We start from the raw sequence: 56425 nt of genomic DNA, 5'->3' as shown, positions 1-56425 counted from the left end.
TAACTAAGAAGAGTAAATCGGTTGCTTTAGATTCTTGTCCTCAAAGAAGAGGGGTTTGTACGCGTGTTTACACTACAACACCAAAAAAACCAAACTCTGCAATGCGTAAAGTAGCGCGTGTACGTTTGACAAATGGTAATGAAGTGAATGCTTACATCCCTGGTGAAGGACACAATTTACAAGAGCACTCGATAGTATTAGTTAGGGGTGGAAGGGTAAAAGATTTACCAGGAGTTAGATATCACATCGTTCGTGGTGCACTTGATACGTCAGGAGTAGCAGGAAGAACGCAAAGAAGATCTAAGTACGGAGCTAAACGCCCAAAAGAAGCAAAAAAGTAATTAATTAGTCCAATAGTCAAAAATCGAAAGTTGAATGTGTTTTTGCGCATTATAACTTTATGATTTTTTGGTAGTAAGACTTTTTTAAAAAAAAAGACATGAGAAAAAGAGCGGCAAAGAAAAGACCACTTTTACCAGATCCAAGGTTTAATGACCAACTGGTAACACGTTTTGTGAACAACTTAATGTGGGATGGAAAAAAATCGACAGCGTTTAAAGTATTTTATGATGCAATTGACATCATTGAGTCTAAAAAACAAGATGCAGAGAAGCCATCATTAGAAATTTGGAAAGATGCTTTAACTAACGTTATGCCTCACGTAGAAGTACGTAGTCGTAGAGTAGGTGGAGCGACGTTTCAAATTCCAATGCAAATTCGTCCAGACAGAAAGATCTCTATGGCAATGAAGTGGTTGATACTTTATTCTAGAAGAAGAAATGAAAAGTCTATGGCTCAAAGGTTAGCGTCAGAATGTTTAGCTGCGGCTAAAGAAGAAGGTGCTGCTGTTAAAAAGAGAATGGATACTCACAAAATGGCAGAAGCTAATAAAGCATTCTCTCACTTTAGATTTTAATTCATAAGAAATGGCTAGAGATTTAAAATATACAAGAAACATAGGAATTGCTGCTCACATTGATGCTGGTAAAACAACAACAACGGAGCGTATATTATTCTATACTGGAAAGTCACATAAGATAGGTGAAGTACATGATGGTGCTGCAACTATGGACTGGATGGCACAAGAGCAAGAAAGAGGTATTACAATTACGTCTGCAGCTACAACTTGTGAATGGAATTTCCCAACTGAACAAGGTAAGGTTTTACCGGATACATTACCGTATCACTTTAATATTATTGATACCCCAGGACACGTTGACTTTACTGTTGAAGTAAATCGTTCTTTACGTGTACTTGATGGGTTGGTTTTCTTATTTAGTGCTGTTGATGGTGTTGAGCCACAATCAGAAACGAACTGGAGACTAGCGGATCAATATAGAGTGCCACGTATCGGTTTTGTCAATAAAATGGACCGTCAAGGTTCTAACTTTTTGATGGTTTGTCAGCAAGTTAGAGATATGTTGAAATCTAATGCGGTTGCTATTACTTTGCCAATTGGTGAAGAAAACGACTTCAAAGGTGTAGTTGATTTAGTGAAAAATCAAGCTATTGTATGGCATGAAGAAGGACTTGGTGCTACATATGACATCGTGCCTATTCCTGAGGATATGATTGCGGAAGTGAAAGAATACAGGTCAATTCTTATTGAAGCAGTAGCTGATTATGATGAGACTTTGTTGGAAAAATTCATGGAAGATGAAGACTCTATTACAGAGGAAGAAATCAACATTGCATTAAGAGCTGCTACTATGGATATGGCTATCATTCCGATGATTGCTGGTTCTTCTTTCAAAAACAAGGGAGTTCAATTCATGTTAGATGCAGTATGTAAATATTTGCCATCTCCAATGGATAAAGAAGGTATCGAAGGGATTCATCCTGATGATGCTGATTTATTAGAGGAGGATCAAACTAAAATTTTGCGTAAGCCAGATGTTAAAGAGCCATTCGCTGCTTTGGCATTTAAAATCGCTACTGACCCATTCGTAGGTCGTTTAGCTTTCTTCCGTGCTTATTCAGGACGTTTAGATGCAGGTTCTTATGTATTGAACACACGTTCAGGAAACAAAGAAAGAATTTCTCGTATCTACCAAATGCATGCAAACAAGCAAAACCCAATCGATTATATCGAGGCAGGTGATATTGGAGCGGCTGTTGGATTTAAAGATATTAAAACTGGAGATACATTGTGTGATGAAAAACACCCAATTATCTTAGAAAGTATGAAATTTCCAGCTCCGGTTATTGGTATTGCAATTGAGCCTAAAACTAAAGCAGATGTAGATAAAATGGGTATGGCTTTGGCTAAATTAGCAGAAGAAGATCCAACATTTACTGTTAGAACAGATGAGGCGTCAGGTCAAACTATTATATCAGGTATGGGTGAGCTTCACTTAGATATCCTTGTTGATAGAATGAAACGTGAATTTAAAGTTGAAGTGAACCAAGGGGAGCCTCAAGTTGAATATAAAGAAGCATTTACTAAATCTGCACAACACAGAGAAACGTACAAAAAACAATCAGGTGGTCGTGGTAAATTCGGTGATATCGTATTTAGAATCGAACCAGCGGATTTAGTTGACGGTAAAGCTCCGGTTGGATTGCAGTTTATTAATGCAGTAAAAGGAGGTAACGTTCCTAAAGAATATATCCCTTCAGTTGAAAAAGGTTTCAGAGAAGCTATGAAAACAGGTCCTTTAGCAGGATACCAAGTAGATAGTTTGAAAGTAACTTTATTAGACGGATCTTTTCACCCTGTCGATTCAGATGCGCTTTCTTTTGAGTTAGCTGCAAGAATGGGTTACAGAGAGTCAGGTCGTGCTGCAGGTGCTGTTATTCTTGAGCCTATCATGAAAATGGAAGTTATTACACCAGAAGAAAACATGGGAGATATCGTAGGTGATATCAACCGTCGTAGAGGTCAGGTTAATGACATGGGTGATAGAAATGGTGCTAAAACTATCAAAGCCGATGTGCCATTATCAGAAATGTTTGGTTATGTTACTACTTTGAGAACTTTGTCTTCAGGTCGTGCAACATCAACAATGGAATTTTCACATTACGCTGAAACTCCTTCGAATATTTCGGAAGCAGTTATCAAAAAAGCAAAAGGAAACGCTTAATCTTTAAGAAAATGAGTCAAAAAATCAGAATAAAATTAAAATCTTACGATCACATGTTGGTAGACAAGTCTGCTGAGAAGATTGTAAAAACTGTAAAAAGTACAGGTGCGGTAGTAACAGGACCAATTCCATTACCAACTCACAAAAAACTTTTCACTGTACTGCGTTCTCCACACGTTAACAAAAAAGCGAGAGAGCAATTTGAAGTAATGTCATACAAGAGATTAATTGACATTTATTCATCTTCATCTAAAACTATTGATGCATTAATGAAACTTGAATTACCAAGTGGAGTTGAAGTTGAAATCAAAGTTTAAGTAGTTTAAGAGTAAAAAAGGACGCTGTTTTTAATCGAAAATTATTTTTTTGGTTTGTGTGTAAATAAGTTATACATTTGCACCCACTAAAAAAATAGGATTCGGTTAAAAGCTGCGTTCTATATTTATATTTAATAATTAATAATTAATAATTATGTCTGGGTTAATTGGTAAAAAAATCGGCATGACTAGCATTTTCGACGAGAACGGGAAAAATATTCCTTGTACAGTAATCGAAGCTGGACCATGCGTTGTTACCCAAGTCAGAACCAAAGGTGTTGACGGGTATGAAGCGTTGCAACTTGGTTTCGATGACAAAAACGAGAAACATTCCACAAAAGCGGCTTTAGGTCACTTTAAAAAAGCGGGAACTGTAGCTAAGAAAAAAGTCGTTGAATTCCAAGATTTCGCAACTGAACAAAAATTAGGAGATCTTATCGATGTTTCTATTTTTGCTGAAGGAGAATTTGTAGATGTACAAGGTGTATCTAAAGGTAAAGGTTTTCAAGGGGTTGTTAAACGTCACGGTTTTGGTGGTGTTGGACAAGCAACTCACGGTCAACACAACCGTTTAAGAGCGCCAGGTTCTGTAGGAGCTTCATCATATCCATCTAGAGTATTCAAAGGAATGCGTATGGCTGGACGTATGGGAGGAGACAATGTAAAAGTTCAAAACCTTAGAGTTTTAAAAGTAGTGGCTGAAAAGAACCTACTTGTTATTAAAGGATGTATTCCTGGATGTAACAACTCTTATGTAATCATTCAGAAGTAATGGAAGCAAAAGTATTAGATTTCAACGGAAAAGATACTGGAAGAAAAGTTCAACTTTCTGATTCAGTATTTGGTATAGAACCAAACAATCACGCAGTATACCTTGATGTTAAGCAATATCTTGCTAATCAACGACAAGGAACGCACAAAGCTAAAGAAAGAGCTGAAGTAGCGGGAAGTACACGTAAGATTAAAAAACAAAAAGGAACTGGTACTGCTCGTGCGGGTAGTGCAAAGAATCCATTGTTTAAAGGTGGTGGAACAGTTTTTGGACCAAGACCAAGAAGTTATTCATTTAAATTGAATAAAAGCTTGAAACGTTTGGCTAGAAAATCTGCTTTCTCAATAAAAGCTAAAGAAGCGAATATTATCGTTCTTGAAGATTTTAATTTTGAAACGCCAAACACTAAAAATTTCATCAACGTTTTGAAAGCTTTAGAGTTAGAGAATAAAAAATCCCTGTTTGTGTTGGGTGATACGAATAAAAATGTATATTTGTCGTCACGCAATTTAAAAGGCTCTAGTGTTGTAAGTAGCTTAGAATTAAGTACTTATGCTATATTAAACGCTAATAACTTAGTGCTTTTAGAGAGTTCTTTAGAGATAATTGAAGAAAATTTAAGTAAATAATAGGATATGAGCATCATAATTAAGCCTATAGTAACAGAAAAAGTAACCAAAGAAAGTGAAGTTTTAAACCGCTTCGGATTCGTAGTTGACAAAAAAGCAAATAAAGTACAAATTAAGAAGGCTATTGAAGCTGCTTATGGAGTAACTATTTTGAGTGTTAATACGATGAACGTAAGACCGGATAGAACTACAAAATACACTAAAAGTGGTTTAATCAGTGGAAAGACTAATGCAATTAAAAAGGCAATTGTTCAAGTACAAGAAGGACAAACAATTGATTTTTACAACAATATCTAAGATAAAATGTCAGTAAGAAAATTAAAACCTATTACCCCAGGTCAGCGATTTAGAGTTGTGAATGGTTATGACGCCATTACAACTGATAAGCCGGAACGCTCTTTGATAGCGCCGATAAAAAACTCTGGTGGTAGAAATAGTCAAGGAAAGATGACCATGCGTTATACGGGTGGTGGTCACAAGCAGAGATATCGTATTATTGATTTCAAACGTACAAAAGAAGGAATTCCAGCTACAGTGAAATCAATCGAATATGATCCAAATCGTACTGCTTTTATCGCTTTGTTAGCGTATGCTGATGGAGAGAAAACGTATGTTATTGCTCAAAACGGATTGAAAGTAGGTCAGAAACTTGTTTCTGGTTCAGAATCTCAGCCTGAAATTGGTAATACTTTACCTTTAAGTAGAATTCCATTAGGAACTGTTATTTCTTGTATCGAATTGAGGCCAGGACAAGGGGCTGTAATTGCTCGTTCTGCTGGAACATTTGCTCAATTAATGGCAAGAGATGGAAAGTATGCTACAATTAAAATGCCTTCTGGTGAAACAAGATTGATCTTGTTGACTTGTTCGGCTACAATTGGAGCGGTTTCTAATTCAGATCACCAATTAGTTGTATCAGGAAAAGCTGGTAGAACTAGATGGTTAGGAAGAAGACCTAGAACAAGACCTGTTGCAATGAACCCTGTCGATCACCCAATGGGTGGTGGTGAAGGACGTTCTTCTGGTGGACATCCACGTTCAAGAAATGGAATACCAGCTAAAGGTTATAGAACTCGTTCTAAGAAAAACCCGAGTAACAAGTATATCGTAGAACGTAGAAAGAAATAATAAGATATGGCACGTTCATTAAAAAAAGGACCTTTCGTTCATTATAAGTTAGACAAGAAAGTTCAAGAAAACATTGCAGGTGGAAATAAAGGAGTGGTAAAGACTTGGTCTAGAGCTTCTATGATTACTCCAGACTTTGTTGGGCAAACTATCGCAGTTCATAACGGTCGTCAATTTGTACCAGTTTACGTAACAGAAAACATGGTAGGTCACAAATTAGGAGAATTTTCACCAACGAGATCTTTTAGAGGTCATGCTGGAGCAAAAAATAAAGGTAAAAAATAAGAAGCAATGGGAGTTCGTAAAAGAGAAACAGCAGATGCAAGAAAAGAGGCTAACAAGTCATTGGCTTTTGCAAAGTTAAATAACTGCCCTACTTCACCTAGAAAAATGCGCTTAGTAGCAGATCTAGTAAGAGGTCAGAAGGTAGAAAGAGCACTTAACATCTTAAGATTTAGTTCTAAAGAAGCTTCAAGAAAATTAGAGAAATTGGTTTTATCTGTTATTGCCAACTGGCAAGCAAAAAACCCAGAAGCTAATATGGAAGAAGCAGGGTTATTTGTTAAGGAAATCCGTGTTGATGGTGGAATGATGTTGAAAAGACTTCGTCCAGCTCCACAAGGTAGAGCACACAGAATTAGAAAACGTTCTAACCACGTAACAATCGTGCTAGGGGCTATCAATAACACACAAAGCAATTCTTAAGCATGGGACAAAAGACAAATCCAATTGGAAATAGACTTGGTATCATCAGAGGATGGGACTCAAACTGGTATGGTGGAAATGATTACGGTGATAAACTTGCCGAAGATTATAAAATCAGAAAGTATATCCATGCTCGTTTATCAAAAGCTAGTGTATCAAAAGTAATCATCGAGAGAACTTTGAAACTTGTAACCGTTACTATCACTACTGCTAGACCTGGTATCATTATCGGAAAAGGTGGACAAGAGGTAGACAAGTTGAAAGAAGAACTTAAGAAAATTACTGACAAAGAGGTTCAAATCAACATCTTTGAAATAAAAAGACCTGAACTTGACGCGTATCTAGTTGCTACAAGCATCTGTCGTCAAATCGAAAGCAGAATTTCTTACAGACGTGCAATCAAAATGGCTATTGCTGCTTCTATGCGTATGAACGCAGAAGGTATCAAAGTTTTGATTTCTGGTCGTTTGAATGGTGCTGAGATGGCTCGTTCAGAAGGTTTCAAAGAAGGTAGAATTCCTCTATCAACTTTCAGAGCTGATATTGATTATGCGCTTGCTGAAGCTCATACTACTTATGGTAGAATGGGAATCAAAGTGTGGATCATGAAAGGTGAAGTTTATGGAAAGAGAGATCTTTCTCCGCTTGCTGGAATGGACAAAAAACAATCTGGTGCTGGTGGTAAAGGTGGTGATTCTCCAAGAGGAGACAGAAAACCTTTTAATAAAGGTGGAAAACCAGACGCTCGTAAACGAAAGTAAATTTTTAAACTAAAGAAAAATGTTACAGCCTAAAAGAACAAAATACCGTAAGGTACAAAAAGGTAAAATGAAAGGGAATTCTCAAAGAGGACATGAACTTTCTAATGGAATGTTTGGTATTAAATCTGTACATGAAGATGGAATGTTCTTAACCTCTCGTCAAATCGAAGCTGCGCGTATCGCTGCAACTCGTTTTATGAAAAGAGAAGGACAATTATGGATCAAAATATTTCCAGACAAACCTATCACAAAGAAACCTCTTGAGGTACGTATGGGTAAAGGTAAAGGTGCAGTTGAGTATTGGGCTGCCGTTGTTAAACCCGGAAGAATTATGTTTGAAGTTGGAGGAGTACCTTTGTCAGTTGCAAAAGAGGCGTTACGTCTTGCGGCTCAAAAGCTTCCGGTAAAAACTAAATTCGTCGTTGCTAGAGATTTCGAAGCATAATTAATAATATATTATGAAACAATCAGAAATAAAAGATCTTTCTGCAGCGGAGTTGCAAGAAAAACTTAGTCAGACTAAGAAGGCATATGCCGACTTAAAAATGGCTCACGCTATTTCTCCAATTGAGAACCCACTTCAGATTAGAAGTGTAAGAAGAACAGTTGCGAGGTTAGCTACAGAACTTACTAAAAGAGAATTACAATAATTCTAAAGATGGAAGAAAAAAGAAATTTAAGAAAAGAAAGAGTTGGTGTTGTTACTTCAGACAAAATGGATAAATCTATTGTTGTTGCAGAAGTGCGTAAAGTTAAACACCCATTATACGGTAAGTTCGTGTTGAAGACTAAAAAGTATCACGCACACGACGAAATGAACGACTGCAACATTGGAGATACAGTAAGGATTAGCGAAACGCGTCCTTTAAGTAAAACAAAATGTTGGAGGTTAGTTGAAATCTTAGAAAGAGCTAAATAATTATGGTACAACAAGAATCAAGACTAAAAGTAGCAGATAACACTGGAGCAAAGGAAGTTTTAACGATCCGTGTTTTAGGAGGTACCAAAAGAAGGTATGCCTCTGTTGGTGACAAGATTGTAGTTTCTATCAAAGATACTGCTCCTAACGGAAGCGTTAAAAAGGGAGCTGTTTCAACTGCAGTTGTTGTACGTACCAAAAAAGAAGTGAGAAGAGCCGATGGTTCATACATTAGATTTGATGACAACGCATGTGTGTTATTGAATGCTGCTGGTGAAATGAGAGGAACTCGTGTTTTTGGTCCGGTAGCAAGAGAACTTCGTGAAAAACAATTCATGAAAATTGTATCATTAGCACCAGAAGTGCTTTAATTCGTTTTTAAGATGATAAAGCTAAAAATAAAATCAGGTGACATTGTAAGAGTAATTGCTGGAGACCATAAAGGTGCTGAAGGTAAAGTTTTGCGTGTTTACCGTGAGAAAAACAAAGCGATTGTTGAAGGTGTAAACATGGTATCGAAACACACGAAACCTAGTGCAAAAAGCCCTCAAGGTGGTATCGTAAAGAAAGAAGCTTCTATACAAATATCTAATATTTCTTTAATTGATCCTAAAACTAAGGAAACAACTAGAGTAGGTATTAGAGTAGAAGGAGATAAGAAAGTAAGATTTTCAAAAAAATCTAATCAAGTACTATAGTAATGGCGTATATACCTAGACTAAAAGAAGAATATAAGAGCAGAGTAATTGCTGCTCTTAAAGAGGAATTCGGATACGTAAACGTAATGCAAGTTCCAAAATTGGAAAAAATCGTTTTAAGTAAAGGAGTTGGTGCAGCTGTATCTGATAAAAAACTAATTGACTATGCGGTTGATGAGTTGACAAAGATCACTGGACAGAAAGCAGTATCTACAATTTCAAAGAAAGACGTTGCGTCATTCAAATTGAGAAAAGGGATGCCGATTGGAGCAAAAGTTACTTTGCGTGGAGAAAGAATGTATGAGTTTTTAGATAGACTTATTACTTCAGCTTTGCCACGTGTGAGAGACTTCAGTGGTATTAAAGCTACTGGGTTTGATGGAAGAGGAAATTATAACCTTGGAGTTTTGGAACAAATCATTTTCCCAGAAATTGATATTGATAAAGTAAACAAAATTTCAGGAATGGATATCTCTTTTGTAACTAGTGCAAAAACGGATAAAGAAGCAAAGTCTCTATTGACAGAATTAGGATTACCTTTTAAAAAGAATTAAGACATGGCTAAAGAATCAATGAAAGCCCGCGAGGTTAAGAGAGAAAAAACAGTAGCTAAGTATGCTGAGAAAAGAAAAGCTTTGTTAGAAGCTGGAGATTTCGTAGGTTTGCAAAAGTTACCAAAAAATGCTTCGCCAGTTCGTTTGCACAATCGTTGTAAATTAACAGGTAGACCAAGAGGGTATATGCGTCAATTCGGTCTTTCACGTGTTACATTTCGTGAAATGGCAAATAACGGATTGATACCTGGTGTTAAAAAAGCATCCTGGTAAGACGTAATTTATTGCGTCCTGATACAGACTTAACTTACGTTTTGTCTGTATCATAAACATTTATAAATTGGTTTCAGGTTCGGCAAATAGTTTGTTGAAAACCAAAACCGCAAATTAATACACATGTATACAGATCCTATTGCAGATTACTTGACAAGAGTTCGTAACGCTGTGGCTGCAAACCACAAAGTTGTTGAAATTCCTGCCTCTAATCTAAAAAAAGAAATAACTAAGATCTTATTTGATCAAGGTTATATCTTGAGTTACAAATTTGAAGACAACGCTGTTCAGGGTTCAATCAAAATCGCTTTGAAGTATGATAAAGATACTAAAGAGTCAGTAATTAAAGATATCCAAAGAATTAGTAAACCAGGTTTACGTAAATATTCAAGTTCTTCAACTATTCCTAGAATCCTTAACGGATTAGGGATTGCTATTGTTTCTACATCAAAAGGTTTGATGACAGGAAAGAAAGCCAAACAGTTAAATGTTGGTGGTGAAGTAATTTGTTACGTATACTAATTTAAAGACGATATAAGATGTCAAGAATAGGTAAAAATCCGGTTGTAATCCCTGCTGGTGTAACTGTTGAAGTTGCAAATGGTATTATTACAGTGAAAGGAAAGAATGGTCAACTAACTCAGGAGTTTTCGGACGTTACTGTTACAGTTGAAGATGGTCAAGTTCAAGTAGACAGATCGTCTGATCATAAAGATCAAAGAGCAAAACACGGTTTGTACCGATCTTTAATCAATAACATGATTATCGGTGTAACAGTAGGTTTTACTAAGTCATTAGAATTGGTAGGAGTTGGTTATAGAGCTTCAAATCAAGGACAAAAATTAGATTTAGCACTTGGTTATTCTCACAATATCGTTTTAGAAGTTGCTCCAGAAGTAACTTTGGAAACAATATCTGAAAAAGGTAAAAACCCTATCGTGAAATTAACATCATTTGACAAACAACTTTTAGGGCAAGTAGCTGCGAAAATCAGAGGTTTCCGTAAGCCTGAGCCGTATAAAGGAAAAGGTGTTAAATTTGTAGGGGAAGTATTAAGAAGAAAAGCAGGTAAATCAGCTTAAAAAATAAGATTATGTCATTAACAAAACCTGAAAGAAGACAACGAATTAGATTCAGAATTAGAAAAACAATTAGTGGTACTGCTACTAATCCAAGACTATCTGTATTTAGAAGTAACAAAGAAATTTACGCACAACTTATTGATGACGTAAACGGAGTTACTATATTGGCGGCTTCTTCAAGAGAAAAAGAAATAGGTAACGGTACGAACATTGAAGTTGCTACAGCAGTTGGAAAACTAGTTGCTGAGAAAGCTTTAAAAGCTGGGATAGACGTAGTAACTTTCGATAGAGGAGGTTATTTATATCACGGGCGTATTAAATCATTAGCGGAAGGCGCAAGAGCGGCTGGACTTAAATTCTAATATAGTATGTCTAATAGTAAATACAAGAATGTAGAGTTAGTAAAACCAAGTGGTCTTGAATTAAAAGATCGTTTGGTAAGTGTAAATCGTGTTACTAAGGTTACAAAGGGTGGTAGAGCTTTTGGTTTTTCTGCTATTGTAGTTGTAGGTGATGAAAATGGAGTGGTTGGACACGGATTAGGAAAATCTAAAGATGTTTCTGAAGCAATTGCGAAAGCAGTAGAAGATGCTAAGAAAAATTTAGTTAAAATTCCTTTGAATGGTCAGTCAGTTCCTCACGAACAAAAAGGTAAATTTGGTGGTGCACGTGTTTTCTTAATTCCTGCCTCACATGGTACAGGAGTTATTGCTGGTGGAGCTGTTCGTTCGGTTCTTGAATCAGTAGGAATTCATGATGTATTATCTAAATCGCAAGGATCTTCAAATCCTCACAACGTAGTAAAAGCGACTTTTGATGCTTTATTACAAATGAGAAGTGCTTATACTGTTGCAAAACAAAGAGGCGTTTCTTTAGAAAAAGTTTTTAAAGGTTAATTCAAGGAAATTATGGCTAAATTATTAGTAAAACAAGTTAGAAGCAAAATCAACTGTCCTCTTACTCAAAAGAGAGGATTAGAAGCTTTAGGTCTACGTAAAATGGGACAAGTTGTAGAGCATGATTCAAACCCTACAATCCTTGGGATGATAAATAAAGTTAAACACTTAGTTTCTGTTGAAGAAGCTAAATAACAAATACTGTTATGAATTTAAGTAACTTACAACCTGCTGAAGGTGCTACACACAATCAAAATAAAAGATTAGGTAGAGGAGAAGGTTCTGGAAAAGGTGGTACTTCTGCAAGAGGTCACAAAGGAGCAAAATCTCGTTCTGGTTATTCTAAAAAGATTGGTTTTGAAGGAGGTCAAATGCCACTTCAAAGACGTGTACCTAAGTTTGGTTTTACAAACATCAATCGTAAAGATTACGAAGGTGTAAATCTTGATACACTTCAACTTTTAGTTGATAATGGTGTTATTAAAGATACTGTTGATATGACAGTTTATGTTGCTAATCGTTTGGCTACTAAAAATGAAATCGTTAAGATTTTAGGTAGAGGTGAATTGACAGCAAAATTAAAAGTAACCGCTCACAAATTTACTGCTACTGCAAAAGCTGCTATTGAAGCTGCTGGTGGAGAAGCTGTAACAATGTAATTTTTCAATTAATATGAAGAAATTTATTGAATCAATAAGTAATGTCTGGAAAATCGAGGAACTGAAAAATAGAATCCTTATCACATTGGGTTTACTTTTAGTTTATCGTTTTGGGGCTCAAGTAACCCTTCCAGGTATTGATGCTACTCAGTTAGGTAATTTAGCTGGGCAAACTAAAGAAGGAATTGGTTCAATTCTTGACATGTTTACTGGAGGTGCATTTTCTCAAGCGTCAGTTTTCGCTTTAGGAATTATGCCTTATATTTCTGCTTCTATTGTGGTTCAGTTAATGGGAATAGCGATTCCTTATTTGCAAAAACTACAAAGTGATGGAGAAAGCGGTAGAAAAAAGATTAATCAAATTACGCGTTGGTTGACAATTGGGATTACTTTAGTTCAAGGTCCAACTTACATCTATAATTTATATAGAACATTACCTAGTAATGCATTTTTATTGGGATTCAATTCATTTGAATTCTTATTCTCTTCAGTTGTCATTTTAGTTACGGGTACAATTTTTGCCATGTGGTTAGGAGAAAAAATTACTGATAAAGGAATTGGAAATGGTATTTCTTTGTTAATTATGGTTGGAATTTTGGCTAGATTACCTCAAGCCTTTATTCAAGAATTTACAACAAGAGTTACCAATAATAATGGTGGACCGATGTTGTTAGTTATTGAAATCATCATTTGGTTGTTAGTTATTATTTGTTGTGTATTATTGGTAATGGCGATCAGAAAAATACCTGTTCAATATGCTCGTCGTACTACATCAGGTGATTTTGAACAAGACATGTTGGGTGGAAACAGACAATGGATACCTTTGAAGCTTAATGCTTCTGGGGTTATGCCAATAATTTTTGCGCAAGCAATTATGTTTATTCCGGCAGCCCTAGCGGGTTTGTCTAAATCAGATGCATCACAATCTATTGTTGGCGCTTTTAGTAACATGTTTGGGTTTTGGTATAATTTTGTATTTGCAACTTTAATAATTGTATTTACATTCTTTTACACAGCAATCACAGTACCTACTAACAAAATGTCCGATGATTTAAAGAGAAGTGGCGGTTTTATTCCAGGTATTAGACCGGGAGTTGAAACTTCTGATTATCTTGATAAAGTGATGTCTTTAATAACTTTTCCAGGATCTTTATTTCTTGCTTTGATAGCTGTGTTCCCAGCAATTGTTGTGAGTCTTATGGATGTTCAGCAATCTTGGGCGATGTTTTTTGGAGGTACTTCATTGATAATTATGGTTGGAGTTGCTATAGATACCATGCAGCAAATCAATTCATATTTGTTGAATAAGCATTATGATGGTTTAATGAAAAGTGGTAAAAATAGAAAAGCAGTAGCTTAACTTTATGGCAAAACAATCAGCAATAGAACAAGACGGAGCAATTATTGAAGCATTATCAAATGCCATGTTCCGTGTAGAGTTAGAAAATGGACATATTGTAATAGCGCATATCTCTGGAAAAATGCGTATGCATTACATCAAATTATTACCTGGTGATAAAGTGAAACTAGAAATGAGCCCTTACGATTTGTCAAAAGCAAGAATTACTTATAGATATTAAAGGATATTCAAAATGAAAGTTAGAGCTTCAGTAAAAAAGAGAAGTCCCGAGTGCAAAATTGTGCGAAGAAAAGGGAGATTGTACGTAATAAACAAAAAGAATCCTAGATTTAAACAAAGACAAGGATAATTATGGCAAGAATAGCAGGGGTAGATATCCCAAAAAATAAGAGAGGTGTTATAGCACTTACCTACATCTTCGGATTAGGAAGCAGTAGAGCTATTGAGATTTTAGAAAAAGCTCAAGTTAGCCAAGATAAAAAAGTTCAAGACTGGAATGATGACGAGATCGGAGCAATTCGTGAAGCGGTATCAACTTTCAAAATTGAAGGAGAATTACGTTCTGAAGTTTCTTTAAACATCAAACGTTTAATGGATATTGGATGTTATAGAGGTATCCGTCATAGAACTGGTCTTCCGTTAAGAGGACAAAGAACTAAAAACAACTCTAGAACAAGAAAAGGTAAGAGAAAAACTGTTGCCAACAAGAAAAAAGCAACTAAATAATAAGTAATATGGCTAAAGCAACTGCAAAAAAACGTAAAGTTATCGTTGAATCAACGGGAGAAGCTCATATTTCTGCTACTTTTAACAATATCATCATTTCTTTGACAAACAAAAAAGGTGAAGTTATTTCTTGGTCTTCAGCTGGTAAAATGGGTTTTAGAGGTTCTAAAAAGAACACTCCATACGCAGCCCAAATGGCAGCAGAAGATTGTAGTAAAGTAGCTCTTGAAGCTGGACTTAAAAAAGTAAAGGTTTATGTAAAAGGACCAGGAAACGGACGTGAGTCTGCTATCCGTTCGTTACATAACGGTGGAATTGAAGTGACTGAGATTATCGATGTTACTCCAATGCCTCACAATGGGTGTCGTCCTCCAAAAAGACGTAGAGTTTAATTATATATTTAAGTATAACTAGGTAGAATATACGATTATCGAAGGATATGACCTGAATTCATAATCTCTACCTTAAATTTAATTTTTAGAAATGGCAAGATATACTGGTCCAAAAACTAGAATTGCTCGTAAATTTGGCGAAGCAATCTTCGGAGATGATAAATCTTTCGAAAAAAGAAATTACCCACCTGGACAACACGGGATGGCTAAAAAAAGAGGTAAAAAATCTGAATATGCAATCCAGTTAATGGAAAAGCAGAAAGCTAAATATTCTTATGGAATTTTAGAAAAACAATTCAGAGGTTTATTCAAAAAAGCATCAGCTACTAAAGGTGTAACTGGTGAAGTTCTTTTACAATTGTGTGAGGCAAGATTAGATAACGTTGTTTTTAGAATGGGTATTGCTCCTTCTAGAAGAGGTGCTAGACAACTTGTTTCTCACAGACACGTAACCGTTAATGGTGATGTTGTAAATATTGCTTCTTACCACCTTAAACCTGGTGATAAAGTTGCTGTTCGTGAAAAATCTAAGTCATTAGAAGCTATCGAACGTTCTTTATCTAATTCAAGTCATGTTTATGAATGGATTACTTGGAATAATGATATCAAAGAAGGTACTTTCGTTTCTGTACCAGCAAGACTTCAGATCCCAGAAAACATCAAAGAACAATTAATCGTAGAGTTGTACAACAAATAATAATTGACTTAGTCGAAATTTATGGCAATATTTAATTTTCAGAAGCCCGATAAAGTTATCATGATCGATTCAACCGATTTTGAAGGTAAATTTGAATTTAGACCTTTAGAACCAGGATACGGATTGACCGTTGGTAATGCACTTAGAAGAGTTTTGCTTTCAGCATTAGAAGGTTATGCAATTACATCTGTTCGCATTGAAGGTGTAGATCATGAGTTTTCTACTATTTCAGGAGTTGTTGAAGATGTTACCGAAATTATCCTTAATCTTAAACAAGTACGTTTCAAACGTCAAATTGAAGATATAGATAATGAATCAGTTACTATTTCTGTTTCAGGTAAAGATCAATTGACAGCTGGTGATTTTCAAAAATTTATTTCAGGTTTCCAAGTTTTGAATCCAGAACTTGTGATCTGTAATTTAGACAGTAAGATCAAACTTAATTTCGATTTAACGATCGAAAAAGGTAGAGGATATGTTCCTGCTGAAGAGAACAAAAAACAGAATGCTGCAATTGGAACTATTTTTACAGACTCCATTTTTACTCCGGTAAAAAATGTAAAATATGCGATTGAAAACTTCCGTGTTGAGCAAAAAACAGATTATGAAAAATTAGTTTTTGAAATAAAAACAGATGGTTCTATTAATCCAAAAGATGCCCTTACTGAAGCTGCAAAAGTTTTAATTCACCATTTCATGTTGTTCTCTGACGAAAGAATTACACTCGAGGCTGACGAAATTGCACAAACGGAATCCTATGACGAAGAGTCATTGCATATGAGACAATTGCTTAAAACTAAGCTTGTTGATATGGATCTTTCTGTAAGAGCATTAAATTGTTTGAAAGCGGCTGAAGTTGATACACTTGGTGATTTAGTATCGTTCAATAAAAATGACCTAATGAAATTCCGTAATTTTGGTAAAAAATCTTTAACTGAACTTGATGAACTTGTTGCAGTTAAAAATTTAAACTTCGGTATGGATTTAGCAAAATACAAACTAGATAAAGAATAATCTAAGCCGCAAGGTTTAAATTTACATAGCAATGAGACACGGAAAAAAATTCAATCACTTAAGCAGACAGACAGCGCATAGAAAATCTATGTTAGCTAATATGGCTTGTTCTCTTATCGAGCACAAACGTATTAACACTACTGTTGCTAAAGCAAAAGCGCTTAAACAATTTGTTGAGCCTTTAATAACAAAATCAAAACAAGATACGACTCACAATCGTCGTATCGTTTTTGCTTACTTACGTAGTAAATATGCGGTAACTGACTTGTTCAGAGACGTAGCTGCTAAAGTAGGAGACCGTCCAGGTGGATACACGCGTATCATTAAAGTTGGAAATCGTTTAGGAGATAATGCTGATATGGCAATGATCGAATTGGTAGATTTCAATGAACTTTACAATGGTGGTAAAAAAGAAGTTAAAAAAGCAAAAAGCCGTCGTGGTGGGAAAGCTAAGAAGGAAGAAGCTACTGAAGCTCCAGCTGCTGAAACTGAAACAACTACAGAGACTGCTGAATAGTTATGAAAATAATCATTCAATAAAAATTAAGGATAAGCTAGTACTAGTTTATCCTTTTTTTTTGATTTTTTTTGTAAGATAAAAATATGCTATATAAGTTTTGAATTCTCTTTACTGAGACATGGAGTATATTTACTTTTGGTAGTTCTATGGGATGAACTATTGGGTCAATAGATACTGGTTTACGGATTAGTTTTGGGTATATATAGGTAAACGTTTTTTTAAGTATGAATTTGAAGCTATGGTTATATGTTTTTCTTTAAAATATTGTATCTCTTGTTTTTTAAAATTAAATTTGCACAATATTTAATTACAGATGAAACTAGTTTTCTTGTTATAGAAGACTTTAAAAAAATAATAGAAATCAACTAATGAAATATACAACACGACAAAAAGCAATTCTTCTATTAAGTGACGGAACCATATTCCACGGTAAATCTATTGGTATCATTGGCACTACTTTTGGTGAAGTTTGTTTTAATACAGGAATGACAGGGTATCAAGAAATATTTACCGACCCTTCTTATTTTGGACAACTAATGGTTGCTACCAATGCGCACATTGGGAATTATGGAGTAAATGATTCAGAAGTTGAATCACAGAGTATTAAAATTGCGGGTTTAGTTTGTAAAAATTTTAGTTTTAATTATTCTCGTGAAGGAGCTTCGGGGAGTTTAGAAGACTATTTTATCAAACAAAACCTTATCTGTATATCTGATGTAGATACCCGTGCTTTAGTAAGTTATATTCGGGATAACGGAGCTATGAATGCGGTGATTTGTACCGATGAGACGCCAATTGAAGAATTGAAAATTGCATTGGCAAAAGTTCCTGACATGAAAGGCTTAGAATTAGCTTCTAAAGTTTCGACTACTGAACCTTACTTTTTTGGGGAAGCCAACGCAACTTATAAAATTGCAGCACTCGATTTAGGAATAAAAACGAATATTCTTCGCAATTTGGCTAAACGCGATTGCTACATCAAAGTGTTTCCTTTCGATTCCTCGTATCAAGATCTTGCTAGTTTTAATCCAGACGGCTATTTTTTATCTAATGGACCTGGTGATCCTGAGCCTCTTTCGGGGGCTATACAAGTAGCAAAAGAAATTCTTCAAGACAACAAACCTTTATTCGGGATCTGTCTTGGACATCAAGTAATTGGCCTGGCAAACGGAATTTCAACATATAAAATGTTTAATGGTCACAGAGGAATAAATCACCCCGTAAAAAACATCATTACAGGAAAAGGGGAAATTACTTCTCAAAATCATGGTTTTGCAGTCAATAAAGAAGAGTTGGATACTCATCCAGATTTTGAAATCACTCATTTACATCTTAATGATGGAACAGTTGCAGGAATGCGTATGATAAATAAAAATTGTTTCTCCGTTCAATACCATCCGGAGGCAAGTCCTGGTCCACATGACTCTTCTTATTTATTTGATCAGTTTATTGAAAATATAAAAGGGTAGGTATTGATATCATTTGATAGTACTTATTGTTTTAAAATATAAGGGTTTGACTTTTAATTAAGTCATCCCTTTTTTTTTGTTCTTATTTTAAGGAGAATGCAACAGTAATTTTTATTTTTTTTGGAGCGAGAAGCTGATGTTGCAGTGATTGTCAACTGTGTTTGTTAATTAATTGTTTTATTGAAGAATTATTCAGTGGGTAAATACTATTGCTCATCAGGGGTATGATTTACAGTCTATATTTTCTTATTTTAAATAAATACCGTAAAATACTAAATGCTGTAAAATAGTTTTTTCTAAAAGCCAAATATTTGGTTTGCAAAAAATTACAACGTTTTCGTTAATAACATTCATTATTTTCATAAAATCATTAAGAAAGATAGAATATATTTGTGTTTAAAAAATAAAAAATAAAAGTATGAGTATAATTATCAAAATTCACGCAAGACAAATTTTTGATTCAAGAGGAAATCCTACTGTAGAGGTAGATGTAGTTACAGATAATGGTGTTTTAGGGAGAGCTGCTGTACCATCAGGAGCGTCTACTGGAGAACATGAAGCTGTAGAACTACGTGATGGCGGTAAAGCGTTTCTTGGAAAAGGAGTTTTGAAAGCGGTACAAAATGTTAATACTCTTATTGCTGAAGAATTGTTAGGAACATCTGTTTTTGAACAAAATGTTATTGATCAGATGATGATCGATTTAGATGGTACGCCAAATAAATCAAAATTGGGTGCAAATGCAATTTTAGGTGTTTCTTTGGCTGTAGCTAAAGCAGCGGCTAATGAATTAGGTTTGCCTTTGTACAGATACGTAGGTGGTGTTTCTGCCAATACATTGCCAGTTCCAATGATGAATATCATCAATGGAGGTTCTCATTCTGACGCCCCTATTGCGTTTCAAGAATTTATGATTTTCCCAGTTAAAGCCACATCGTTTTCACATGCAATGCAAATGGGAACGGAAATTTTTCATAGTTTGAAAAAAGTGTTACACGATAGAGGTCTTTCAACTGCTGTTGGAGATGAAGGTGGGTTTGCACCAAATCTTCCTGGGGGAACAGAAGATGCTTTGGATACCATTAAAAAAGCGGTTGAAGCTGCAGGATATACTTTTGGAGATGAAATCATGATTGCTTTAGATTGTGCTGCTGCAGAATTTTATGTAAATGGAAAATACGATTATACTAAATTTGAAGGCGAAACAGGAAAGATTAGATCCTCTGAGGAGCAAGTAGATTATTTAGCAGAATTAGTAGCGAATTACCCGATCATTTCCATTGAAGATGGAATGGATGAAAATGACTGGGATGGCTGGAAGATGCTTACCGATAAAATTGGGGATAAAGTGCAATTGGTTGGAGATGATTTGTTTGTTACCAATGTGGAACGTTTAGCAACTGGTATCGAAAAAGGAATTGCTAATTCTATTCTTATAAAAGTAAACCAAATTGGAACTTTAACAGAAACTATTGCTGCAGTAAACATGGCTAAAAATGCAGGATATACATCCGTTATGTCACACCGTTCAGGAGAGACAGAAGATAATACTATTGCAGATTTAGCTGTAGCCTTGAATTGTGGTCAAATTAAAACGGGTTCAGCTTCTCGTTCTGATCGTATGGCAAAATACAATCAATTATTAAGAATTGAAGAAGAATTAGGAAATACAGCTTATTTCCCTGGGAAAAATGCATTCAAAATAAAATAGTATTTAAGGACTAGTTTTAAGCCATTCACTTCTAGTGAATGGCTTTTTTTTTGTAATATTTAACATTATCATTGTGTTATTCTCTTTTTAATTAGTGTTTAATTCCCTAGATTTGATAAATTATTATTTTAAAAGTTTATTTTCAAATATATTATGTCAAAAACAGCAACATTAGAAATCGATGGAAAAAAAATTGAACTGCCTATAATTGTAGGAAGTGAAAATGAAGTTGCTATCGATATTAACAAATTACGAGATTTATCCGGTATAATTACACTTGATCCTGGCTATAAAAACTCAGGCTCTTGTACAAGTGACATTACTTTTCTAGATGGAGAGCTAGGGATTCTTCGTTACAGAGGCTATTCTATTGAAGATTTAGCAGAAAAAGCTGACTTCTTAGAGGTATCTTACCTTTTGATTTTTGGGGAATTGCCGACAGTTAAGCAATTAGCACAATTTGAAACGGATATTAGAAAATACACCTTGGTTAATGAAGAAATGAAAAACATCATTGATGGTTTTCCTAAGACAGCTCATCCTATGGGCGTTTTAGCTGCTTTGACAAGTGCTTTGACTGCATTTAACCCTAAATCGGTGAATGTTGAGAATGAAAAGGAAATGTATGAGGCCGTTTGTAAAACAATGGGTAAATTCCTTGTTATTGCAACCTGGACTTACAGAAAAAGTATGGGTTATCCTTTGAATTACTATGATAATACTAAAGGATATGTCGAAAATTTCATGCGATTAATGTTTGAATTGCCTACAGAGCCTTACACTGCAAATCCTGTAGTTGTCGATGCTCTAGATAAATTGTTTATACTTCACGGAGATCATGAACAAAACTGTTCTACATCTACGGTAAGAATGGTAGGTTCTTCGCATGCAGGATTATTTGCCTCTATTTCAGCTGGAGTTTCAGCTCTTTGGGGACCATTACACGGAGGTGCAAATCAAGCAGTTCTTGAAATGTTAGAAGAAATCCATAGAAATGGTGGTGATGCTGATAAATATATGGCTAAAGCCAAAGACAAAAACGACCCTTTTAGATTGATGGGTTTTGGTCATAGGGTCTATAAAAATTTCGATCCTAGAGCGAAAATTATTAAAAAAGCAGCTAACGAAGTTTTAGCAACTCTAGGAGTTGAAGACCCCATTCTTGCCATTGCTAAGAAATTAGAAGAGTCTGCTTTAGAAGATGAGTATTTCAAATCAAGAAATTTATATCCTAATGTTGATTTCTATTCGGGGATTATATACAGAGCTTTAGGAATTCCTACAGATATGTTTACCGTAATGTTCGCTATAGGTCGTTTACCAGGTTGGATCGCACAATGGAAAGAAATGCGTGAAAATAAGGAACCGATAGGAAGACCCAGACAAATTTATACGGGACAGCCTTTGAGGGATTTTGTGCCAACAGATAAAAGATAAAATCAGTTTAAAAAGCTTCACAAATTAGTGAAGCTTTTTTTATATTTGTCAAAAGCTAAATTAGATGTTAGAATTAAATATTAAGAATGAAACTTCGAAACTTCGGGCTGTAGTTCTAGGTTCAGCGGTCAATAACGGTCCTACGCCAAAGGCAGAAGAGGCCTACGATCCAAAATCATTGGAGCATATTTTAGCGGGGACCTATCCGCTAGAGAAAGATATGGTAAATGAAATAGAAGCCTTTAATTCCGTATTAAAAAAATATGATGTGACGGTTTATCGTCCGGAGATGATTGAAAATTACAATCAGATATTTACTAGAGACATTGGTTTTGTAATTGATGGTACTTTTGTAAAGTCGAATATTTTGCCCGAGAGGGAACGAGAGTTAGATGCAATTCAGTATGTAATTGACCAAATTGACCCTAAGAAAGTAGTGCGGCCTCCAGTAGAAGTCCATATAGAAGGGGGAGATGTCATGTTGTGGAACGAATACATCTTTATTGGTACGTATAAAGGAAGTGATTATAAAGACTATATCACGGCACGAACGAATATGGAAGGGGTTCAATATATCAAGGATTTATTTCCAAATAAAATTGTTAAAGAATTTGATTTGGTAAAATCTAAAATAGAGGCCCGGGATAATGCTTTGCATTTAGACTGTTGTTTTCAACCAGTGGGAAATGACAAAGGGATTATATATAAAAGCGGATTCCGCGAAGAAGCTGATTATTTGTTTCTAGTCAATCTTTTTGGAAAAAATAATTTATTTCATAGCACCAGAGAAGAGATGTATAATATGAATTCTAATATTTTTTCCATTGATACGGATGTTGTCGTTTCAGAACGAAACTTCACTAGATTGAACAATTGGCTGCGTGCAAACGGTTTTGTGGTGGAAGAAATTCCATACGCCGAAATTGCTAAACAAGAAGGATTGCTACGGTGTTCTACCCTGCCTTTAATTAGAGATTAATGATTTGTTTAATGTTTAACAACGTTAAACATTAAACTTTTTAATATTAAACTAAAAATAACATGAAACAAATAACAAATTCCATATTGATGATCCGTCCTGTTGCGTTTAGAATGAACGAACAAACGACGGTTAATAATTATTATCAGAAAGTAATAGACGGGCTTTTACCAGCAACAGTAAATGCCAAAGCGCAACAAGAATTTGACGCTTTTGTCGAGAAATTAAAAGCAGTAGGTGTTGATGTCACTGTTGTTGAGGATAGCTTGGCTCCGGATACACCGGATAGTCTTTTTCCGAATAATTGGATTTCTTTTCACGAGAATGGAGATGTAGCTTTGTATCCTATGTTTGCTGAAAATCGTCGTCAGGAACGTCGCGAAGATATTTTGGACATTCTGGAAGAGAAAGGGTTTGTGATTAATAATATTGTGGATTATACTTCAGCGGAAGAAGATGGTTTTTTCTTAGAAGGAACAGGGAGTTTACTTCTGGACAGGGTCAATAGTAAAGCATATTGTGCTTTGTCTCCCAGAGCAGATGAAGAATTATTTATCGAGTTTTGCGAAGATTTTGACTATGCGCCAGTGATTTTTGAAGCTTTTCAAACTGTCGATTCAGAACGGAAGCTGATATATCATACCAATGTAATGATGTGCTTGGGGGAAAATTTTGCAGTACTTTGCTCGGACTGTATCGATGATAAAAAAGAGCGTAAAATGGTGCTGGATAATCTAAAAGCAAACGGGAAGGAAATTATTTTAATCACCGAAGCGCAAATGAATAATTTTGCAGGTAATATGTTGGAAGTCCTTGGAGCAAATGACAAAAGCTATCTGGTTATGAGTGCAGCAGCGCATCAATGTTTGACTCCAAAACAAATTGGACAACTGGAAAAGCATGCTGAAATTTTGAGTTCCAGTCTGGATACTATTGAAGCTTGTGGCGGAGGAAGCGCCAGATGCATGATGGCAGAAATTTTCTTGCCTAGAAGTTAATTTTTTAAATTCAGGCAAAGAATTTGAACTTTGCCTGAATTTAAAATTTCTAGGTTAAATTTCCTTTTATAATATTTATAATGGCACTCACAATATATTGGATGCCAATGGCAATTACAATAAAACCAACAATTCTGGATATCGCTACAATTCCTGAGGCACCTAGAATTTTTGCTAAATAATGAGCGCTTTTCAGGATAACAAAAATGGCCACCGCAATTGCAAGAATAGCAAGCGAAGAGATTATTATCTCGCTAGTTGAATTGTGTTCCTGATAAAAAGCAATAAGCAAAGAAATAGAGCCAGGACCAGCAAGCATAGGTATTGCTAGTGGTGTTAATGCTATATCATTTCTTTTTTGAGCATCCGTTTCTGCTTTTTTATTAATACCTCTCTTTTTATTAAATTTCCCTGATAGTAATGAAAATCCAGAACTCACAATGATGATTCCTCCTGCGATTCGCAATGCGTCTATACTGATTCCAAAAAAAAGCAAAACATATTGTCCTATAAAGAACGAGACGATAAGTATGATGAAAACATTTATTGCTGTCCATAAAGAAATTCTGGATCGTTCTTTCTTGGTGTCATCTTGTGTAAGACCTACAAAAATAGGAACGGTACCAATAGGATTTAACACCGAAAAAAGGGCGACAAAAAGATAAATAAAGAGATCCATATGTTGTTTTTAAGGGTGTAAAAATACTCTTTTTTTACTTTTTAATGTTAGGGGAATGTTTTTTATTGCTTTTATAACTAAACCTAATAATTGCTAAACGCGTGAACCTTTTTGATTACTTTTGTGAAATATAATTACAACATGATAAAAAATAAAAAAACAGTAGTTCTTGGAGCTTCAACAAAACCTGTTAGGTATTCTTTTATGGCAATTGAAAAACTGGTCGAAAAAGGACATTCGGTTCTTGCGATTGGTCAAAATGCAGGAGAAGTTGCGGGTGTAAAAATCCAGACTAAAGCCATTCCACTTAAAAAAATAGATACGATTACTCTTTATTTAAATCCTGCACGTCAGCGCGATTACTATAATTACATCGTTGAAGCACAACCAAAACGTGTTATTTTCAATCCTGGCACGGAGAATCCGGAGTTTTATCAACTGTTAAAATTAAATGATATAAAGGTAGAAGTAGCGTGTACACTAGTTATGTTGGCAACGAATCAATATTAGTTTTTTTGGCGCTTTTTTTCAGCTGTTTGCTTTATCTATTCTTATCTCCTTAAAAAAGCGGGATAAGAAAAGGATGTCGCTGCTTACCAAAACTTCGGGGTGGCCTGAAACTAAAATCGTGTTTCTGAAGTAGCCTCTTTGCTAATCAAGAGTAATCCAATAAAAGTGATAAGCCCGTTTACGACAATCAGTTCGTTATCGAAGACATATCCCCAAAATAATGTTTTTGAATTTTCACTGATAAAGAAAGTCACAGCCGGTGATAATAAGCATATAATTGGAACCAGTTTGTCTTTGACTGTTTTTGATTTTACAAACAACCCAAAACAATACAATCCCAAAAGCGGACCATACGTGTAGGAAGCAACCCTGAAAATCATTCCTACAACAGAACTGTCATTAATAGCGTTAAAGAAAATAATGACTAGGAACATTAGAAACGAAAAGCCAATATGAACAAAATGTCTAGTTCGCACAATATTTGGTTTGTTTATATTTTCGACTTTATCCATTGCTAAAAAATCAACACAAAATGAAGTCGTGAGCGCGGTCAAAGCTGAATCTGTAGTCGCAAAGGTAGCTGCTGTCAATCCCAATAAGAAAATAATCGAAGGGATTATTGACAAATGGTTAAAGGCAATTTCAGGAAAAAGTAAATCGGTTCTGGGTTTTCCGGTAATTAAATCGGTTGGAACTTCTATCGCGTATTTGGCGGCATAAATATAAAGCAAAGCTCCTACACTGAGGAAAAATATATTGATAAGTACAAATATTCCAGTAAACGTAAACATGTTTTTTTGAGCTTCACCAATGTTTTTACAACTGAGATTTTTTTGCATTAAATCCTGATCCAAGCCTACCATCGCAATCGTTACAAAAATCCCTCCCAGAATTTGTTTAACAAAATGAAATTTATTGGAGACAAAATCTTCCCAGAAGAAAACCTTGGAATAATTACTGTTTTTTACTTCTTCGAAAGCTTCAAAAGCTGATAAGTTTAAACTTTTACAGATAAAAAAAATAGTTAGGAAAACCGAAGTCACCAGGAAAAAAGTTTGTAACGTATCTGTAATTATTATGGTTTTCAACCCACCACGATAGGTGTATGCGAAAATTAAAACCAGCGAAATCATAACGGTAACGGCAAACGGAATTCTGTAAAAGTCAAATACATACCGTTGTAAAACTATAACAACAAGGTATAATCTAAACGAGGAACCGATTGTTCGGCTAATCAAGAAAATAGTTGCGGCAGTCTTATAGGAATAAATTCCCAATCGGTGTTCAATATACCCATAAATCGAAGTGAGATTCATGCGGTAATAAAGTGGAAGCAATACTTTTGCAATTAGAATAAATCCAATTGCATTTCCCAATACAAATTGGAAATATTTGAATTGCTCCCCATTGGGAGAGCCTACTTCTCCCGGAACCGAAATGAAGGTTACTCCGGAAAGGGCTGTCCCAATCATACCGAAAGCGACCAAATACCACCGGGAGTTTTTATTGGCTTTAAAAAAAGCCTCATTTCCACTGTCTTTTTTACTAACAAAATGAGAAATCAAAAATAGAATTCCGAAATAGAGTATTATTAATGATAGAATGGTAAATGGTGTCATTTTATGTACATATTGGTTGTGCCAAAGTACATAAATAATCTTCAAATTTTTCAAATTTTCTATTCCGTACGTTTACCACAAATTGACTACTTTTGCTGTTATGGAATTTTCTTCGAAATTAATAGAAAAAGCAGTAAATGAAATGTCTCAGTTGCCTGGAATAGGTAAACGAACGGCTTTGCGATTGGTCTTGCATTTGTTAAAGCAGCCCAAGGAACAGACCGGTTTTTTAGCACAAGCCTTAGTCGCCATGCGCGAAGATATTAAGTACTGTGCAAGTTGTCATAATATTTCGGATAGTATGTTGTGCGAAATTTGCGCTAATCAGTCGCGAAACCATCAGATTATTTGTATTGTCGAGGATATTCGGGATGTTATGGCTATTGAAAACACGGGTCAGTTTAGAGGAATTTATCATGTTCTTGGTGGTAAAATTTCCCCTATTGACGGAGTGGGTCCCAGTCAGTTGAATATTACTGCATTAGTCGAAAAAGTAAAATCGGGTAGTGTACACGAAATTATTTTTGCGTTAAGCTCTACAATGGAAGGCGATACCACTAATTTTTATATTTACAAACAAATTGCGGATTGTGAACTAATTATTTCTACTATAGCCAGAGGGATTTCGGTGGGTGATGAGCTGGAATATGCCGATGAAGTTACCTTAGGGAGAAGTATTTTGCAAAGAGTCCCTTTTGAAAAGTTTTTTAAAAATAATTAATTTGTTTAAAAAATAGCGTTACTAAATAATAGTAAATGAAAAGCTATATTTGTCTATAAAAAAATATTAAAAATGAGCAGATCCATACTCTATTTATTGATCGTTATTAGTGTGTTGCTTACCTCGTGTATTCCAACTAAAGATTTAATCTATCTTCAGAAAAAAGATAATTCACCAGATGGAAGTACAATAGCCGCAGTACAATCGAAACCGTATCGATTGCAAATTAATGATGTTTTGAGTATTACTATTAAAGCGATAGATCCAAAATTAGTTAGTATTTTTAATACTACTAATAGTGATGTTGCAGCTGGCAAATCAGAGTCAGGATTGTATTTTGATGGCTTTACAGTTGATGATCATGGCAATATAAGAATTCCAGTTTTGGGGGATTTAAATGTAATTGGGTATACCCTTGATGAAGTTAGATTGCAAGTTGAGAAGCAATTATTAGCCGAATACTTCAATAAGGAAGCTAATATTTTTGTGACTGTAAAACTAGCCGGTTTTCGGTATACAATCAACGGAGAAATAGGTGGTCCTGGGACAAAAACCTTATTTCAGGAACATGTAAATATTATGGAAGCAGTTGCTAATGCAGGTGATATTACGATCACTGGAGATCGAAAATCAGTAACAATTATGCGAAAAACTCCTACTGGAGTAGAAATGCATGATCTAGACCTTACGGATATTAATGTGATGAAATCGCCTTATTTTTATTTACAGCCCAATGATTATGTATATATTAAACCACTCAAACAGAAAACTTGGGGAACCGGAAAAACAGGCATAGAATCATTAGGGACAATTATTACGTTGTTGTCTTTAGCCACAACTACTTTTTTGCTATTAAAAAATTAAAAACTGAGTTTAAAAAATGTTAGATATAAAAGATTTTTCCATTTTTGAAAACCAAGTCAGCTTTGACTTCAAAGGATTTCTAATAAAAATTGGAAGTTATTGGAAATGGTTTTTGATCAGTCTATTGATCACTTTTACGGTGGCCTATCAGGTAAACATTCGTAAAGAAAAAATCTACGGTATGGAAACCCTTATTGCCGTAAAAGAAGAAAGCAATCCTCTTTTTACGTCAAATACCAGTTTGGTTTTTAACTGGGGTGGTACTTCAGATCAGGTTCAAGCGATTTCTACAACGTTAAAGTCTCGTTCACACAATGAGTTGGTGGTCGATAAACTGCAATACTATATTGATTATAAGGTTCAGGGCGAATATAATTTGGTAGACGCGTATGGTGCCGTGCCCTTTTTTGTAACGATAGACAAATCAAAAGGTCAGCTGACAGGAACACGCATTGGAATTGCGTTTTTGAGTGAAAATGAATATGAAATCAGAATTTCATTTGAGAATCCAAGCGTTTCATTATTAACCTATACCGATAATTCATACAGGAGTACTGCAGTCGAAACGGGCGATTTTGTCAAGAGATATAAAGTAGGGCAGCAAGTCTCTTTGCCATTTTTAAATTGGAAATTACAAATAAAGGATAATCCTGGTTTTTATAAAGGAAACGAATATTTTGTGCAGTTTAATGATTTTGATGGAACAGTTTCCGCATACAAAGGATTAAGTGTTCAGTCAGACGAGAAAGGAAGTTCAATAATTACTTTAGGGATGCAAGGTACCAATAAAGCCCGAATGGTAGAATATTTGAACGCCACGGTTAAGATGCTTATTAAAAGACAACTAGATAGTAAGAATCAGTTTGCTACGAATACCATAGCTTTTATAGACAGTACATTAGTTGCAATGGAATCCCAGCTTAAAGAAACGGGTAACGAACTGAAAACTTTTAGAAAAGGAAAGAATATTTATGATATAGAGGAGGGTGGAGCAAAGTTTTCGGAAAAGATTTTAGAATTTGATGTTAAGAAAGACGAGGTTAATCGTAAAATGGCCTATTACAATTCCTTAAAAGCATATCTTAAAAATAGCGTAAATTATGCCAAACTGCCGGCACCATCTGTAGCAGGAATTGAAGACCCAAATATTGTAGTAAATGTTTCGAAACTAATAGCGTTATCGACTCAAAGATCCGAAATGGCGTATGCTGTTAAGAGTGATAAGATTTTCAAAGATTTTGATAATCAAATGGAAGCCGTTAAAAATGTACTGTTAGAAAACATTGCTACGGCAAAATCCTCATTGCAGTATGATTTGGCTATGGTTAGCAGTAAAATAAATCAAACAGAAAGCACTATAAAGCAACTCCCTGAGGATCAGCAGGAATTGATTAAAATTAAAAGAAAATATGATTTAAGTGATAATATTTATAGCACGTTTCTTCAAAAAAGAAGCGAAGCTGATATTGTGAAAGCGGCAAATTTATCTGATGTTCATTTTATAGATCCTGCAAAGGATGTTGGAGGCGGGTTGATTGGTCCTAAAACTTCCGTTAATTATGTATTGGCATTATTTCTTGGAATTCTATTTCCGTTAATTTTTGTCTTTGGAGTTTTTTTTATCAATAATTCGATTCAAAATGTGGAGGATGTCAGTAAAATGACAAAAATTCCTTTAATAGGAGTTGTTGGTGTAAACAGGGAAGCTACAAATTTAGCCGTGTATGATAAACCAAAATCAGCTTTGTCCGAATCATTTAGGGCGATTCGTTCCTCACTTCAGTTTTTGTACAAACAACAAAATGTTGATGGGGCTAAGACTTTAATGATAACCTCCTCGGTAAGTGGTGAAGGAAAAACATTTTGTTCGATAAACATTGCTACGGTATTTGCCTTGAGTGAGAAAAAAACAGTGGTTATAGGGCTTGATTTGAGAAAACCCAAATTAGCTTTGGAATTTAATTTATCAAAGGATGTGGGAGTAGTTAATTATTTAATCAAGCAAAAAACGGTTGATGAAATTATAAACCATACTCATATTCCATATTTGGATGTAATATTATCAGGACCCATTCCTCCCAATCCAGCCGAGATGATTATGAGTGAGAGAATGAAAGATCTGATTGAGGAGTTGAAGAAAAAATACGATTATATTATATTAGACACTCCACCAGTGGGTCTAGTTTCGGACGCGTTAGAATTAGTACAATATTGCGATGTAACGCTGTATATTGTAAGACAGAATTTTACTAAAAAGGACATGATAACCTTGTTGAACAATCGAGTGAAACGCGGAGAATTAAACAATACTAGCATAATTTTGAACGGTTTAGAAAACAAGGCAAAATATGGCACGGGTTATGGCTATGGATACGGCTACGGTACTTATGCAAACGGGTATTATGAAGAGGATAAGCCGAAAAGTATTTATCAGAATATAGCGCAAAAGATATTAAAAAAGCCAACCAAGTAACGGGTTGTTTTAAAATCAAATCAAATGATAGAGGAAGTACAAAAAGTGATTTTAATTACTGGAGGAGCAGGATTCATAGGTTCTAATCTTTGTGATTATTTTTTATCAAAAGGCTATAAGGTGGTTTGTTTAGACAATTTTGCCACAGGGCACAGACATAATCTAAAAGATTTTATAAACCATCCCAACTTTTGTTTGATTGAAGGTGATATTCGTATTGCAACAGATTGTGCAACTGCGGTTAAAGGAGTAGATTATATATTGCATCAGGCGGCTTTAGGGTCAGTGCCAAGGTCTATCAATGACCCTGCGACGACGAATGATGTTAATGTTTCCGGATTTTTGAATATGCTGGTAGCAGCAAGAGATGAAAAAGTAAAACGCTTTGTATATGCGGCAAGTTCCTCTACGTATGGGGATTCTGACTTGTTGCCAAAAGTAGAAGAAGTAATTGGAAAACCACTTTCTCCTTATGCCATAACGAAATATGTAAATGAGTTGTATGCTGAGATTTTTAGCAGAACTTATGGTTTAGAAACAATAGGCTTGCGTTATTTTAATGTTTTTGGAAGAAAGCAAGATCCGAATGGGGCATATGCTGCTGTTATTCCAAAATTTGTGCAGCAATTCATTGCATTAGAAAGTCCAAAAATAAATGGGGATGGAAATTATTCTCGCGATTTCACTTATATTGATAATGTGATTCAAATGAATGAGTTGGCCATGTTGACACAAAATCCAGAGGCGATCAATACCGTTTATAATACAGCGTATGGAGATAGAAATACGTTGAATGATTTAGTTACGTATCTGAAAGAATTTCTAGTCGAGTTCAATTCCAAAATTGGAAGTATTGTGGTTGAGTATGGTCCTAATAGAGCGGGAGATATTCCACATTCATTAGCGAGTATAGATAAAGCAAAAAGATTGCTTGGCTACAATCCCAAATTCACGATGCAAGAAGGATTGAAAGTTGCGGTGAAGTGGTATTGGGAGAACTTGCAGGACAAAAGAAATTAGAGACTAGAAAATGTGAGAGGCATCAAGTAAGAATAGAGAGAAGCACGAGCAGAATAAATACAGAATTGAAAAATAAAAGAATGAAAATCACAAAAATTTGTTGCATCGGCGCCGGCTATGTTGGTGGTCCCACTATGGCAGTCATCGCTCAAAAATGTCCACACATACATGTAACTGTAGTCGATTTGAATGAAGATCGAATTGCGGCTTGGAATGACGAAAATGTAGCTAATATTCCTATTTATGAACCCGGATTAGATAAAATTGTTGCGGAAGCACGGGGTAGAAATCTGTTTTTCTCTACTGATGTAGATAAAGCAATAGATGAAGCTCAAGTGATTTTTATATCGGTAAATACACCCACTAAGACCTATGGAAAAGGAAAAGGGATGGCGGCAGACTTGAAATATATTGAGTTGTGTGCCAGACAAATTGCGCGAGTAGCCAAAGACAATAAAATAGTAGTTGAAAAATCGACACTGCCCGTACGAACAGCAGAGGCGATTAAAAGCATTCTGGATAATACGGGTAACGGAGTGCAGTTTCAAATTCTATCCAATCCGGAGTTTTTAGCTGAAGGAACAGCCGTTTCTGATTTATTAAATCCGGATCGAATCCTTATCGGAGGTGATTCTACAGCGGAAGGTCAGAGCGCCATTCAGTCCCTTGTTGCTGTATATTCGAATTGGGTTGCTTCAGATAAAATATTAACCACTAATGTTTGGTCTTCTGAGTTGTCTAAGCTTACCGCCAATGCTTTTTTAGCACAACGCATTTCTTCGATAAACGCTATGTCCGAACTTTGTGAAAAAACAGGAGCAGATGTGAATGAAGTAGCAAAAGCGATCGGAATGGACAGTAGGATAGGGTCGAAATTTCTAAAAGCTTCCGTTGGTTTTGGAGGTTCTTGTTTTCAAAAAGATATTCTAAATTTAGTTTACATCGCAAAATCGTATGGTTTACATGAAGTTGCGGATTATTGGGAGCAAGTAATAATCATGAATGACCATCAAAAAAGACGGTTCTCTACTACAATTGTTCAGACACTTTATAACACGGTTTCCGATAAAAAAATCACTTTTTTGGGTTGGGCCTTCAAAAAAGACACCAATGACACCAGAGAATCTGCCGCTATTTATGTTGCGGATGATTTGATCAATGAGCACGCCAAAATTGCAGTTTATGATCCAAAAGTTTCTAGTAAAAAAATCGTAGCCGATCTAAATTATTTAGAGACAAGAAATGCGGAGAGCAATGCCGACAGTATATGTTCGTTTGTAGATCCTTATGAAGCGTGCCAAAATGCACATGCTATCGCTGTACTGACAGAGTGGGATGAGTTTATAACGTATGATTGGCAAAAAATATATGATTCTATGCAAAAACCCGCTTTTGTTTTTGACGGTCGAAACTTGCTAAACGGTCCTGATTTGCGAGCAATTGGCTTTATTTATCAGGCGATTGGCTCTTAATGGAAAAATATAATAGCAGCGTTAAAAAAGAATGGAGCCCAGTTTTTTTTAGCTATAATAGTGTATTCTAAATAAGTTGTGAAAATTAATTATTATTACAAAGCAGAAGATGAATTGGTATGTAGTGTATACAAAGCCCAAATGGGAGAAAAAAGTTGCAGAACAATTAAAAAAAATTGGAATTGCGTGTTATTGTCCTTTGATTATACAAGAACGGCAATGGTCGGATAGGAAAAAAAAGGTAGAAGTGCCACTTTTTAATTCGTATGTATTTGTTCAGGTTGGGGAAACGGATAGGAACTCCGTGTTTCAATCAGTGGGTGCTGTGCGGTATTTATTTTGGTTGGGAAAGCCGGCTGTAGTCAGGGACGAAGAAATTACGGTAATAAAAAAATGGCTCAATACGGCAGATGGGAATGAAGTTATGGTAGAGACTTATCAAATTGGGGATAGTATTCAATTGGAATCAGGACCTTTTACCAACCATAAAGCTAAAATTAAGGAGGTCACCAATACGCATTATGTGTTGGTTTTAGAATCTTTAGGATGTGTTTTGAAAATGAAAATCAAGTAAATAAGGATTAAGGTATTTCATTTTTAAAAATATATTTTTAATATTTTTGATTTCTGTTTGTGTATGTAGTACAGGTGTTTTAAAAAGGGTATAATTGTTGAAATTAAGGGGTGGAAAATAACGATTGTCAATTGTAAGAACTTTTGTTGGAATTAGAAAAAGATTAATATTTTTCATGATTTGTTTATTTAGTGTAGGGGGTACAAAATCAAATTTTAAATTTTTCTAGTAAAGAATCTTTAAAAAGCGATAATTTAGTAGTAAAAGTCATTGTTTTTGGGGTTGTTTATTCTCATTAAATTAGGTGATTTTTTAAAAATAACATTTGATTATTTTTTGTTATTATGATTGATTTTAAGCTTGTTATGTTTTATTTGATTAATTATCCGTATTTCAAAATTCCGAATGGTTTAAAATTTTAAAATGAATGGCATATTCTAGTTATATTTGCGCCACAATTAGCTCGGTTCCCATTCATTATTATGTGAGTAGGAAGCGCGAAGCGGTGGAATAAGCCGAAGAGTAGTTAATTCGAATCATCACCATGAGTTCAACTTTAAAAATAGCAGTATTAGGTTTAGGTTATGTAGGTTTGCCATTGGCTAGGCTATTTGCTACGAAGTATGCGGTGGTAGGATTTGATATCAATCAGTCCAGAGTGGCTTCCTTGCAATCAGGTACTGATACTACATTTGAAGTAACCGATGACGTATTACAAAAAGTACTGTTAGAAAAATCAAGTAATGCTATTGGCTTGTATTGCACAGCGGATATAGCGGATATAGCTGACTGTACGTATTATATTGTAACGGTTCCCACTCCTGTTGATAAAAATAATCGTCCTGATTTGACTCCTTTATACAAATCCAGTGAAGCGATAGCAAGTGTTTTAAAAAAAGGAGATATTGTTATTTATGAATCTACCGTATATCCGGGTGTTACAGAAGAGGAATGTGTGCCGGTATTGGAAAAAGTTTCAGGACTACAATTCAATGTTGATTTTTTTGCGGGATATTCTCCTGAACGGATTAATCCGGGTGATAAAGAGCACACCGTAGATAAGATTTTAAAAGTCACTTCAGGATCTACACCAGAAATTGGATTAAAAGTAGATGCATTATATAAATCCATCATCACAGCGGGAACGCATTTGGCACCTTCTATAAAAGTAGCCGAAGCGGCAAAGGTAATTGAAAACTCACAACGCGATATCAATATTGCTTTTGTAAACGAATTGGCTAAAATATTTAATTTAATGAATATTGACACCCACGCCGTTTTGGAAGCAGCGGCGACAAAGTGGAATTTTATTCCTTTCAAACCGGGATTAGTTGGCGGACATTGTATTGGAGTAGATCCCTATTATTTGGCTCAACGAGCCCAAGAGTTTGGGTATCATCCTGAAATTATTTTGGCAGGGAGGCGATTGAATGATAGTATGGGGGATTATGTGGCTTCACAAGTGGTAAAGGGAATGATTAAGAAAGGAATTTCTGTTAATGGCGCTTCACTTTTGATGCTGGGTATCACTTTCAAAGAAAACTGTCCGGATGTACGCAATACAAAAATTGTTGATGTAATAGCTGCTTTGACGGATTACGGAATTACAGTAACTATTTATGACCCTGTTGCTAATACATTTGAAGTCCAACACGAATACGGATTAAACACGACCAACACATTGCCCAATGAAAAATTTGATGCTATAGTTTTAGGTGTAGCGCATGCTGCATTTTTAGATTTAGACTTAGCGGTATTGCAAAAATCAACGAGTTTGTTGTATGATGTGAAAGGAGTTTTAGGTAATGGAGTTGACGGAAGACTGTAAGAAATGCCTTAATTATTCAAGATATAACAGTGGAAAATATGAAAATAGGAATTACATTTAGTGCTTTTGATTTGTTGCATGCAGGACATATAAAAATGTTAGAAGAAGCGAAACATCAATGTGATTATTTGATTGCCGCTTTACAAACAGATCCTACAATCGACAGACCTGAAAAAAACAGACCTACCCAGACTGTAGTAGAACGTTATATTCAACTGAAAGGGTGTAAGTATGTAGATGAAATAGTTCCTTATGCGACAGAACAAGATTTAGAGGATATTTTGCGTTCGTTTAAAATCGACGTTCGAATTATTGGCGATGAATATAAAGATAAAAGTTTCACAGGGCGTAGTTATTGTGATGAAAAAGGGATTGCACTTTTTTTTAACGTGCGGGATCACCGTTTTTCCAGTAGTAGTCTTCGTAAAGAAATAAAGGAAAAAGAATTGATAAAAGAAAAGTAAAAAAGTTGCCTGTAATTTTATTGGCACCATCAAATAAAAGATAAAGGAAATCCTAAAAAAAACCGATACCATATCATCGACAACACGATATGCGTCACTTTGAGTGTTTTTTAGCAGCGAAACGGATAAAAAATGTATCGAGAAGCTTTTGAAAACAAAAACCTATCGATTAACCGTTAACGGATAACAGATAACCAACCACATGCAAAATAAAAAATCAATTATACACGTCATTCTTACTGGAGGAGTTGGAAGTCGATTGTGGCCTCTGTCGCGCAAAAGTCAACCAAAACAGTATTTAGACATTTTTGACGGTAAATCGCTGTTTGAAATGACCGTAGATCGCAATCGCAACATCGCCGATAAAGTGATGGTTGTTGGGAATATTGATAACTGTCATTTGAGCAGAAAAATTTTAGAAAAAACGAACAATGCTTATATAGACATCATTGAATCAACTCCAAGGAATACGGCTGCAGCCATCGCGTTCGCTGCTTTTGCCGCTGATCCGGACGATATTTTGATTGTAACACCCTCTGACCATATTATTGGCGATATGGCTGAATATGAAACGGCAATCCAAGAAGCAGTTGAAAAAGCTGCTAAAGGCTCTATTGTTACTTTTGGTATTGTGCCTACCAAACCGGAAACGGGATATGGGTATATTGAACGTAAAGGAGATGATGTAATTTCGTTTAGAGAAAAACCCAACCAAGTTTCGGCGCGAGATTTCATTGCTAAAGGAAATTTTCTATGGAATAGCGGGATGTTTTGTTTTAAAGCGGGAGTTTTATTAGAAGAATTGAAAGCTTTTCACCCTGAGGTGTATGAGAAATCAAAATTGGTTTGGGAAAGTAATACCAATGGAAATTTAGATTTGGCTCTATCTATGGATATTCCTTCGATTAGCATTGATTACGCGGTGATGGAGCGAAGTAAAAAAATAAAAGTGGTGTCCGCTAAATTTGACTGGTCTGATTTGGGTTCTTTCGAATCGGTCTATGATTATTTAGTTACCATTGGTCATAAAGTGGATGAAAACGGAAATATGGTCATTGGAACTAATAATTACACCGCTTTTATAGGCGTTAAAGACACTATTTTTGTTTATACACCTACGGCCAATTTAATTTTGAAAAAAGAATTTTCACAGGATGTTAAGAGTGTGTATAATGCTCTTGAACGCAATAAGTCAGATCTGTTGAATTAGAAAGGATGTGGTTTTGCCTGGTTAGACACGGGCACTAATGAGTCCTCACTAGAAGCGAGAAATTTGATATAAACCATTGAAAAAACACAACGTCTAAAGTAGCTTGTTTAGAAGAAATTTCTTTTGAAAAGGGTTACATTTCTAGAGAAAAACTAGTGGAGCAAGCAACGCCATTACGTAAAAATAAATATGGTCAGTATTTGTTGCGATTGTCTCATAAAGCTCATAGAAAATAGTAGTTTTATAAAAATGAAGAATGAATAATACTGTTAAGTTTTTTTTCATATTTGAATAAAACGGCACAAACAAAGTATTGATTTTATATAATTTTAATCTCTAAACTAAACACAAATTAAAATCATATAGACATCAATATTGTTTTAGTAACAACAAAATTTAAATAATGGAATTAATAAATAAAAAAATACTAGTAACTGGAGCTGATGGTTTTATAGGTAGTCACTTAGTTGAAGAACTTTTATTAGAGGGTGCAAAAGTTAAAGCATTTGTATATTATAACTCATTTAATAGTTGGGGTTGGTTAGATTCCTTACCTAAAAACATATTAAGTCAAATTGAAATCTTTACCGGAGATATAAGAGATCCTAATGGTGTACGCACTGCTATGAGTGATGTTGATATTGTCTTTCATTTAGCTGCTCTAATAGCAATTCCTTTTAGTTATCATTCACCAGATTCTTATATTGATACAAATATCAAGGGTACATTAAACATAGTTCAAGCAGCTAAGGACTTGCAAATTGAGCGTGTTTTAATTACTTCAACTTCTGAGGTATATGGTACTGCACAATATATTCCTATTGATGAAAATCATCCTCGCCAGTCTCAATCACCTTATTCTGCATCAAAAATTGGAGCTGATTGTATTGCAGATTCATTCTACAGGAGTTTTGGATTGCCTTTAACTATTGTTAGACCATTTAATACCTATGGTCCTAGACAATCTGCTAGAGCAGTTATTCCTACAGTTATTACTCAATTATTAAACGGTATGGAAGAAATAAAATTAGGAGACGTTATACCTACAAGAGACTTACTTTTTGTTAAAGATACGGTAAAAGGTTTTGTTGAAATTGCAAAGTCTGATAGCTTAATCGGTCAAGATTGTAATATAGCTACGCAATCTGAAATATCAGTTAAGGACTTAGCTCAGGAGTTAATTAGGCAAATTAACCCTAATGCTAAAATAATTACTGACCAAGAAAGAATGAGGCCAGAAAAGTCAGAAGTTTTTAGGCTTTATGGATCTAATAAAAAAATATTAGAAAACACTAATTGGAAACCATCTTATGATTTATCTCAAGGATTAGCTGAAACAATAAATTGGTTCAAAAATTCTGAAAATTTAAAAAGATATAAAGCTGATATTTATAATATTTAATTTAAAAAATGTTAAATTTGATTCGTGGTTTATTTTCTGATAATTCTGATAGTTCGCAAAGAACACAATCTATTAAAAAAGAAATTGCCTACTCTTTTTTAGTTAAAATAGTTAGTGTAGTAACAGGTCTGTTGTCTGTACCTTTAATTATTGATTTCTTAGATAAAGAGCGATATGGTATTTGGTTAACATTATCTTCAGTTTTTGCATGGCTTAGTTTCTTCGATGTTGGAATTGGAAATGGATTGCGAAATAAATTAACCGAAGCTTTGGCAGTCAATGATAAAAAACTTGCTCAGGAATATGTAAGTACAACTTTTGTAATGGTTTCTTTGATCTTTGGAGCATTAATAATTTTATTTCAGATTATAAATCCATTTATTGATTGGCAATCAATACTAAAAATTGATACTATTTCTAGTAATGAACTCTATGTTTTTACTTCATTAATACTTACACTTTTTTTATTAAGGTTTATTTTTCAACTGATAGGTGTAGTTTACATTGCAAATCAAAAACCCTCTATGAATAACATCATAGTTACACTAGGTAATTTTTTGTCTTTTCTTTTTATTTTACTGTTGTATTATATTTCGAATTCTGGCAGTTTGTTGTTACTTGGTGTGGTTTTAACGGGTATTCCTTTATTAGTTTTGATTTTTGCCAATATTCTCGCATTTAATGGGAGTTATAATTTTTTGCGTCCCCGATGGAATTCTATTAAAATGGAGCACACAAAAATATTATTAAATTTAGGGGTTAAGTTTTTCTTAATTCAAATTGCTGCAATTCTTTTATTTTCCACTGCAAATATCATAACTATCAGGATTTTTAATCCATCAGAAGTTGTTGTATTCAGCTCCTCACTTATGTATTTTCAATTACCCATTATGGTTTATGGCATTATAATGGCACCTATATGGAGTGCAGTAACTGATGCTTATGTGAAAAAAGATACTCATTGGTTAAAATACACCTTAAAAAAACTAAATAAGATTTCTCTTTTATTTGCTATTGGAATTATCTTAATGACGGTAATTAGTCCATTAGTATATCAAGTTTGGCTAGGGGACAGAGTTAAAATTCCGTTTATTGTTACTCTTTCAATGGCTATTTTTTCTATGGTAAATGTATTTCTTGCACCGTACACCAATTTTATTAATGGTATTGGTAAAATGAAATTAAGTACTTATTTGGTAATTATTACTTTTGTAGTTTATGTACCTCTAGCTGTTTTTTTAGCAAAAATGTTTGATAGTGTCGCAGGAATTATGTTTGCAACTTGTTTATTAAATATAACGGGATTGTATTTTCAACCAAAACAGGTACATAAAATATTGAATAATAATGCAAATGGAATTTGGAATGAATAAAAAAATTAAAATTGCTCTAGTTTGTCATTTTAGTAGCGAATATATACAGAAAAAATTGCCACTTTGGAAGAATTCAAATGTATTTGCTGCTTGGATTTCCAATACATTGGAAGGTTTTAAATATTCTAAAGAATTTGAAATTCATGTTATTGCACCCCATCAGTACTTAAAGAGAGACTATAGCTTTGAGGATGAGGGAATTTTTTATCATTTCTATAAAACAGGAATGCCAATTCTTAGCAGAAGCTGGCCAAGTTTTTTTAAATTAGATTTATATACTAATTTTTATTCAAATCGAAAAAAAATAAGAAATTTAGTAGATAAAATCAAACCTGAGCTTATAAATTTACATGGTGCTGAGAATTCTTATTATAGCTCTTCGGCATTAGATTTATATAAGAATTACCCAATCTTAATTACAATACAAGGATTTATAAGTTTGGAAATCAATTCGCAAGATGATCTTTTAAGGCAGAATCGTATAGATATAGAATCTAAAATAATTCGTAAATGCAGTTATTTTGGTGGAGATAAAGATTCAAGAATAATTATTAAAAAAATGAGAAACACCGATTTTGATTTTTATAATTTTTATTATCCTAACGGTTCTTATATTGATAAATTGAATGAAAAGGATATCGTAAAAGATTTTGATCTGTTATTTTGGGGGCGGATTATAAAAGACAAAGGAGCTGAAGATTTTTTGAGTTTAGTAGCTAAACTTTGTATTTCTTTTCCAAATTTAAAAGCCTGTTATATAGGTCCATCAACACCTGCGTATATGGAATATTTAAAAACTAAAGCATTTGAATTAGGTTGTGAAGGAAATATTTGTTTTAAGGGATTTATAAATAGTAACGAAGAATTGTATGCAGAAGTTTTAAAATCTAAAATTCTAGTACTGCCTACTTATAATGATCGTTTTCCTACGGTTCTTCGTGAAGCAGTATGTCTTAAAATTGCCGTCATCGGTTATGCAACAGGAAGTATACCGGAGTTCAACAAAGATGATGAAAGAATTTTACTTGCAGATCAAGGAGATATTGAAAAGTTATATACTTATTCAAAAAAATTATTAACAGATAAACAGTATTATGATTATTTAACTCAAAAGGCTTACGATCATGGGTTAGCAGAATTCAGCATTGCCAATAATTGCAATAGAATGGCGTATGCTTATAAAGACATTTTGAAATTAAAAAATTAATTATTTAAAAAAAAATTATGTATAAAATTCCACTTTTTGATTTAAATTTTGATGAAAAAGAAGAACAAGCTGTTTTAAATGTTCTTCGTTCCAAATGGATTTCTACGGGTCCAAAAACAGCAGAGTTTGAATTAAAGTTTGCCGAAATGCTAAACGCTAAACATGCTCTTGCCTTAGCTAATTGTACCGTTGCGCTTCACTTAGCATTAAAATTAGTAGGTGTTGAAAAAGAGGATGAAGTTATCTGTCCTTCTTTAACATTTGTAGCTACAGTAAATGCGGTGAAATATTTAGATGCTGTTCCTGTTTTTGCCGATGTTGTTAGTTTTGAAAATTTAACTATTTCACCTCAAGATATTGAGGCTAAAATAACACCTAAAACAAAAGCAATTATTGTTATGCATTATGGAGGTTTTGCTTGTGATATGGATGCAATTATGCAAATTGCTCAAAAACACAATTTGAAAGTTGTTGAGGATGCTTGTCATGCACCTTTTTCCGAATACAAAGGAAAAAAATTAGGAACAATTGGAGATGTTGGATGTTTTAGTTTCTTCTCTAATAAGAATATCAGTACTGGTGAAGGTGGTATGCTTATTACCAATAGTACGGAATATTTTACTAGAGCAAAACTTTTACGGTCTCATGGAATGACTTCAATGTCTTATGAGCGTTCTAAGGGACATTCAACGGAGTATGATGTTATAGAATCTGGTTATAATTACCGTATGGATGATATTAGGTCAGCCATTGGAGTTGTTCAACTTGATAAAATAGTAAATGATTTAGAGAAAAGAGCTGAAATAAGAAAAGCTTATGTAAAATTATTAAAAAATATAGAAGGAATAATTGTACCATTTGAAGATAATTATGAGTTTTCTTCAAATTATGTTATGCCAATTTTACTGAAAGATTCAACTTATGAAAAAAGAAATAAAATAAGAAGTCAACTTGGTGATCTGGGAATTCAAACAAGTGTACATTATCCAGCAGTACATCGTTTTTCCATATATAAAGAGAATTATGTTGATTTACCAATCACGGATTATGTAGCAGATAATTTAATAACATTACCAATGTATTCCCAATTGGCAACTGAGGATGTTGTATATATTTGTGATGAATTAAGTAAAATTATATGATTATAACAATTTTAACAGACAGTAATAAAAGTTGGTTCATACCTCATGGAAACGAATTGTTAAATAATTTAGTAAAATATGGACATACAGTTGTTTACGTTCATAATGCTGCGGATGTAGTAGCTGGGGATATATGTTTTTTGCTTAGTTGTACAAAGTTAGTTTCTGAAAGTACACTTTCACTTAATAAAAATAACATAGTTGTACATGCATCAGATTTGCCAAAAGGAAAAGGTTTCTCTCCATTACAATGGCAAATATTAGAAGGCAAAAAAGAAATATGTTTAACCTTATTTGAAGTTGTCCATGCTGTAGATGCTGGTCCTTTCTATTTGAAAGCAGATATTCAGTTTAGTGGGTATGAGTTATATGAGGAACTCCGAGATATGCTAGCAAAAAAGATAATTTGCATGTGTTTGGAGTACGTTCAAAATAGAGATATTTTAAACCCAATTATGCAAGTAGGTCTTGAAAGCTTTTATAAAAGAAGAACGGATAAAGACGATGAAATTGATGTAAACAAGTCTATATTTGAGTTGTTTAACCATTTTCGTATAGCAGATAATCAAAATTATCCTTTACATTTTAATATTGATGGGAGAAAATATTTTATCAGAATTCAATCTGATTACAATAATTTAAATATCAAAAAGTAATTATGAGTGTATATAATAATATTCAAAATATAGATTTAATTATTTCTCCATTATCTTCCATTCTAGATGGATTAAAACGAATGGATTTAATAAAAAAAAAACTACTAATAGTTAACGATAACCAATTTTTTTTAGGTTTATTATCAATTGGTGACATTCAAAGAGCAATAATTAAAAGTGTAGATTTAGACACTGAAATTGTAAAAATCATAAGGAATGACAATATAATATGTACTCCAAAACACTCAATTGAAGAGGTAAAAAAAATTATGCTATCTATCAGAGCAGAGTTTATGCCAATAGTCAATGAGAATGGGGAACTGATTAAGGTTATATTTTGGGAGGATTTATTTGGGACTGAAAATATTGTTCCTTTAAATCAATTTAATTTGCCAGTTGTTATTATGGCTGGTGGTTTTGGTACAAGATTAAAGCCATTGACGAATGTATTACCCAAGCCTTTAATACCTATTGGCGAGAAAACTATGGTTGAAGAAATATTTGACCGTTTTTCAAAACATGGCTGTACGGATTTTTATATTTCGGTGAATTATAAGGCAGACTTAATTGAGTATTATTTACGAAATCAAAATCTTCCTTTCAATTTGGACTTTTTCAAAGAAAATAAGCCAATGGGAACTGGTGGTAGTTTAGCGTTATTAAAAAATAAAATTCATCAAACATTTATAGTTAGTAATTGCGACATATTGATAGAACAAGATTATTCGGAAATATTAGAATACCATAAAAAGAATAAAAATGAAATTACTATTATTGCTGCATTAAAACATTATCCAATTCCTTATGGCATTGTCGAAACAGGAGATAATGGACAATTATTAGATTTAAAAGAAAAACCTGAGTTAACTTTTAAAATAAATAGTGGTATGTATATATTGGAACCTCATTTGTTAAATGAAATTCCAGAAAATGAATTTTTTCATATTACTCAATTGATTGAAAAAGTTAAGAATAGGAGTGGGAATATAGGAGTATTTCCCGTTTCAGAAAAGTCTTGGAAAGATGTAGGTCTCCTAAGTGATTATATTGAGATTTTAAGTAATTTTAACTAAAAATAAATATAATAGAAACTTTTTTATACTCGTTTAAAGTTTTTTGCATCTTAAGCTAAAAAATGAGATATTAATAGATTAGTTTACTAATATTTTATTTATTTTTATTAATATTTTATTGTGAAAGAAAAAATAGGTTTTTTTGCCATTTTTGTATTATTCTTCTTTTCCTCAGATACGTTATCTTCTTCAATTTTATCAGCCGAAGTAGTTGGTTTATTGACGCAAATATTATATGTTGTTTTGGTACTGTTGTTATTATTAAATCTAAAAAACAATCAAAAAAATATTTGGGCAGGTTTGATTCTATCATTGTTATGTATTTTAGTTTTTTTTACAGCAATAGCTAACGGTGAGTTTTCGTTAGGATATGTCATACAGGCAATTGTATTGATTGTCGGATACGTAATGGCCACCAAAATAGATTTTAGATTTTTTATTGATAAGTATTGTCAAATCCTTTATTACTTATCACTATTATCAATATGCCTGTTTTTTCTTTTCTTATCCTTTCCTAATTTAATAAATCTATTTCCAGTTGTCATTAATGTTGAAGATGAGGAATATGTCAATTTGTTTTTTTATGTGCATTATATTAATATGTATAGAAACACAGGAATTTTTCGAGAACCTGGTATGTTTATGGTATATCTAAATATTGGGGTATTATTTCAGTTTTTATTTTATAAAGAAATTAAAAGAAAATATTTGATAACGTATAGCATCGCTCTTCTTACAACTTTGTCAACAGGCGGATTTGTTGTTTTTGCATTTCTTTCGTTTGTTTACTTATTGAAGAGTAATAAAATTAAAAATGCAATAAGTTTTGCTTTCATTTTCATTGTTCTGTGCGTATTTATTTTAAGTAATTTTGAATTATTTCAATCTACTTTCGCAAAATTCGATTCGTCATCTAATGAGTACGGAAGTACTGTTGCAAGAATTTCATCAGTTACCGTGCCCACTCAAATTTTTATAGATTCTCCTTTTTTTGGTGTAGGGTTAAGCAATTTTAAAGATTTATATGGATCCTATTCTCAAGATTTACTTGGTTTCTCATTAAGAGCTGATGCACATTCAACAAACACTCTTTTTAATTCTCTAGGGACCTATGGCTTTTTCTTTTTTATAATATTATTAATTGGAGTTTATAAATTTTCGTCTTCTTTGTCTAATCGAAATCTAATCAAAATACTCGTTTTTATAAGCCTTCTTTTAATGCTTGGAAATGAAGATTTAAGGTATAGTCTCTTATTTTCATTATTACTTTTTTATGGATTCGTGAAAAATGGACTATATGAGTAACATGAATAAAAGAAAACATAGTGCCAGTGCCAGTACTTTAATTTCTTAAACTTTGCTAAAAATTGATTTTATGGCTTTATGATTTATATTGTCATAACAATTTCTGAATTCTTTTTGAATTATATATCTTTTAAAAACTAGAGAAGTTACAAATTGTTAATTATGAAAAATGTTCATTATATTGGATTTTATTCTAAAGCGGATAATCCACAGAATTTTAGAAATTTTCCAGCAAGTACGACTAAAATGGATTATATAATTTCTTCCCTAAAAACCGCAGATTTTAAAGTTACTCTATTAGCTTTAGGTGAAACGTTGTCAAAAAATAAATTGTATAAGCAAAAGGTTCAAATCTGTGATCAAAATGAGAAAATAATATATGTTAGTACTTTCAGCAATTCATTTTTTATACTTAAATATCTTTCACGAATATGGCTGTTATTACAGTTGCTTTATTACCTTCTTTTTGTTGTTGAAAAAAACGGCAATGTTTTATATTATCACACATATGCTACAATCAGTATTGTTAAAATATCGAGATTGTTTAAAAAATTTAATTTGACTTTAGAGGTTGAGGAGATTTTCCAGGCGGCTTGGAGAGGTTCTGAAAAAAAGATCAATAGTGAAATTAAATACTTGAAAAATGGCGATGGTTATGTCTTTGTTAATGATATAATGCCACAAAAATTTGTTGTTGATAATAAGCCTTTTGCTATTTGCTATGGTGATTATCGATCCACAAATAATATTGACAGAATGGTAGTCAATAATGAGGAAGTGATAAAGTTAGTATATGCAGGAGTTTTTGGATGTGAGAATAGTGATGTTTCTTTAGCAATAGATACTATCAATTTTCTACCTGAAAAATTTCAATTGCATATTCTTGGTTATGGAAGTTATGAAGAAATTTCATATGTAAAAAATAAAATAGAAGAAATCAATTATAAAGCTGGAAATATTAGAGTTCACTATCACGGCAAACTCTCAGGCAGGAAATATTTTAATTTTTTATCAACATGTCATATCGGTCTTTCAACAAGGGTTCTTGAAGATCATTTTTCGGATTATACGTTCCCTTCGAAAGTACTTATATATTTAGGTAATAATCTTAAGACTGTCAGTAGTTCAATTAATTGTGTAGTCAAATCTAAGGTTGCGGATTCAATTTATTTTTATAAAAATCCGGTTCCACAAGAAGTGGCAGAAACCATTTTGGCTATAGATTTTACTGATAAAGGTAAAGACAATCAAATTGATGTTTTGAAAAAATTGGATTTGGAATTTATAACTCAAATTAGAAATGTTTTAAACTATAAACCATGATTTTAGTAGATGCAATTTACATTAACAATAGTGGAGGGAAAGTCCTTTTGGATTATCTAATAACAAAACTAGAGTTAAGTGAAATTCGAGTACACTTCCTATTAGACGACAGAATTGTTGACCAACATCCATTAATTAAAAAAGAGAACAAAATTACATATTTGAAATCAGGATTGAGGTTAAGACATATGTTTTATATAACAAATAGGAATAAGTTTTCTAAAGTGTTATGTTTCGGTAATCTCCCACCAACTGTTAAGCTTTCAGTTGAAGTTATTACATATTTTCATCAGCCACTCTTTATAAAAATCCCAAGAGAAGTATGTCTAGAAGTTAAACTAAAGATTAAGATAAAGATGATAATTTTGAACTTTATAAAAAATAATACAAATAAATGGGTCGTACAATCTGATAACGTGAGACGTGGGCTTACTGAAAAATATAATTTAAATAAAGAAGCAGTAATTTTAATTCCATTTTATCCGCCATTGCCTGCAGTTAATAAAATAATTAGAAAAAAACATTCATTTGTTTATGTAAGTAATGTTGGAATTCATAAAAATCATCAGAGATTAATTCAAGGATTTTGTAAGTTCTATGATAAATTTAAAATAGGAGAATTAGGACTGACAGTTAACGACGAAGCATATTTTGAAATCGAATTAATTAAATCCTCACAATTAAAAGGGTATCCAGTCGTAAATTTCGGATTTGTGAATCGAGATAAATTGGCTGAAGTTTACGCATCATCTGAATATTTGATTTTTCCTTCACTAGCAGAAAGCTTTGGGCTTGGACTAGCAGAGAGCATTGATAGTGGCTGTAAGGTTATAGGTACTGATTTGCCGTATACATATGCGATTTGTGAGCCTTCTATAACTTTCAACCCACTTTCAGTTGATGATATTGCAATCGCTTTTGAAAAATCGATGCAGGAGGGGATCCAGCCAACAAGTATAAAAGTAAAAAACGATATAGAAAATCTAATAGAGTTACTAAAGTAATAACATGAATATACAAAATAAAACACTTCTTATAACAGGCGGTACTGGATCATTTGGTCATGCCGTATTGAATCGTTTTTTACAAACGGATCATTTTAGTGAAATACGAATTTTTTCTCGTGATGAGAAAAAACAAGATGACATGCGCAACCAGTTAAAAAGCGATAAACTCAAATTTTATATTGGAGATGTTAGAGATTATGCGAGTATTGAACGTGCCATGCGTGGAGTAGATTATGTGTTTCATGCAGCCGCACTAAAGCAAGTGCCATCTTGTGAATTTTTCCCGATGGAAGCGGTAAAAACCAATGTCATGGGAACGCAAAACGCTATTGACGCTGCCGTTGCTAATAAGGTATCCAAAATTATTTGTTTAAGTACAGATAAAGCAGCCTATCCCATAAATGCTATGGGAATATCAAAAGCGATGATGGAAAAAGTGGCTGTGGCTGCTTCTAGAACCATTGCGAATAATACGACAACAGTTTGCCTCACGCGTTATGGTAATGTTATGGCTTCAAGAGGGTCAGTTATTCCATTGTTTTTGAATCAAATTAAAACGGGACAAACCCTAACCATAACAGATCCTAATATGACTCGTTTCTTAATGTCATTAGATGAAGCGGTGGAATTGGTTTTGTTTGCATTTGAGCATGGTAATCAAGGTGATTTGTTCGTCAATAAAGCACCTGCAGGTACCATTGGTGATTTGGCGCAAGCTTTGAAAGAACTAAGCAATTCTACCAACGAAATTAAAGTAATTGGTACCAGACATGGCGAAAAGCTATACGAAACCTTATGTACACGTGAAGAAATGATTAAAGCCGAAGATATGGGTGAATTCTACCGAGTTCCAGCTGATAATCGAGACCTAAATTATGCACAGTACTTTTCGGAAGGGGAACAAGATATATCTAAAATCGAAGATTACCATTCGCACAATACCGAGCAGTTGGGTGTGGAAGGAATGAAAAAATTGTTAGTGCAATTGCCGCTAATCAAAAAAGAAATTTTTGGTGAAGATGTAGCTCAAATGCCCGGTTAATTTAGTACTCAGTATTCAGTTTGTTATTAAATAGTAGCAGTATTCAATATTATGAAAGCAATTCCGCAAATAGTTAAAGGAAATAATTATGCAGATGATCGTGGAATTTTGCAATTTAATAATGACTTCCACGCACTTGGAATAAAACGTTTGTATGCTATTCAAAATAGAGATACTGAATTTGTTCGAGGTTGGCAAGGGCATCAAGTGGAGCAACGATGGTTTTTAGTGGTACGAGGTTCTTTTAAAATTATTCTTATTGCTATTGATGATTGGGTTAGGCCTTCGCTAAATTTAAAACAACATCATTTTATGCTAAACTCCCAGAATATGGATGTATTGCACGTGCCTTCGGGGTATGTGTCGAGTATTCGAGCTTTAGAACCATCTTCAAAATTGTTGCTGATGTCCGATTATGCATTGGGCGAAATTGATGATGAATACCGTTTTGATATTAATTATTTTACAACATAAAAAGGGTTTTCCTTTTACAAGAATTAGAGTATGCTAAAAATAGGAATTACAGGACAAGCCGGATTTGTAGGCAAACATTTGTACAACACTTTGGCGCTGTTTCCAGAGGAATTTGAGTGGGTTCCATTTCAAAAAGAGTTTTTTGAAGATGCTGTTAAGCTCCATGATTTCGTATCGCAATGTGATGTGATTGTACATTTGGCAGCAATGAACAGACATAATGATTCGCAAGTGATTTATGATACTAATGTAGGCCTAACTACTAAATTGGTTCTTGCGCTAGAAGCGACCAACAGTAAGGCACATGTTATTTTTTCCTCCTCCACTCAAGAAGGAAGAGATAATGTATACGGTCAATCTAAAAAAGAAGCTAGAGTGCTTTTGGCAAATTGGGCAAAAAGATCGCAAGGTCATTTTACAGGATTGATTATCCCCAATGTTTTTGGACCTTTTGGGCATCCCAATTACAATTCGGTTGTAGCTACTTTTAGTCATAAAATTGCCAGAAATGAAACGCCTACGATTGAGGTAGACGGCGATTTAAAGTTGATTTACGTTGGGGAGCTAGTAGCCGAAATTTTGAAAGAAATTAGATCTGCTACTAATAAAGAAGAAGTTGTAGTACCCCATACTTCGGAAGCTAAGGTTTCGCAAATTCTTTCCTTTTTAGAAAAATACAAAACCGACTATCATGATAATGGTATTATTCCAGCGCTAAACAGCACGTTTGAACTGAATTTATTCAATACGTTTCGTTGTTACATGGATATTGCCAATCATTTCCCTGTCAAATTTACTCAACACACCGATCCAAGAGGTGCGTTTGTTGAAGTCATTCGTCTGAATGTAGGCGGACAAGTTTCGTTTTCTACAACGGCTCCAGGAATTACTAGAGGAAATCATTTTCACACCAGAAAAATTGAACGTTTTGCTGTGATTAAAGGAAAAGCATTGATCCAGTTAAGACAAATAGGGACTCAAGACACTCATGATTTTTATTTGAACGGGGACGAACCCGCGTACGTGGATATGCCAGTTTGGTACACGCACAACATAAAAAATGTAGGTGACGAGGAGTTGTATACTATTTTCTGGATCAATGAGTTTTATGATGCTAATGATCCCGATACGTATTTTGAAAATGTGTAAAATTTTGCACGCGGATTTAAAAGACTAAAAATTTTTTTTATTTCACGCAGATTTAAAAGATTTAAAGAATTTTTCTATAATTTAAAGTTTTGGTTTTTATATTTCTTGGATATGTATTAAGGGTTTTTTATTATTTCAAATTTTAATTTTAAAGATTATTAATAATAAAGGATTGAAAATGGATGAAGAGGTATTAACGTATCAAATTAGAGGATGTATTTTTAATGTTTATAATAAATTAGGTCCAGGTTTGTTTGAATCTGTTTATGAATCTGCATTATGTTATGAATTGGATAAGGCGGGTTTAAAGTATAAAAGACAATTAGAATTACCAGTTCGTTACGAAGATGTAATTTTGGATGTTGCCTTCAGAATTGATATTCTAGTAGAAAATAAAGTCATTATCGAACTTAAATCTGTTGAAGAATTGACAAAAGTTCATTACAAACAAATCATAACCTATTTAAAACTAACTACAATACCATTAGGTTTGTTGGTGAATTTTAATACTGACTCCATAAAAGAGAATATAAAAAGAATTGTAAATAATTACATGAATTAATTACAGCAAATTAAATAGATAAAATACAACTCAAAAGAAATCCTTTTAATCTTTTAAATCTGCGTGAAATGATACAACGATGAAAGATTAAAAAAAATAAAGTTTACGAAAGCACAATTAAAAAAAAATGTAAATAATTATATGAAGTAATTCATTAGAGCAAATTAAGTAGTTAAAATACAATACTATAAAAAAATCCTTTTAATCTTTTAAATCTGCGTGAAAATACAATGATGAAAGTTAAAAAAAATAAAGTTTATGAAAGCACAATTAAAAGTGATGACGGTTGTAGGAACCCGTCCAGAAATAATACGATTATCGAGAGTAATGGCCGCTTTAGACCATTCCGAAGCTATAGAACACATTATAGTACATACAGGACAAAATTATGATTATGAATTGAATCAAATCTTTTTTGATGATTTAGGAATTCGCAAACCGGATTTTTTCTTGAATGCAGCAGGAGCTACAGCTACAGAAACTGTAGGTCAGATACTTATAAAAATAGATCCTTTACTAGAAGCTGAAAAACCTGATGCATTTTTGGTTCTGGGGGATACTAACAGTTGTTTGTGTGCCATTCCAGCCAAAAAACGACACATTCCAATTTTCCACATGGAAGCGGGTAACCGTTGTTTTGATCAACGCGTTCCAGAGGAAACCAATCGTAAAATTGTAGACCATGTTTCTGATATTAACTTGACTTACAGTGATATTGCTAGAGAATATTTGTTACGAGAAGGTTTACCAGCAGATCGAATAATCAAAACAGGTTCGCCGATGTTTGAGGTTTTGAATCATTACTTACCATCAATTGAATCTTCGGATGTACTAGAAAGATTGGGTTTAGAAGAAGGGAAGTTTTTTGTGGTTTCTTCACACAGAGAAGAAAATATCAATAGCGAAAAAAACTTTCAGGGTTTAATGGACAGTTTGAATTTAATTGCTGAGAAATACAATTATCCTATAATAGTGAGTACGCATCCCAGAACGCGCAATATGATTGACAAAAAAAATATTGAAATGCATAAAAACGTACAATTTTTAAAGCCAATGGGTTTTAATGATTACAATGCGTTGCAAATGCATTCGTATGCAGTATTGTCGGATTCGGGTACCATTTCAGAAGAATCATCGACTTTAAATTTTAGAGCGTTAAATATTCGAGATGCACACGAACGTCCGGAAGCGATGGAAGAAACATCAGTAATGATGGTGGGCTTAAATCCAGAGCGCATTATGCAAGGATTGGTGCAACTGCACTATCAAAAAGTAGGTCAGGAGCGAAATTTTAGACCAGTTTCCGATTATTCAATGCCAAATGTTTCCGAAAAAATGGTTCGTATTATTTTAAGTTATACGGATTATATTAAAAGAACCGTTTGGAGCGAAATAAATTAAAAAATATGAACGTACTTTTTTTAACAATGGCTAGAATTGGCTCTCTTGATGATAGAGGAGTGTATACCGATCTTTTGAGAAAGTTTCATCATGAAGGTCATAATGTCTTTGTAGTTACTCCGATGGAACGAAGAGAAAATAAAAAAACTACGCTTGTAAAAGACAAAGGCGGAGTGATTTTAAATATTCAAACTTTAAATATTCAAAAAACAAATATTGTAGAAAAAGGAATTGGAACATTAGCTATTGAGTACCAATTTCTTAGAGGTGTTAAAAAATATTTTTCTGATGTAAAGTTTGATTTAATTATTTATTCAACACCTCCAATAACTTTTTATAAGGTAATAATCTACGTCAAAAAAAGAGACAATGCTTACTCTTATTTATTACTAAAAGATATCTTTCCGCAAAATGCAATTGATATGAAAATGCTAAAAAAGGGAAGTTTATTGCATAAATTCTTTTTAAAAAAAGAACAAAAGCTTTATAAAGTATCTGACAGTATTGGATGTATGTCTGAAGCAAATAAAAAATTTGTTTTAAATCATAATCCTTCTGTTAATCCAGAAAAAGTAGAGGTTAATCCCAATTCAATTTCCCCTTTAAAACTTTTTCAAACGGAAGAAGAAAAAAACACGATTAAAAAGAAATATGGACTTCCAGTAGATAAAAAGATATTTGTTTATGGTGGGAATTTAGGGAGACCTCAAGGCGTTGAGTTCGTAATTGAAACGATTGCAGCAACTAAAAGAGAAGATGTTTTTTTTCTTGTAATTGGTTCTGGAACCGAATACAGTCGAGTAAAAAAATGGTTTGAAACAGAGCAGCCCAAAAATGCTATGATGATGAAAGGCATGCCTAAAGACGATTATGAATTTCTCTTAAGAGCTTGTGATGTAGGAATGCTTTTTTTACACAAGGATTTTACAATACCTAATTTTCCGTCAAGATTATTGTCTTATTTAAATATTAAACTTCCGGTTCTTGCAGCGACAGATCCTAATACAGACGTTGGGTTAGCAATTGAAAATGCTAAATGTGGCTATTGGATATTGTCTGGAGACCAAATAGCAATGCAAGAATCCATTAATAAATTTTGTGATAACGAAGTAAATTATCTTCAAATGAAAGAGAATGCATGGAAACTATTAATAACAGAATTTCATGTAGATTTTTCTTATGAACTTATAAAAAAAAGACTTGAACATGTATAAAAATTTCTTTAAACGCTTAATTGATTTTTTTGTAGCACTTTTTGGACTTTTAGTTTTAAGTCCGATATTTCTATTAGTTACAATTGGATTGTTTTTTGCAAATAATGGAAAACCTCTTTTCTTTCAATTACGTCCGGGAAAAGACGAGAGAATTTTCAAAATCATTAAATTTAAAACGATGAATGACAAAACGGATGAGCAAGGAAATTTACTTTCCGATGCAAAACGTTTAACTAAAATTGGTAGTTTTGTACGTAAAACTTCATTGGACGAAATCCCACAATTAATTAATATTCTAATTGGAGATATGAGTTTGATTGGACCAAGACCGCTGCTATTAAAATATCTTCCTTATTATACAGATAAAGAAAGAGTAAGACATTCAGTACGGCCAGGAGTTTCGGGACTAGCTCAGGTAAATGGAAGAAATACCGTTAATTGGAATGACAGACTTGCCTTTGATGTAGTATATGTTGAGAACCTAAGTTTTAAACTTGATTTACAAATTTTATATAAAACAGTACTAAAAGTTATCGTTTCAGAAAACCTAGTAATTGATCCAGAATCCATAATGCAAAATTTAGATGATGAAAGAAAAGTATAATATTCGTGTGCTTGAAAAACAGGATATTTCAAAGGCAGTAGCACTTGTTACTTCATCATTTGAAAAAGAATATCTAATTCCTTCTATTTACAGAGGTAAGGGAATAGAAAAATTTATTTCTAATGAGTTAGACAATAAATTTTCACCCTACAGATACTTTGTTCTTTTGTATGAAAATGAAGTCGCAGGATATCTAGAATACAAAATCTTTCAAGATTCGACAGTTGCATTTCTAAATATTATCGCAGTAAGCAATGCCTATAAGCAAAAAGGTACCGGAAAAAAATTATTAGAATTTTCAATGGATTTTTTTGCTGAAAGAAAATTTAATTTTATTCAATTAGATGTTTATAAAACGAACACAGTAGCACTAAATTGGTATTTGGGTTTTGGATTCGAACAGAAAAATTCCAATTCATTTTTCAAGATCGAAGTGAATAAAAATAAGCCAGAACATAATTCTATACTTGTTCAAAATTATCCCCAGTTTAAAGAATTGAACGAAGAATTCGGTTTTTCATTACTTGACATAACGCTTGGTACAGATAGTTTTCGATTAGGAACAATCGGAAAAGATTTAATACTCAGGAATGCTTATTCTCAAACTTTGCTAGGGGATTTGCCCAATTTTATGGAAATGATGCACTTTGAAAATCTATATTATCTAGGAAACATTTGTGAAGCAAAAGAATGTAAACTAATAAATGAAATACTCCGTATGGAGTTAAATATAAAATTATGATTACAAAAAAAGCAATGAGTCAGGATCGCTTTAAGAGATTGTGGACATATAAAGATGCTGCAAGAGACGCTTGGAGTGAAATTATTGAAAAATATAAAGTTTTACACCCAGATGGTAAAGTTTTATTGCCTTCTTACATCGGATGGTCAGCCAACGAAGGAAGCGGAATATTTGACTCTGTTGTGAAATCTGGAGTAGAATTTGAATTTTATGGTTTAGGAATACGTTTAGAAATTAATTTTGATGATTTAAAATTAAAAGTTGAAACAAATGATAATCCATTAGTATTGCTGGTTCATTATTTTGGATTTATGGATTCCAATTATACTAAAATTGCAACTTGGCTAGAAGATAATAATGTCTTTTTTGTAGAAGATTGTGCACATGCTTGGTTAACAGATTTAATTGGAGGAGTTTGTGGAAACAGAGGAAATTTTTCTTTTTATTCGCTTCATAAATTACTACCAGTTGCAACTGGTGGGATGATGGTTGATAATGCACCAACTGAAAATTACAAGGATGTTATTAATCCTTTTTACGAATTAAATTACGATTTGTACACCATTTATAACATTAGACGAACTAATTATAATTACTTACTTCAACTCCTTATAGATGTTAAAGGTATTGAAGTAATTTACAAAAATCTTGATGAAGGTATTTGTCCTCAAACTCTGCCAGTTATTGTCGAAAGTTATGACAGAACTACTTTGTATAATAAAATGAATGAAGCTGGTTTTGGTATGGTAAGTTTATATCACACCATGATTAGTAATCTTGATAATTCACCATTTGAAGCGCCACATAAACTGGCTCCACGAATTATAAATTTTCCAATACATCAAGATGTTGAATTAAACGATATTGATGCAATGGTAGATGAATTAAAAAGAATATTAAATGCTTAAGATATTTAAATTAGATCATCCTGAAAATAGCGAAAAGTATAGATTATTATTGGATACATTAGAAAATAGTGTGCCTTATGGTCTTCTTGACTACATTGATATTTTTAGTAATAGTCTAAAAAATCTTATTTGTTTTTCCCTAATTTCTCATGAAAGCAATTCGGTTATTTTAATGACTGGCTATTTGAAACCGATTGTAATCGGAAATGAAATAACACACTATTTCGATTTTATAACACCTTATGGTTATTCGGGACCTTTTTTTTCAGAAAATACTAGAGATTCTGATATTAAAGATTTTTGGAAACAAGTCGATAAATGGTATTCAGACAACAATGTTGTTTCAGAATTTATAAGATTCAATCTTTCTGGAAATCAAACAAATTATTCAGGAAAAATTTTTCCTACAATGTTAAACGTCAAAGGAAAAATTATAGATGAAGAAAATCAATGGAAAGCGTTTGATGCTAAAGTTAGAAAGAATGTAAATAAGGCTAAAAGAGAAAATCTCTCAAGTGTAGTTTTTTACGACGATATTCCTGCAGATAAAGTTTTAGAATTTCATGAAATTTACATTCAAACAATGAAGCGAACCGATGCAAATGAAAACTTTTTATATACTTTAGGT

General features: G+C 33.6%; 68 protein-coding genes and 1 pseudogene (2 of these 69 only partly in view). 67 read left to right on the top strand and 2 right to left on the bottom strand.

What is annotated here, in order from left to right; translation table 11 throughout:
• From rpsL to ctlX, 37 genes are all read left to right on the top strand, one after another.
• Positions 1 to 341, top strand: the 3' portion of a protein-coding gene (gene rpsL, locus ACNQF9_RS12750) for a 30S ribosomal protein S12 (protein WP_007136570.1). It extends 43 nt beyond the left edge of the window; only the last 341 of its 384 coding nucleotides appear in the window; the start codon falls outside the window, past its left edge; its stop codon occupies positions 339 to 341.
• A 98-nt stretch (positions 342 to 439) separates the two neighbouring features.
• The gene (gene rpsG / locus ACNQF9_RS12745) at positions 440 to 916 is read left to right on the top strand and encodes a 30S ribosomal protein S7 (protein ID WP_035668130.1); all 477 of its coding nucleotides are present in this window, start codon (positions 440 to 442) and stop codon (positions 914 to 916) included.
• 10 nt (positions 917 to 926) lie between these two features.
• Positions 927 to 3083 (top strand): elongation factor G, encoded by a 2157-nt coding sequence (gene fusA / locus ACNQF9_RS12740; RefSeq protein ID WP_417961100.1) that lies wholly within the window; start codon positions 927 to 929, stop codon positions 3081 to 3083.
• Positions 3084 to 3094: 11 nt separating this feature from the next.
• Positions 3095 to 3400 (top strand): 30S ribosomal protein S10, encoded by a 306-nt coding sequence (rpsJ, locus tag ACNQF9_RS12735; protein ID WP_011963470.1) that lies wholly within the window; start codon positions 3095 to 3097, stop codon positions 3398 to 3400.
• Positions 3401 to 3554: 154 nt separating this feature from the next.
• A complete protein-coding gene (gene rplC / locus ACNQF9_RS12730; protein ID WP_417961098.1) occupies positions 3555 to 4172 on the top strand; it encodes a 50S ribosomal protein L3 in 618 nt (205 codons plus the stop codon).
• Positions 4172 to 4801: a 50S ribosomal protein L4 gene (rplD, locus tag ACNQF9_RS12725; protein WP_073018943.1), complete on the top strand. Its 630-nt coding sequence runs from the start codon at positions 4172 to 4174 to the stop codon at positions 4799 to 4801. The genes rplC and rplD overlap by 1 nt, the downstream gene beginning before the upstream one ends.
• Positions 4802 to 4807: 6 nt before the next feature.
• Positions 4808 to 5098 (top strand): 50S ribosomal protein L23, encoded by a 291-nt coding sequence (gene rplW / locus ACNQF9_RS12720; protein ID WP_073018945.1) that lies wholly within the window; start codon positions 4808 to 4810, stop codon positions 5096 to 5098.
• Positions 5099 to 5104: 6 nt separating this feature from the next.
• Complete coding sequence (gene rplB, locus ACNQF9_RS12715) at positions 5105 to 5929, top strand: 50S ribosomal protein L2 (RefSeq protein ID WP_417990322.1); 825 nt, start codon at positions 5105 to 5107, stop codon at positions 5927 to 5929.
• Between the two features lie 6 nt (positions 5930 to 5935).
• Positions 5936 to 6214 (top strand): 30S ribosomal protein S19, encoded by a 279-nt coding sequence (gene rpsS / locus ACNQF9_RS12710; protein WP_007136562.1) that lies wholly within the window; start codon positions 5936 to 5938, stop codon positions 6212 to 6214.
• A gap of 6 nt (positions 6215 to 6220) precedes the next feature.
• Entirely contained in the window at positions 6221 to 6634 is a 414-nt protein-coding gene (gene rplV, locus ACNQF9_RS12705) for a 50S ribosomal protein L22 (protein WP_035668120.1), read from the top strand.
• 2 nt (positions 6635 to 6636) lie between these two features.
• Positions 6637 to 7395, top strand: a complete 759-nt coding sequence (rpsC, locus tag ACNQF9_RS12700; RefSeq protein ID WP_066081035.1) for a 30S ribosomal protein S3 — start codon at positions 6637 to 6639, stop codon at positions 7393 to 7395.
• Positions 7396 to 7414: 19 nt separating this feature from the next.
• The gene (gene rplP, locus ACNQF9_RS12695; protein ID WP_007803637.1) at positions 7415 to 7840 is read left to right on the top strand and encodes a 50S ribosomal protein L16; all 426 of its coding nucleotides are present in this window, start codon (positions 7415 to 7417) and stop codon (positions 7838 to 7840) included.
• Between the two features lie 13 nt (positions 7841 to 7853).
• Positions 7854 to 8045, top strand: coding sequence for a 50S ribosomal protein L29 (rpmC, locus tag ACNQF9_RS12690; RefSeq protein ID WP_035668115.1), 192 nt, complete (start codon positions 7854 to 7856; stop codon positions 8043 to 8045).
• An 8-nt stretch (positions 8046 to 8053) separates the two neighbouring features.
• Positions 8054 to 8314 (top strand): 30S ribosomal protein S17, encoded by a 261-nt coding sequence (rpsQ, locus tag ACNQF9_RS12685; RefSeq protein ID WP_066081027.1) that lies wholly within the window; start codon positions 8054 to 8056, stop codon positions 8312 to 8314.
• 2 nt (positions 8315 to 8316) lie between these two features.
• A complete protein-coding gene (gene rplN, locus ACNQF9_RS12680; RefSeq protein ID WP_026717863.1) occupies positions 8317 to 8685 on the top strand; it encodes a 50S ribosomal protein L14 in 369 nt (122 codons plus the stop codon).
• 12 nt (positions 8686 to 8697) lie between these two features.
• A complete protein-coding gene (gene rplX / locus ACNQF9_RS12675; RefSeq protein WP_035668111.1) occupies positions 8698 to 9012 on the top strand; it encodes a 50S ribosomal protein L24 in 315 nt (104 codons plus the stop codon).
• 2 nt (positions 9013 to 9014) lie between these two features.
• Positions 9015 to 9566, top strand: coding sequence for a 50S ribosomal protein L5 (rplE, locus tag ACNQF9_RS12670; protein ID WP_091173704.1), 552 nt, complete (start codon positions 9015 to 9017; stop codon positions 9564 to 9566).
• A gap of 3 nt (positions 9567 to 9569) precedes the next feature.
• Positions 9570 to 9839, top strand: a complete 270-nt coding sequence (gene rpsN / locus ACNQF9_RS12665) for a 30S ribosomal protein S14 (protein WP_007136553.1) — start codon at positions 9570 to 9572, stop codon at positions 9837 to 9839.
• Positions 9840 to 9962: 123 nt separating this feature from the next.
• A complete protein-coding gene (gene rpsH / locus ACNQF9_RS12660) occupies positions 9963 to 10361 on the top strand; it encodes a 30S ribosomal protein S8 (protein WP_066081018.1) in 399 nt (132 codons plus the stop codon).
• Positions 10362 to 10378: 17 nt separating this feature from the next.
• On the top strand, positions 10379 to 10921 hold the full coding sequence (gene rplF, locus ACNQF9_RS12655) for a 50S ribosomal protein L6 (RefSeq protein WP_417961095.1): 543 nt from the start codon (positions 10379 to 10381) through the stop codon (positions 10919 to 10921).
• Positions 10922 to 10932: 11 nt separating this feature from the next.
• Entirely contained in the window at positions 10933 to 11283 is a 351-nt protein-coding gene (rplR, locus tag ACNQF9_RS12650; protein ID WP_113636694.1) for a 50S ribosomal protein L18, read from the top strand.
• 6 nt (positions 11284 to 11289) lie between these two features.
• Positions 11290 to 11817, top strand: coding sequence for a 30S ribosomal protein S5 (gene rpsE / locus ACNQF9_RS12645; protein WP_035668102.1), 528 nt, complete (start codon positions 11290 to 11292; stop codon positions 11815 to 11817).
• A gap of 12 nt (positions 11818 to 11829) precedes the next feature.
• Positions 11830 to 12012, top strand: a complete 183-nt coding sequence (rpmD, locus tag ACNQF9_RS12640) for a 50S ribosomal protein L30 (protein ID WP_027310825.1) — start codon at positions 11830 to 11832, stop codon at positions 12010 to 12012.
• An 11-nt stretch (positions 12013 to 12023) separates the two neighbouring features.
• A complete protein-coding gene (rplO, locus tag ACNQF9_RS12635) occupies positions 12024 to 12476 on the top strand; it encodes a 50S ribosomal protein L15 (RefSeq protein ID WP_126451843.1) in 453 nt (150 codons plus the stop codon).
• Between the two features lie 13 nt (positions 12477 to 12489).
• Positions 12490 to 13836, top strand: coding sequence for a preprotein translocase subunit SecY (gene secY, locus ACNQF9_RS12630; protein ID WP_099713440.1), 1347 nt, complete (start codon positions 12490 to 12492; stop codon positions 13834 to 13836).
• A 4-nt stretch (positions 13837 to 13840) separates the two neighbouring features.
• Positions 13841 to 14056 carry a translation initiation factor IF-1 gene (infA, locus tag ACNQF9_RS12625; RefSeq protein WP_011963449.1) on the top strand — a complete coding sequence of 72 codons (216 nt, stop codon included), beginning with the start codon at positions 13841 to 13843 and terminating at the stop codon, positions 14054 to 14056.
• A gap of 12 nt (positions 14057 to 14068) precedes the next feature.
• Entirely contained in the window at positions 14069 to 14185 is a 117-nt protein-coding gene (gene ykgO, locus ACNQF9_RS12620) for a type B 50S ribosomal protein L36 (protein ID WP_008992256.1), read from the top strand.
• A 2-nt stretch (positions 14186 to 14187) separates the two neighbouring features.
• Positions 14188 to 14562, top strand: a complete 375-nt coding sequence (rpsM, locus tag ACNQF9_RS12615; protein WP_417961092.1) for a 30S ribosomal protein S13 — start codon at positions 14188 to 14190, stop codon at positions 14560 to 14562.
• A gap of 8 nt (positions 14563 to 14570) precedes the next feature.
• On the top strand, positions 14571 to 14954 hold the full coding sequence (rpsK, locus tag ACNQF9_RS12610; protein WP_024981527.1) for a 30S ribosomal protein S11: 384 nt from the start codon (positions 14571 to 14573) through the stop codon (positions 14952 to 14954).
• A 91-nt stretch (positions 14955 to 15045) separates the two neighbouring features.
• Complete coding sequence (gene rpsD, locus ACNQF9_RS12605; RefSeq protein WP_091173719.1) at positions 15046 to 15651, top strand: 30S ribosomal protein S4; 606 nt, start codon at positions 15046 to 15048, stop codon at positions 15649 to 15651.
• A gap of 21 nt (positions 15652 to 15672) precedes the next feature.
• Entirely contained in the window at positions 15673 to 16665 is a 993-nt protein-coding gene (locus ACNQF9_RS12600) for a DNA-directed RNA polymerase subunit alpha (RefSeq protein WP_039110214.1), read from the top strand.
• Between the two features lie 31 nt (positions 16666 to 16696).
• Positions 16697 to 17182, top strand: a complete 486-nt coding sequence (gene rplQ / locus ACNQF9_RS12595; protein ID WP_417961090.1) for a 50S ribosomal protein L17 — start codon at positions 16697 to 16699, stop codon at positions 17180 to 17182.
• A 371-nt stretch (positions 17183 to 17553) separates the two neighbouring features.
• Positions 17554 to 18654, top strand: coding sequence for a glutamine-hydrolyzing carbamoyl-phosphate synthase small subunit (carA, locus tag ACNQF9_RS12590; protein WP_417990321.1), 1101 nt, complete (start codon positions 17554 to 17556; stop codon positions 18652 to 18654).
• Between the two features lie 418 nt (positions 18655 to 19072).
• Positions 19073 to 20365 carry a phosphopyruvate hydratase gene (gene eno / locus ACNQF9_RS12585; RefSeq protein WP_417961086.1) on the top strand — a complete coding sequence of 431 codons (1293 nt, stop codon included), beginning with the start codon at positions 19073 to 19075 and terminating at the stop codon, positions 20363 to 20365.
• 153 nt (positions 20366 to 20518) lie between these two features.
• Positions 20519 to 21802, top strand: coding sequence for a citrate synthase (locus ACNQF9_RS12580; RefSeq protein ID WP_417961084.1), 1284 nt, complete (start codon positions 20519 to 20521; stop codon positions 21800 to 21802).
• 64 nt (positions 21803 to 21866) lie between these two features.
• Entirely contained in the window at positions 21867 to 22781 is a 915-nt protein-coding gene (locus tag ACNQF9_RS12575; RefSeq protein ID WP_417961082.1) for a dimethylarginine dimethylaminohydrolase family protein, read from the top strand.
• Positions 22782 to 22843: 62 nt separating this feature from the next.
• A complete protein-coding gene (gene ctlX / locus ACNQF9_RS12570) occupies positions 22844 to 23779 on the top strand; it encodes a citrulline utilization hydrolase CtlX (protein WP_417961079.1) in 936 nt (311 codons plus the stop codon).
• Positions 23780 to 23828: 49 nt separating this feature from the next.
• Here ctlX and ACNQF9_RS12565 read toward each other — a convergent pair whose 3' ends face one another.
• Positions 23829 to 24458: a MarC family NAAT transporter gene (locus ACNQF9_RS12565; RefSeq protein ID WP_417961077.1), complete on the bottom strand. Its 630-nt coding sequence runs from the start codon at positions 24456 to 24458 to the stop codon at positions 23829 to 23831.
• Between the two features lie 144 nt (positions 24459 to 24602).
• On the opposite strand from ACNQF9_RS12565, the gene ACNQF9_RS12560 reads away from it, so the two are divergent.
• Entirely contained in the window at positions 24603 to 24968 is a 366-nt protein-coding gene (locus tag ACNQF9_RS12560) for a CoA-binding protein (protein WP_417961239.1), read from the top strand.
• Positions 24969 to 25078: 110 nt separating this feature from the next.
• Here the strand turns inward: ACNQF9_RS12560 and ACNQF9_RS12555 are convergent, their stop codons facing one another.
• A complete protein-coding gene (locus tag ACNQF9_RS12555) occupies positions 25079 to 26587 on the bottom strand; it encodes a sodium:solute symporter (protein WP_417990320.1) in 1509 nt (502 codons plus the stop codon).
• Positions 26588 to 26687: 100 nt separating this feature from the next.
• Here ACNQF9_RS12555 and recR point away from each other — a divergent pair, with 100 nt between their 5' ends.
• From recR to ACNQF9_RS12410, 29 genes and pseudogenes are all read left to right on the top strand, one after another.
• Positions 26688 to 27308 carry a recombination mediator RecR gene (gene recR, locus ACNQF9_RS12550; RefSeq protein ID WP_417990319.1) on the top strand — a complete coding sequence of 207 codons (621 nt, stop codon included), beginning with the start codon at positions 26688 to 26690 and terminating at the stop codon, positions 27306 to 27308.
• A gap of 72 nt (positions 27309 to 27380) precedes the next feature.
• The gene (locus tag ACNQF9_RS12545; RefSeq protein WP_417990318.1) at positions 27381 to 28172 is read left to right on the top strand and encodes a polysaccharide biosynthesis/export family protein; all 792 of its coding nucleotides are present in this window, start codon (positions 27381 to 27383) and stop codon (positions 28170 to 28172) included.
• A gap of 16 nt (positions 28173 to 28188) precedes the next feature.
• Positions 28189 to 30645 carry a polysaccharide biosynthesis tyrosine autokinase gene (locus ACNQF9_RS12540; protein WP_417990317.1) on the top strand — a complete coding sequence of 819 codons (2457 nt, stop codon included), beginning with the start codon at positions 28189 to 28191 and terminating at the stop codon, positions 30643 to 30645.
• 24 nt (positions 30646 to 30669) lie between these two features.
• Complete coding sequence (locus tag ACNQF9_RS12535) at positions 30670 to 31665, top strand: SDR family oxidoreductase (protein ID WP_417961066.1); 996 nt, start codon at positions 30670 to 30672, stop codon at positions 31663 to 31665.
• 80 nt (positions 31666 to 31745) lie between these two features.
• Entirely contained in the window at positions 31746 to 33137 is a 1392-nt protein-coding gene (locus ACNQF9_RS12530; RefSeq protein ID WP_417961064.1) for a UDP-glucose 6-dehydrogenase, read from the top strand.
• Between the two features lie 109 nt (positions 33138 to 33246).
• Positions 33247 to 33711: a UpxY family transcription antiterminator gene (locus ACNQF9_RS12525; protein WP_417961062.1), complete on the top strand. Its 465-nt coding sequence runs from the start codon at positions 33247 to 33249 to the stop codon at positions 33709 to 33711.
• Positions 33712 to 34255: 544 nt separating this feature from the next.
• On the top strand, positions 34256 to 35539 hold the full coding sequence (locus ACNQF9_RS12520) for a nucleotide sugar dehydrogenase (protein ID WP_417961060.1): 1284 nt from the start codon (positions 34256 to 34258) through the stop codon (positions 35537 to 35539).
• Positions 35540 to 35577: 38 nt separating this feature from the next.
• The gene (locus tag ACNQF9_RS12515; RefSeq protein WP_417961058.1) at positions 35578 to 36003 is read left to right on the top strand and encodes an adenylyltransferase/cytidyltransferase family protein; all 426 of its coding nucleotides are present in this window, start codon (positions 35578 to 35580) and stop codon (positions 36001 to 36003) included.
• A gap of 202 nt (positions 36004 to 36205) precedes the next feature.
• Positions 36206 to 37213 carry a mannose-1-phosphate guanylyltransferase gene (locus ACNQF9_RS12510; RefSeq protein ID WP_417961056.1) on the top strand — a complete coding sequence of 336 codons (1008 nt, stop codon included), beginning with the start codon at positions 36206 to 36208 and terminating at the stop codon, positions 37211 to 37213.
• Positions 37214 to 37216: 3 nt separating this feature from the next.
• Positions 37217 to 37449, top strand: a pseudogene (locus ACNQF9_RS12505) (glucose-1-phosphate thymidylyltransferase); the annotation flags it as partial.
• Between the two features lie 167 nt (positions 37450 to 37616).
• On the top strand, positions 37617 to 38615 hold the full coding sequence (locus ACNQF9_RS12500) for an NAD-dependent 4,6-dehydratase LegB (RefSeq protein WP_417961054.1): 999 nt from the start codon (positions 37617 to 37619) through the stop codon (positions 38613 to 38615).
• Between the two features lie 8 nt (positions 38616 to 38623).
• A complete protein-coding gene (locus ACNQF9_RS12495; RefSeq protein WP_417961052.1) occupies positions 38624 to 39988 on the top strand; it encodes a lipopolysaccharide biosynthesis protein in 1365 nt (454 codons plus the stop codon).
• Positions 39969 to 41195, top strand: a complete 1227-nt coding sequence (locus ACNQF9_RS12490; protein WP_417990316.1) for a glycosyltransferase family 4 protein — start codon at positions 39969 to 39971, stop codon at positions 41193 to 41195. Before ACNQF9_RS12495 ends, ACNQF9_RS12490 begins: the two co-directional genes overlap by 20 nt.
• A 17-nt stretch (positions 41196 to 41212) precedes the next feature.
• Complete coding sequence (locus tag ACNQF9_RS12485; RefSeq protein WP_417961048.1) at positions 41213 to 42337, top strand: DegT/DnrJ/EryC1/StrS family aminotransferase; 1125 nt, start codon at positions 41213 to 41215, stop codon at positions 42335 to 42337.
• Positions 42334 to 42993, top strand: a complete 660-nt coding sequence (locus ACNQF9_RS12480; protein ID WP_417961046.1) for a formyltransferase family protein — start codon at positions 42334 to 42336, stop codon at positions 42991 to 42993. Before ACNQF9_RS12485 ends, ACNQF9_RS12480 begins: the two co-directional genes overlap by 4 nt.
• A gap of 2 nt (positions 42994 to 42995) precedes the next feature.
• Positions 42996 to 44066: a nucleotidyltransferase family protein gene (locus tag ACNQF9_RS12475; protein ID WP_417961044.1), complete on the top strand. Its 1071-nt coding sequence runs from the start codon at positions 42996 to 42998 to the stop codon at positions 44064 to 44066.
• Between the two features lie 120 nt (positions 44067 to 44186).
• Positions 44187 to 45371 (top strand): O-antigen ligase family protein, encoded by a 1185-nt coding sequence (locus tag ACNQF9_RS12470; RefSeq protein ID WP_417961042.1) that lies wholly within the window; start codon positions 44187 to 44189, stop codon positions 45369 to 45371.
• Between the two features lie 162 nt (positions 45372 to 45533).
• Entirely contained in the window at positions 45534 to 46694 is a 1161-nt protein-coding gene (locus tag ACNQF9_RS12465; protein WP_417961040.1) for a glycosyltransferase family protein, read from the top strand.
• Positions 46691 to 47698 (top strand): glycosyltransferase, encoded by a 1008-nt coding sequence (locus tag ACNQF9_RS12460; RefSeq protein WP_417961038.1) that lies wholly within the window; start codon positions 46691 to 46693, stop codon positions 47696 to 47698. Before ACNQF9_RS12465 ends, ACNQF9_RS12460 begins: the two co-directional genes overlap by 4 nt.
• 4 nt (positions 47699 to 47702) lie before the next feature.
• Positions 47703 to 48743: a polysaccharide biosynthesis protein gene (locus ACNQF9_RS12455; RefSeq protein ID WP_417961036.1), complete on the top strand. Its 1041-nt coding sequence runs from the start codon at positions 47703 to 47705 to the stop codon at positions 48741 to 48743.
• A gap of 51 nt (positions 48744 to 48794) precedes the next feature.
• The gene (locus ACNQF9_RS12450; protein WP_417961034.1) at positions 48795 to 49217 is read left to right on the top strand and encodes a WxcM-like domain-containing protein; all 423 of its coding nucleotides are present in this window, start codon (positions 48795 to 48797) and stop codon (positions 49215 to 49217) included.
• Between the two features lie 30 nt (positions 49218 to 49247).
• Entirely contained in the window at positions 49248 to 50366 is a 1119-nt protein-coding gene (locus ACNQF9_RS12445) for a polysaccharide biosynthesis C-terminal domain-containing protein (protein ID WP_417990315.1), read from the top strand.
• 178 nt (positions 50367 to 50544) lie between these two features.
• Positions 50545 to 50928, top strand: a complete 384-nt coding sequence (locus tag ACNQF9_RS12440) for a GxxExxY protein (protein ID WP_417990314.1) — start codon at positions 50545 to 50547, stop codon at positions 50926 to 50928.
• A 258-nt stretch (positions 50929 to 51186) separates the two neighbouring features.
• The gene (wecB, locus tag ACNQF9_RS12435; RefSeq protein WP_417961030.1) at positions 51187 to 52329 is read left to right on the top strand and encodes a non-hydrolyzing UDP-N-acetylglucosamine 2-epimerase; all 1143 of its coding nucleotides are present in this window, start codon (positions 51187 to 51189) and stop codon (positions 52327 to 52329) included.
• Between the two features lie 5 nt (positions 52330 to 52334).
• The gene (locus ACNQF9_RS12430) at positions 52335 to 53543 is read left to right on the top strand and encodes a glycosyltransferase family 4 protein (protein ID WP_417961028.1); all 1209 of its coding nucleotides are present in this window, start codon (positions 52335 to 52337) and stop codon (positions 53541 to 53543) included.
• Positions 53536 to 54147, top strand: coding sequence for a sugar transferase (locus tag ACNQF9_RS12425; protein WP_417961026.1), 612 nt, complete (start codon positions 53536 to 53538; stop codon positions 54145 to 54147). The genes ACNQF9_RS12430 and ACNQF9_RS12425 overlap by 8 nt, the downstream gene beginning before the upstream one ends.
• Positions 54128 to 54889 (top strand): GNAT family N-acetyltransferase, encoded by a 762-nt coding sequence (locus ACNQF9_RS12420; protein ID WP_417990313.1) that lies wholly within the window; start codon positions 54128 to 54130, stop codon positions 54887 to 54889. The genes ACNQF9_RS12425 and ACNQF9_RS12420 overlap by 20 nt, the downstream gene beginning before the upstream one ends.
• A complete protein-coding gene (locus tag ACNQF9_RS12415) occupies positions 54886 to 55797 on the top strand; it encodes a DegT/DnrJ/EryC1/StrS family aminotransferase (protein ID WP_417961021.1) in 912 nt (303 codons plus the stop codon). The genes ACNQF9_RS12420 and ACNQF9_RS12415 overlap by 4 nt, the downstream gene beginning before the upstream one ends.
• Positions 55790 to 56425, top strand: the 5' portion of a protein-coding gene (locus ACNQF9_RS12410) for a GNAT family N-acetyltransferase (RefSeq protein WP_417961019.1). The gene runs 441 nt beyond the window's last position; only the first 636 of its 1077 coding nucleotides appear in the window; it begins with the start codon at positions 55790 to 55792; the stop codon falls past the right edge of the window. Before ACNQF9_RS12415 ends, ACNQF9_RS12410 begins: the two co-directional genes overlap by 8 nt.

Origin of the sequence: Flavobacterium amylolyticum, assembly GCF_048284335.1 — a bacterium.
In the GTDB taxonomy this organism is placed as follows: Bacteria; Bacteroidota; Bacteroidia; order Flavobacteriales; family Flavobacteriaceae; genus Flavobacterium.
Note: the sequence above shows the minus strand (reverse complement) of the source record. Positions and strands in the feature narration are given on the sequence as shown.

What these genes read in the sequence shown, in the direction of transcription:
- rpsJ (WP_011963470.1), top strand. Translation starts at nt 3,095, where the DNA reads ATGAGTCAAAAAATCAGAATAAAATTAAAATCTTACGATCACATGTTG.
- ACNQF9_RS12475 (WP_417961044.1), top strand. Translation starts at nt 42,996, where the DNA reads ATGAGTGTATATAATAATATTCAAAATATAGATTTAATTATTTCTCCA.
- rpsQ (WP_066081027.1), top strand. Translation starts at nt 8,054, where the DNA reads ATGGAAGAAAAAAGAAATTTAAGAAAAGAAAGAGTTGGTGTTGTTACT.
- rplX (WP_035668111.1), top strand. Translation starts at nt 8,698, where the DNA reads ATGATAAAGCTAAAAATAAAATCAGGTGACATTGTAAGAGTAATTGCT.
- ACNQF9_RS12545 (WP_417990318.1), top strand. Translation starts at nt 27,381, where the DNA reads ATGAGCAGATCCATACTCTATTTATTGATCGTTATTAGTGTGTTGCTT.
- rpsD (WP_091173719.1), top strand. Translation starts at nt 15,046, where the DNA reads ATGGCAAGATATACTGGTCCAAAAACTAGAATTGCTCGTAAATTTGGC.
- ACNQF9_RS12600 (WP_039110214.1), top strand. Translation starts at nt 15,673, where the DNA reads ATGGCAATATTTAATTTTCAGAAGCCCGATAAAGTTATCATGATCGAT.
- ACNQF9_RS12440 (WP_417990314.1), top strand. Translation starts at nt 50,545, where the DNA reads ATGGATGAAGAGGTATTAACGTATCAAATTAGAGGATGTATTTTTAAT.
- ACNQF9_RS12520 (WP_417961060.1), top strand. Translation starts at nt 34,256, where the DNA reads ATGAGTTCAACTTTAAAAATAGCAGTATTAGGTTTAGGTTATGTAGGT.
- ACNQF9_RS12455 (WP_417961036.1), top strand. Translation starts at nt 47,703, where the DNA reads ATGAATATACAAAATAAAACACTTCTTATAACAGGCGGTACTGGATCA.
- ACNQF9_RS12430 (WP_417961028.1), top strand. Translation starts at nt 52,335, where the DNA reads ATGAACGTACTTTTTTTAACAATGGCTAGAATTGGCTCTCTTGATGAT.
- rplW (WP_073018945.1), top strand. Translation starts at nt 4,808, where the DNA reads ATGAGCATCATAATTAAGCCTATAGTAACAGAAAAAGTAACCAAAGAA.
- rpsK (WP_024981527.1), top strand. Translation starts at nt 14,571, where the DNA reads ATGGCTAAAGCAACTGCAAAAAAACGTAAAGTTATCGTTGAATCAACG.
- ACNQF9_RS12495 (WP_417961052.1), top strand. Translation starts at nt 38,624, where the DNA reads ATGTTAAATTTGATTCGTGGTTTATTTTCTGATAATTCTGATAGTTCG.
- rplQ (WP_417961090.1), top strand. Translation starts at nt 16,697, where the DNA reads ATGAGACACGGAAAAAAATTCAATCACTTAAGCAGACAGACAGCGCAT.
- rpsC (WP_066081035.1), top strand. Translation starts at nt 6,637, where the DNA reads ATGGGACAAAAGACAAATCCAATTGGAAATAGACTTGGTATCATCAGA.
- rpmD (WP_027310825.1), top strand. Translation starts at nt 11,830, where the DNA reads ATGGCTAAATTATTAGTAAAACAAGTTAGAAGCAAAATCAACTGTCCT.
- rplO (WP_126451843.1), top strand. Translation starts at nt 12,024, where the DNA reads ATGAATTTAAGTAACTTACAACCTGCTGAAGGTGCTACACACAATCAA.
- ACNQF9_RS12485 (WP_417961048.1), top strand. Translation starts at nt 41,213, where the DNA reads ATGTATAAAATTCCACTTTTTGATTTAAATTTTGATGAAAAAGAAGAA.
- rpsN (WP_007136553.1), top strand. Translation starts at nt 9,570, where the DNA reads ATGGCTAAAGAATCAATGAAAGCCCGCGAGGTTAAGAGAGAAAAAACA.
- recR (WP_417990319.1), top strand. Translation starts at nt 26,688, where the DNA reads ATGGAATTTTCTTCGAAATTAATAGAAAAAGCAGTAAATGAAATGTCT.
- ACNQF9_RS12510 (WP_417961056.1), top strand. Translation starts at nt 36,206, where the DNA reads ATGCAAAATAAAAAATCAATTATACACGTCATTCTTACTGGAGGAGTT.
- rplE (WP_091173704.1), top strand. Translation starts at nt 9,015, where the DNA reads ATGGCGTATATACCTAGACTAAAAGAAGAATATAAGAGCAGAGTAATT.
- ACNQF9_RS12465 (WP_417961040.1), top strand. Translation starts at nt 45,534, where the DNA reads ATGAAAAATGTTCATTATATTGGATTTTATTCTAAAGCGGATAATCCA.
- ACNQF9_RS12460 (WP_417961038.1), top strand. Translation starts at nt 46,691, where the DNA reads ATGATTTTAGTAGATGCAATTTACATTAACAATAGTGGAGGGAAAGTC.
- rplP (WP_007803637.1), top strand. Translation starts at nt 7,415, where the DNA reads ATGTTACAGCCTAAAAGAACAAAATACCGTAAGGTACAAAAAGGTAAA.
- ACNQF9_RS12540 (WP_417990317.1), top strand. Translation starts at nt 28,189, where the DNA reads ATGTTAGATATAAAAGATTTTTCCATTTTTGAAAACCAAGTCAGCTTT.
- rpsG (WP_035668130.1), top strand. Translation starts at nt 440, where the DNA reads ATGAGAAAAAGAGCGGCAAAGAAAAGACCACTTTTACCAGATCCAAGG.
- ACNQF9_RS12575 (WP_417961082.1), top strand. Translation starts at nt 21,867, where the DNA reads ATGTTAGAATTAAATATTAAGAATGAAACTTCGAAACTTCGGGCTGTA.
- ACNQF9_RS12535 (WP_417961066.1), top strand. Translation starts at nt 30,670, where the DNA reads ATGATAGAGGAAGTACAAAAAGTGATTTTAATTACTGGAGGAGCAGGA.
- ACNQF9_RS12415 (WP_417961021.1), top strand. Translation starts at nt 54,886, where the DNA reads ATGATTACAAAAAAAGCAATGAGTCAGGATCGCTTTAAGAGATTGTGG.
- ACNQF9_RS12425 (WP_417961026.1), top strand. Translation starts at nt 53,536, where the DNA reads ATGTATAAAAATTTCTTTAAACGCTTAATTGATTTTTTTGTAGCACTT.
- rplN (WP_026717863.1), top strand. Translation starts at nt 8,317, where the DNA reads ATGGTACAACAAGAATCAAGACTAAAAGTAGCAGATAACACTGGAGCA.
- ACNQF9_RS12445 (WP_417990315.1), top strand. Translation starts at nt 49,248, where the DNA reads ATGCTAAAAATAGGAATTACAGGACAAGCCGGATTTGTAGGCAAACAT.
- ACNQF9_RS12555 (WP_417990320.1), bottom strand. Translation starts at nt 26,587, where the DNA reads ATGACACCATTTACCATTCTATCATTAATAATACTCTATTTCGGAATT.
- ACNQF9_RS12450 (WP_417961034.1), top strand. Translation starts at nt 48,795, where the DNA reads ATGAAAGCAATTCCGCAAATAGTTAAAGGAAATAATTATGCAGATGAT.
- ACNQF9_RS12515 (WP_417961058.1), top strand. Translation starts at nt 35,578, where the DNA reads ATGAAAATAGGAATTACATTTAGTGCTTTTGATTTGTTGCATGCAGGA.
- carA (WP_417990321.1), top strand. Translation starts at nt 17,554, where the DNA reads ATGAAATATACAACACGACAAAAAGCAATTCTTCTATTAAGTGACGGA.
- ACNQF9_RS12580 (WP_417961084.1), top strand. Translation starts at nt 20,519, where the DNA reads ATGTCAAAAACAGCAACATTAGAAATCGATGGAAAAAAAATTGAACTG.
- ctlX (WP_417961079.1), top strand. Translation starts at nt 22,844, where the DNA reads ATGAAACAAATAACAAATTCCATATTGATGATCCGTCCTGTTGCGTTT.
- ACNQF9_RS12490 (WP_417990316.1), top strand. Translation starts at nt 39,969, where the DNA reads ATGGAATTTGGAATGAATAAAAAAATTAAAATTGCTCTAGTTTGTCAT.
- rpmC (WP_035668115.1), top strand. Translation starts at nt 7,854, where the DNA reads ATGAAACAATCAGAAATAAAAGATCTTTCTGCAGCGGAGTTGCAAGAA.
- infA (WP_011963449.1), top strand. Translation starts at nt 13,841, where the DNA reads ATGGCAAAACAATCAGCAATAGAACAAGACGGAGCAATTATTGAAGCA.
- eno (WP_417961086.1), top strand. Translation starts at nt 19,073, where the DNA reads ATGAGTATAATTATCAAAATTCACGCAAGACAAATTTTTGATTCAAGA.
- rplC (WP_417961098.1), top strand. Translation starts at nt 3,555, where the DNA reads ATGTCTGGGTTAATTGGTAAAAAAATCGGCATGACTAGCATTTTCGAC.
- ACNQF9_RS12565 (WP_417961077.1), bottom strand. Translation starts at nt 24,458, where the DNA reads ATGGATCTCTTTATTTATCTTTTTGTCGCCCTTTTTTCGGTGTTAAAT.
- rpsS (WP_007136562.1), top strand. Translation starts at nt 5,936, where the DNA reads ATGGCACGTTCATTAAAAAAAGGACCTTTCGTTCATTATAAGTTAGAC.
- rpsE (WP_035668102.1), top strand. Translation starts at nt 11,290, where the DNA reads ATGTCTAATAGTAAATACAAGAATGTAGAGTTAGTAAAACCAAGTGGT.
- rpsH (WP_066081018.1), top strand. Translation starts at nt 9,963, where the DNA reads ATGTATACAGATCCTATTGCAGATTACTTGACAAGAGTTCGTAACGCT.
- rplB (WP_417990322.1), top strand. Translation starts at nt 5,105, where the DNA reads ATGTCAGTAAGAAAATTAAAACCTATTACCCCAGGTCAGCGATTTAGA.
- ACNQF9_RS12500 (WP_417961054.1), top strand. Translation starts at nt 37,617, where the DNA reads ATGGAATTAATAAATAAAAAAATACTAGTAACTGGAGCTGATGGTTTT.
- rplD (WP_073018943.1), top strand. Translation starts at nt 4,172, where the DNA reads ATGGAAGCAAAAGTATTAGATTTCAACGGAAAAGATACTGGAAGAAAA.
- rplV (WP_035668120.1), top strand. Translation starts at nt 6,221, where the DNA reads ATGGGAGTTCGTAAAAGAGAAACAGCAGATGCAAGAAAAGAGGCTAAC.
- ACNQF9_RS12530 (WP_417961064.1), top strand. Translation starts at nt 31,746, where the DNA reads ATGAAAATCACAAAAATTTGTTGCATCGGCGCCGGCTATGTTGGTGGT.
- rpsM (WP_417961092.1), top strand. Translation starts at nt 14,188, where the DNA reads ATGGCAAGAATAGCAGGGGTAGATATCCCAAAAAATAAGAGAGGTGTT.
- fusA (WP_417961100.1), top strand. Translation starts at nt 927, where the DNA reads ATGGCTAGAGATTTAAAATATACAAGAAACATAGGAATTGCTGCTCAC.
- ACNQF9_RS12525 (WP_417961062.1), top strand. Translation starts at nt 33,247, where the DNA reads ATGAATTGGTATGTAGTGTATACAAAGCCCAAATGGGAGAAAAAAGTT.
- ACNQF9_RS12420 (WP_417990313.1), top strand. Translation starts at nt 54,128, where the DNA reads ATGATGAAAGAAAAGTATAATATTCGTGTGCTTGAAAAACAGGATATT.
- ACNQF9_RS12480 (WP_417961046.1), top strand. Translation starts at nt 42,334, where the DNA reads ATGATTATAACAATTTTAACAGACAGTAATAAAAGTTGGTTCATACCT.
- secY (WP_099713440.1), top strand. Translation starts at nt 12,490, where the DNA reads ATGAAGAAATTTATTGAATCAATAAGTAATGTCTGGAAAATCGAGGAA.
- wecB (WP_417961030.1), top strand. Translation starts at nt 51,187, where the DNA reads ATGAAAGCACAATTAAAAGTGATGACGGTTGTAGGAACCCGTCCAGAA.
- ykgO (WP_008992256.1), top strand. Translation starts at nt 14,069, where the DNA reads ATGAAAGTTAGAGCTTCAGTAAAAAAGAGAAGTCCCGAGTGCAAAATT.
- rplR (WP_113636694.1), top strand. Translation starts at nt 10,933, where the DNA reads ATGTCATTAACAAAACCTGAAAGAAGACAACGAATTAGATTCAGAATT.
- rplF (WP_417961095.1), top strand. Translation starts at nt 10,379, where the DNA reads ATGTCAAGAATAGGTAAAAATCCGGTTGTAATCCCTGCTGGTGTAACT.